Source organism: Bradyrhizobium sp. USDA 336 (genome assembly GCF_044908355.1).
Taxonomy (GTDB): domain Bacteria; phylum Pseudomonadota; class Alphaproteobacteria; order Rhizobiales; family Xanthobacteraceae; genus Bradyrhizobium; species Bradyrhizobium yuanmingense.
Genome location: NZ_JBIYDC010000002.1, coordinates 6376266 through 6431713, shown reverse-complemented (window position 1 = coordinate 6431713; position 55448 = coordinate 6376266). Strand labels below are relative to the sequence as shown.

Here is a 55448-nt window from a genome sequence, read left to right as displayed (position 1 = left end):
TGTCCCAACGTCCGCCCGCGCCAGCATCGCTGCAGGAATTACGCAAGGAGATCGACGCGATCGATGAGAGCATGCATCGCCTCCTCATGCAGCGCGGCGAGATCATCGATCGCTTGATCCAGGTGAAGCAGACCCAGGAGGTCGGCTCGGCGTTCCGGCCCGCGCGCGAAGCTTCGATGATGCGCGAGATCGTGCAGCGTCATCGCGGCATCCTGCCGCTCGACACGGTCGAGAGCATCTGGCGCGTCATCATCTCGACGTTCACCTATGTGCAGGCGCCGTTCTCGGTGCATGCCGACGTCTCGGTGAGCGAACCGGCAATGCGGGATTCCGCGCGCTTCCACTTCGGCTTCACGGTGCCTTATGTCGCGCATTTCAGCGCACAGGCCGCGGTCGAGGCGGTGGCAAAATCCAAGGGCGACCTGGCGCTGGTCTCGGCGACCTCGAGCCGCACGCCATGGTGGCTGGAGCTGGAAGCCGACGGCGCACCGAAGATCATCGCACGGATGCCCTTCATCGAGCGCGCCGACCATCCGGCCGCCTTGCCGGTGTTCGCGATCTCGCGCGTCGCCGACAGCGCCCTGGTGACGGAGGTCGAGACTTTCAGCGTGAGCGTCTCGGGATGGAACGCCGAGGTCGCCCGCGCGCTGTCGCCGCTCGCCGAGATCGTGGCGGTGCCCGACACCGCCTTCGACGGCGCGGCGCTCTTGGTCTCGGTCACCGGCGCGACCAGCATCGACAAGGTCAGGGCTGCCCTGATCGAGGCGGGGGCCTCGGTGCGCTCTGTGGCCCTCGTCGGCAGCCACGCAACGCGCTATACGGTGCCCCCGACCGGGCCGAAATCGTAAAATCGCGAGCAGCCCAGCCTATCCGGAGTCCAAGATGTCCCGCCCCGTGCCGAATCCCGGCATTCTCGATATTGCGCCCTACACGCCCGGCAAGAGCCCGGTGCCGGAGCCGGGCCGCAAGGTGTTCAAGCTCTCGGCCAACGAGACGCCGTTCGGCCCCTCGCCCAAGGCGATCGAGGCCTTCAAGCGCGTGGCTGATCATCTGGAAGACTATCCGGAAGGCACCTCGCGCGTGCTGCGCGAGGCGATCGGCCGCTCGTTCGGGCTCGATCCCAACCGCATCATCTGCGGCGCCGGCTCGGACGAGATCCTCAACCTGCTCGCGCACACCTATCTCAGCCAGGGCGACGAGGCGATCTCGACCACGCACGGCTTCCTGGTCTACCCGATCGCGACCATGGCGGTCGGCGCCAGGAACGTCATCGCGCAGGAGACCAACCTGACCGCCGACGTCGACGCCATCCTGAAGGCCGTGACGCCGAAGACGAAGCTGGTCTGGCTCGCCAACCCCAACAACCCGACCGGCACCTATCTGCCGTTCGATGAGGTCAAGCGGCTGCGCGCCGGCCTGCCCTCGCAGGTGCTGTTGGTGCTGGACGCCGCCTATTGCGACTATGTCTCGCGCAACGACTATGAGATGGGGATCGAGCTCGTCGCCACCACCGAGAACACGGTGGTGACGCACACCTTCTCCAAGATCCACGGCCTTGCCGCGCTGCGCATCGGCTGGATGTTCGGGCCCGAGCACGTCATCGACGCGGTCAATCGCATCCGCGGTCCCTTCAACGTGTCGACGCCGGCGATGTATGCCGCGGTCGCCGCGATCGAGGATACCGCGCATCAGGCGATGTCGAAGCAGTTCACCGAGACCTGGCGCAACTGGCTCACCGAGGAGATCGGCAAGCTCGGGCTGAAGGTGTCGCCGAGCGTCGCCAATTTCGTGCTGATCCATTTCCCGACCGACAAGGGCAGGACCGCCGATGACGCCGACGCCTTCCTGACCAAGCGGGGGCTCGTGCTGCGCGGCTTGAAGAATTACGGCCTGCCGCATGCGCTGCGCATGACCATCGGCACCGAGGAGGCCAACCGCCTCGTGGTCGAGGGCTTGCGCGACTTCATGGCGGGCAAATGAGCGCGCAGGCGCACTTCCAGCGCGTCGCGCTGATCGGCTTCGGCCTGATCGGCGGCTCGATCGCCCGCGCTGCGAAGCTCCAGGGGCTTGCCGGTGAAATCGTCACCACTGCGCGCTCGGAGAAGACGCGTGCCCGCGTTGCCGAGCTCGGGATCGTCGACCAGGTCGTGGCGACTAATGCCGAAGCGGTGAAGGACGCCGATCTCGTCATCCTCTGCATTCCCGTCGGCGCCTGCGGACCCGTGGCGCAGGAGATCGCGCCGCATCTCAAGCCGGGTGCGATCGTCTCCGACGTCGGCTCGGTCAAGGGCGCGGTGGTCAGGGACATGGCGCCGCATCTGCCGAGCGGCATTCATTTCGTGCCGGCGCATCCGGTGGCGGGCACCGAGCATTCCGGCCCGGATTCCGGCTTTGCCGAGCTCTTCATCAACCGCTGGTGCATCCTGACCCCGCCTGATGGCACCGACGTAGCGGCCACCGATCACCTGCGCGCGTTCTGGGCGGCGATGGGCGCCAAGGTCGAGGTGATGACGCCGGATCATCACGACCTCGTGCTCGCCATCACCAGCCACCTGCCGCATCTGATCGCCTACACCATCGTCGGCACCGCCGACGAATTGGCGCAGGTGACGGAATCCGAGGTGATCAAATTCTCCGCCGGCGGTTTTCGCGATTTCACCCGCATCGCGGCCTCCGACCCGACGATGTGGCGCGACGTCTTTCTCGCCAACAAGGAGGCCGTGCTGGAGATGCTCGGCACCTTCACCGAGGATCTCGCAAAGCTCACCCGCGCGATCCGCCGCGGCGACGGGGAGGCGCTGTTCGACCACTTCACCCGCACCCGCGCCATCCGCCGTGGCATCGTCGAGATCGGCCAGGATTCCGCTGCGCCCGATTTCGGCCGGCCGCATGCGGCGCTGAAGAAGCCGTGAGCCTGTAGCCCGGACAATGCTGCGTAGCCCGGATGGAGCGCAAGCGTAATCCGGGACAGTGCCAGCTGTGATCAAGAACCCCGGATTGCGCTACGCTCCATCCGGGCTACGGGAGCCAACTAGTATAGCGGCGGGATCTGGCCGACCTTGACCGGGCCGAGCAGCACGGCACCGTCGACGAATTTCAGCGGGAAGCTCCGCGCTTTCTTGCCTTCCAGCGTGCTCTCGGTACCGATCGAATTGATGCCGGCGGCAACGCCCGCATTGGCGTTCTGCTTGATGACCTTGCCGAGGCCCGGCACGGCGCGGTCTAGCGCGCCGAACAGATTGTTGAGGTCCTGCGACTTCACGCCGGGCGCGAGGCGATCGAGCGTTGCCTGCGGCACGCCCTCCTCCAGCATCTTCTCGATGCCGAGCGCCGGGATCACGCGCTCGAGGCCGGTCACCGTCATCTGCAACTCGCCGTCGAGCCGGCCGTTGGGCGACAGGCCGAGCGTGCCGGCCGCGACCGCGATCATCTCGCCCTGCTGAATGCGCGACTGCACGATCTCGATGTGACCGCCGGCGGCCTGGATCTCGCGGAAGCGCTGCGGCCACGGTTTGGGCGTGAGGTCGGAAAGGCCGGTGATCTTGGCGCGGGTGTCCGCCTCGAACGGCTCGGCAAGCAGCGGATGCACGCCCTGAATGCTGCCCTGCGCGACATGCAGCACGGTCTCGATCACGGGACGATCCGGCGATGATCCGTCGGCAAGGCGCCCGTGCAGTTCGATCTGCTTGGCACGCGCCAGCGGCACCTGCACGCTGCCGTCGAGACGGTTGAGGGTGGGATCGTCGAACACGATGGAAGCGCGGTCCGGCACAGCCGGCAGACCCGCCACACTGGCGCGGCCCTTGCTCCAATTCACGGAGAAGGTGTTTTGCGTAATTCCGTCGATCAGCGTGGCGGGCGCTGCGAATTCGGCGATGATGCGCTTGGGGTCGTAGACTTGGGCCACGACCAGGATGTTGTCGAGCTTGGCCGTGAACGGCGTCTTGCTCGCGTTCTGCGAGACCAAGGCGACGCTGGCGCCGGAGCACTGGACCTCGAAGCGGAACGGGAAGCCGGCGATCGAGCGCTTGGCACAATCATAGATGCGGCCGGCCTTGGCCTCCTGCGCCCGCCAGGCGTCGGCGACGATTTCGGCCTGCCAAGCCGCATAGAACCAGAAGCAGGTCCAGCCGACGGCGAGGACCAGGACGAGAACGGGGGCGATGAAAAGGCCCCAGCGGGAGCGGCGGCCAGTGGCAACGGTCATATTGGACATGCGGCGACCCTTTGACGCCAGATTCAGGCAAATGTAAGCGGGGCGGGCCTGCGACGAAAGGCGCAGAAATCGCTTCGCTTGGGCGCAGGGTTCTGGTAGCCGTCCCCGAAATGTCCGAAATCACCCTCCCCTCCGTCACCACAGCCAAGGACGACCTCTGGGTGTTCGGCTACGGCTCGCTGATGTGGCGGCCGGGCTTCGATTTCGAGGAGCGCGTCCCGGCGCGGCTGGTCGGCGAGCATCGCGCGCTCTGCGTCTATTCCTTCGTGCATCGCGGCACGCCGGAGAAGCCGGGCCTGGTGCTCGGACTCGACCGCGGCGGCGCCTGCCGCGGCATCGCCTTCCGCGTCGCCGAGAAGAACCGTGCCGAAGTGGTCGCATATTTGCGCGCACGCGAGCAGGTCACCTCGGTCTATCGCGAGGTGATGCGCTCGGTGTGGCTGGAGAACGACGCGCGCCAGCGCGTCGCCGCGCTCGCCTACGTCGTCGACCGCGGCCATGTGCAATATGCCGGCCGCCTCTCGCTTGCCGAACAGCACCGCCACGTGGTGCAGGGCCACGGCCAGTCCGGCGCCAACCGCGACTACGTCACCGCGACGGTGAAGGCGATCGAGGCCGAAGGCTTTCGCGACAGGCAGCTGCATCAGCTTGCCTTGATGCTGCATGGTGATGCGCATTCGCTGCACGCGGCGGATCGGGACGAAGATCGCGAAAGCCGCTAACCCGTCGGCGCGTAGCTCGGCGCCGAGCCGATCAATTGCTCCTGCTCTTTTCGCCCCGCTTCGACGAGGCGGGCGGTCGCGTCCTCGATCGCCGTTTGCACGCGCGCGAGAAATTCGTCCTTCGGTAGTCCCGGTGGCAGCGGTTCGAGAAACTCCACCACCAGCGTGCCCGGATAGCGCATGAAGGTGCGGCGCGGCCAGAACAGGCCGGAATTGAGCGCCACCGGCAGGCACAGCACGCCGCAGGAGGAATAGATCTGCGCGAAGCCGGTCTTGTAGTCGGGCGGCGCGCCTGGCGCGCGGCGCGTGCCTTCCGGAAAGATCACGAGCTGCTTTCCACTGCGCACCGCCTCGCGCGCGCGCCGCGTCATGTCGAGCAGCGCCTTCACGCCGGCATTGCGGTCGATCGCGATCATCCCGGTCTTGACCAGGAACTGGCCGAACACCGGGATCTGCATGAGCTGGCGCTTGAGGATGAAGATTGGCCGGTTGAAGAAGCCCGGCAGCACGAAGGTCTCCCAGAACGACTGATGCTTGGCCACGATCAGCAGCGGTCCTGTCGGGATCTTCTCCACCCCGCGGAATTCCACCTTGATGTTGCAGACCACGCGCATCAGGACCAGCGTGGCCTTGGCCCACCATTGCGCCACCGTCAGCATGGCGCGCGGCGGCAATGCAAAGGTCGGCAGCGCAACGATCGCCAGACAGACCAGCACGGCGTAGAACAGCACGTTGAACACGAGCGATCGCAGGAAAATCAGGAACATCGATGGTCCGATCAATTGGCCTGCGCGGTGGCGGGCCGCTTCGGTTGCTGACCTGCAGGCTGCTCCGACATCTCGGGCCAAAGGTCAATCCCGAAATCCTCCAGTCGCACCCTGAGCTCGGCCGCAACGTACTTGACGTATTCGGACAGGAGCAGCCGCAGCGTCGAGCCCGAGATCCACCACGGCTCCTCGCGCCATTTTTCGCCGACCACCGCGAACGGGATCAGCGTCGTCCGCGGCATCGCATGCGAGAATTCCACCAGCGCGCGCGGCATGTGATAGTTCGAGGTGACCACGATCAGAGACGTAAATCGGCGTCCCTCGGCCCAGCGCCGCGCCTCCGCTGCGTTGCCGCGGGTCGTGAGCGCGGTGCGGTCGAGGTCGACGCAGCAGGTCATGAAGGACTGATTCTCCGGCAAGGTGCGGGAGATGTCGTTCGCCGTCGAGGTCGGATGCACGCCGGAAATCAGGAGCCGCCTGCCGTAGCCGGCAGCCAGCAGCTCCATCGCGTCCGATACCCGCGAGGAGCCGCCGGTCAGCACCACGATGCCGTCCGCCTTGCGATCGGGTACCTTCTCAGCCCCGCGCAATTGCGCCAGGAACGCAATGAAGCCCGCTGCCGCGCCGACGAAGGCGAGCGCGATCGTCGACACGATTGCCGCGCGCAGCCAGCCGCGCGGCAGTTTCGGCGATCGATCGTCGGTCGGCGAGCTCATGCGATGTCGGTGATCCCTTACCTGAGCGATTTTAGGATGTTTTGAGGCGAAGTGGAGTCCGGTTTCTCAACCCTAGTCGACGTCGTTCAGCGTCGCGAACAGCGTTTGGCGCGAGGCGACTGCGGTAATGGCGCCGATCAGGACGGCCTGAACCGCGAGCACGATGTAGCCGGAGGGGCGCAGCGAGAAGGTGCCGAGCAGCGCGGCGAACTGGTCGCCGACGGGGGTGCCGGAAAACCAGCCTGCGATGGACTCGGAGAAGCCGAACATCAGCATGGCGGCGCCGCCGCCGATCACGCCGCCCTCCAGGCCCAGCCTGAGGAAATGACGCAGGAAGTGATTGGCGATGTAGCGGTCGCCGGCGCCGACGAAATGCAGGACTTCGACGATCGGACGGTTCGCCGCCATTGCGCCGCGCGTCGCGAACGACACCGAGATGATGGTTGCGACGATGACGAGCGCGAGGATGCCGAGGCCGGCCAGCACGGTGGCGTTCGTCATCAGGCGCATGCGCTCGATCCAGGCGCGGTGATCGTCGACGCTGGCGCTAGGGGCGACCTGCGCCACGCGCGCGCGCAAGGCGCCGAGATCGAGCGGCGTGCCCGGCTGCACGCGCGCGATGATCATGCGCGGCACCGGCAGATCGTCCATCGACAGGCCGGTGCCGAGCCAGGGCTCGAGCAGCTTGCCGCTCTCGTCCCTGGTGAACGGCTTGACCTCGACGATGCCGGCTTGCGTGCGCATCGCTTCCGCCACGGCTGCGGTGTCGCGCTCGAGATCGCGGCCGGCCTGCGGGCGAACCTGGATGGTGATTTCGCTCGCGACGTCCGACTGCCATTCGGCCGCGGAGGCACTCACCAGCAGCACCGTGCCCGTGGCCATCGAGGCGAGGAAGGTCATGATGGCGACCACCGCAAGGAGCGCTCTGCCGTGGATCGAGGCGCGCGGCACGATCGGCGACATGTTGCGCGCCTTGGCCGGAAGCTGCGGACGCTCCTGCCCGAGGTCGACCAGCACGCCGCGCTCGTCCAGCCTACTCATAGACGTGCAGCCGTCCCTGGTGCAGCACCAGCCGCCGTGCTTCGTACTGGTCCATCAGCCCGATGTCGTGGGTGGCGATGATGACGGCGGTGCCTGATTTGTTGAGCTCGATGAAGAGTCGCAGCAGGCGGCGGCCGAGCGTCGGATCGACGCTGCCGGTCGGCTCGTCCGCGAGCAGCAGCTGCGGCCGCGAGATCACGGCGCGCGCGATCGCGGCACGCTGCTTCTCGCCGCCCGACAGAATCGGCGGCAGCGCGTCCATGCGATCGCCGAGGCCGACCCAGCGCAGCAGGTCGATCACCTCCTTGCGGTAGCTCGATTCGCTGCGGCCCATAACGCGGAACGGCAGCGCGACGTTCTCATAGGTCGTCATGTGATCGAGCAGGCGGAAATCCTGGAGCACGATGCCGATGCGCTTGCGCAGGTCTGCTATCTCGTCCTTGCCGAGTTGCGAGATGTCGTGGCCGAACAGGTTAACGAGGCCCCGCGTCGGTCGATGCGACAGGAACAACAGGCGCAGCAGGGACGTCTTGCCGGCACCTGACGGCCCGGTGAGAAACTGGAAGGAATGCGCGGGAATCTGGAAGGTGAGGTCGCGCAAAATCTCCGGCCCCAGACCGTAACGCAATCCGACATTTTCGAACCGAACCAAGCTCAGCTCCGTTCGAGAGGGGGCGCGGGCCGCATTGCGGCGCTCCGCCATACGCGATCAACGGGTTTTGCCGCCGTTATGGTTTCCGGTTCGTTAACGGTCGCCCAGTAGCATAAGGGGCGCCCGGTCTCCGCGACCGTGGCATCGTCAAGACCCGTCCAAGACCTCCGTTCAAGACCTTCGTTCATGCATCAAGGCTCGTCCATGCATATCGTCTGCCCCCATTGTATGACATCCTACGCCATCAAGCTCGCGAGCCTTGGGGCGAACGGGCGGGCGGTCCGCTGCTCCCGCTGCAAGGAGACCTGGATCGCCCACGCCGAGGATGCCATCGAGGAGGCGTCCGTTCCGGCCATGGCCGCGGCCAGCCGAGCCGACGACCAGTCCGACCTCGCCGAGCAATGGAACTCCTATGCCAAGGACGACGGCGCCACTGATGCGCCCGTCGTCGATAGCCCATCGATCGCCAGCGACTGGCCGGACGAGCAGGCCCGCGAGACCGAGGACGAATGGTCGGCAGCGGCCCGGCAGGCCGAAGAGGAGGCCGTCGGCGCGCAGCACCAGTCCTGGTTCCGCAGCCTATTCCCTCGCCGCGGCGCGCGGGTGAGCCGCCCGGTCGCCACCACAGCTCCGCGCAAACCCTATCTTGGCCTGCCCACCGCCTGCGCCGCGATGGGCGCGCTGGTGCTGGCACTGGTGCTCTGGCGCGGCGACGTGGTGCGGCTGCTGCCGCAGACGGCAGCGTTCTACAAGATGGTCGGACTCGAGGTGAACTTGCGGGGTCTCGCCTTCAAGGACGTCAAGCTCTCCAGCGAGACTGTGGACGGTAAGCAGGTGTTGGTGATCGAGGGTGTGATCGTCGGCGAGGGTAAGAAGCCGCTCGACATTCCGCGACTGCGTTTTGCCGTGCGCGACGCCCAGGGCGCGGAGATCTATGCCTGGAATGCGGTGCTGGAGCAGACCGTGCTGCGGCCCGGTGAGCGCGCCTTCTTCCGCTCGCGCCTGGCCTCGCCGCCGCCGGAGGGCCGCAACATCGACGTTCGTTTCTTCAACCGGCGCGACATTGCCGGCGGCAGCATATAATCGCCCCCCAGGGGAGGTTGATACCAAGGTTCGTCTCATGCCGAAGATCTTGATCGCCGACGACGAGGATTCGATGCGCACGCTGGTGGCGCGCGCCATCGCCATGGACGGCCACGAGACCGTCACCGCCCAGGACGGTGCCGAGGCGCTGGAGATCCTGACCCGCGAGGATGGCGCCTTCGATCTGTTGCTCACCGACATCCAGATGCCGGTGATGGACGGCATCGCCCTGGCGCTCTCCGCCGCGCGCGATTTCCCCGACCTGACGATCTTGCTGATGACCGGCTTTGCCGACCAGCGCGAGCGCGCCTCGAACCTGAACGCGCTGGTGCATGACGTCGTGACCAAGCCGTTCTCGGTCGCGGATATCCGCACGGCGGTCGCCGATGCGCTGGCGGCGAAGAAGACCTAGCGTCGGCGACTGCCCCACATTCCGCTGTCATGCCCCGGTTTGATCGGGGCATCCAGGACGCCGCGGCTTCTCGATTGAATCACAACTGGCTCGGAGTACTGGATCGTCCGGCCAAGCCGGGCGATGACACCGAGTGTGCCGCTAAAACTCCTTCAGCAGCCGCTCGAGATAATCGAGCTCGATCTGCGGCCGCGAAGGATCGCCGAGACGGCGGCGGAGCTCTTCGAGAATGCGGCGGACACGCTGCGTGTCGATCTCGCCGGGGATCTTGACCGTATAATCGTCGCCATATTCGCGCCCATGAAGCGGACGGCCGAGCGGATCGGTCTGGTTGCCGCCGCTCTGCTGCCGGCCAGCACGCTGGCCGGGGCCGTCGCCCTGGCCGTCGCCATCGCCCTGCTGCATCGCCTCGGCCATCTTCTGCGCACCCTTGCGCATGGCGTCGAGTGCCTTGCCCTGCGAGTCCACGGCGCCGTCGGCATTGCCCTCGCCGAGCTTTGATCCGGCATCGCCCATGGCACCGTCGGCTGCGTCCAGACTGCCGTCATCGCCCTGGTCGCCGTCCTGATCGCCGTTCTGGCCGGGCTGGCCCTGCTCGCCTTGCTGACCCTTCTGGCCCTTCTGTGCCTGCTGACCCTTCTGCCCCTTCTGGGTGAGGCCGCGCTTGGCAAGCTCGTCCTGCAGCTTCTTCAGGCGGTCGCGCAATCCCTGCTGATCCTGCTGCAGCTCCGACATGGACTGATCGCCCTGCTGCTGCTTGCCGCGCGAGCGATCGCGCCGGGAATCCTGGCCCTGCTTGAACGTCTTGTCGCGCAATTGCTGCTGCTTGCGGATCATGTCGCCGAGCTCATTGAGCGCCTGCTCCATGTCGCTCTCGCCGGACTGCCCCGGCTGCGCCATCTGCAGGCCTTCCAGCATCTGCTGGAGCTGGTCGAGCAACTGCTTGGCCGCATCCTTGTCGCCGGAGCGCGACAGGCGCTCCATCCGGTCGATCATGTTCTGCAGATCCTGCTGACGCAGGACCTTGGTGTTCGGATCGAGCGGCCGCGCCAGCTGCTGCGGGTCATTGTTGTTGCGGAACTGCTCGGCGAGCTGGCGCATGAAATCGTTCAGCGCCTGACGCAGATCCTGCGTGAGCTTCTTGATCTCTTCGTCGCTCGCGCCGCGCTCCAGCGCCTGCTTCAGCGCCTCCTGGGCCGCACGCAACGCCTTCTCGACGTCGGAGATTTTGCCGTCCTCGATCGTCACCGCAAGCGCCCACAGGCTCGCCACGACCTCGCGCAAGGCATCGTCGGTACGCGCCGCTTCGAGCTGCCGGGCCACGCTGTGCAGGCCGAGATATTGTCCCGGCTCCGGCGTGAACATCTCGGGCGCTATCATCAGCCCATCGAGCGCGGCATAGACGTCCGAATTCTTGTTGGCGTCGAGCGCGAGGATGCGGCGCTGCTCGATCAATGCACGGGCCAGCGGCTTGGTGAAGAGCCGCTCGGGCAGGCGCATGTTGAACGGCTCGCTTGCGGCCTCGTTGCCGGCCTCGTCCTTGGCCGTGAGTGTCAGCGTGACCTCGGCGCCAGCATAGGGATCCTCGCTGAGATCCTTCACGGATTGCCCGACGCCGTTGCGGGTGCGCGCATTCGGCAGCGCGAGCGGGAATTTCGGCGGCTGGAACAGCGGCCGCGGCGCCGTCCTGCTGTCGCCATCGCCGGCGGCGGCCTTCGGACCATCCTTGAGGCCATCCTTGGCACCATCTTTGGCGTCGGTTGGCCGCGGGGCGAATTTCGCCTCGGCGCCGGTGACGCCGTAATCGTCCTCGATCTTGTAGGAGAGCTGGAGCGCGCCGCGCGCCTGGCGCTCCGGATCCTTGGCGAGCGCGATCGTCGGCGGACGATCCGGCGTGGCGGCGAAGGCCCATTGTGGCTGGCCGGAAGGCGCCCGGACATGCGCGGTGCCGTCACCGGAAATCGCGAAATGCTTTTCGTTGGTCCCCTTGGGACTGGCTTCAGCCGGAGCGACCTCCTTGAGGCCGCCGGAGACGGCGACATCCAGGTTGCCGCCGGAGGAGCGCACGATAAGGGTCGAGCCTGCGGGAACGGCGAGCGGGCCGCTGGCGGGCAGCGCCGCCGCTTCCTTGTTGGCGGCCGACAGGATCACCGGCGGCCTGCCCGTGTAGAGCGGCGGCGTGACCCAAGCATCGACGCGAACATTGGCCGGCGCCAGCACCCCGTTCCAGTCGAAGGCGGCGCCAAGGCGCATCGCACGCTCGTCACCCGCGGCAAAGAAGGTCGCAACCAGCATCACCATCACGAGGGCACGCAGCGCCCAGGGGTCGTGAAGCGCGAGCCGGGGCTGCGGCACACCGGCGCGGATGCGCTTGATGGAGGCGAGCGTCCGCTCGCGCTGCGCCTGCCACAGCGCCTGCGCGACTGGGTCCTGTGAGGTCAGCGTGTCCGTGAGCGTGGTGGCCGGGCGGTGCCGGATGCCGGAGCCACGGTCGAGCCGGGCGAGCGCTTCCTCGCGGCTCGGCCAGCGGAAGCGAATCAGCGGGAACAGGGCGGCCGCCGCGATCACGGCGAAGAGGGCGAGGCCGACGGCCCTGGCCGTGAACGGCAGCGCCAGCCAAAGGCCAGCCCAGGACACCACCAGGAACAGGCCGACGACGGTCAGAAGGCGCGCCGCATTGGGCCAGGCACGCTCCCACGCGATGGCATAAGTCGCCCGATCAAGGGCCTGCGCCAGCTTCAGCCGCGACAGCGCATCGCCGTTGCGGATCGGGTCTGACGGCTCGGGGGTGATGCCGTTCAATCAACTCTCCAGGTTGCCCGGTAGAGCAGAGCCTATCACAACGGCAGCACTGAGGCATCCGTTCCCGTACGGGAGCGCCTCCTTTTCCCGCATAACACGAGGACGTGACTGGCCGGGTGCAACCCCGTAATTTCCGCGCGCCAATCTCGAGGGAAACGAAGGAAACGCCATGGACAAGAAGATGCACGACAAGGGCCTGGAAGTCCGCAAAGCGGTGCTGGGCGAGGCCTATGTCAACAACGCCCTGAAGAACGTCGACGATTTCAACCGCCCGTTCCAGGAGATGCTCAACGAATATTGCTGGGGCATGGTGTGGGGCCGCGAGGAGCTGCCGCGCAAGACCCGCAGCATGCTGAACATCGCCATGATCGCGATCCTCAACCGTCAGCACGAGTTTCGCGCGCATCTGAAGGGCGCGCTGACCAATGGCGTCACCCGCGAGGAGATCCGCGAGATCCTGATGCAGGTCGCGATCTATGGCGGCATGCCCGCCGCGGTCGACAGCTTCCGCATCGCGCGCGAGGTGTTCGCAGAGATCGACGGGAAGGCGTGAGGAGCGGCACCAATCTCCGCCGTCGTCCCGGGGCGCGCGAAGCGCGAGCCCGGGACCCATAGCCACAGGACGATGTGGTTATGGGAACTCTGAATTACCGTTCTGGCGCGAACCACTTCTCCCGGGGGTTATGGGTCCCGGGCTCGCGCTTCGCGATGCCCCGGGACGACGAGCGGAGAATGTGACTCCGCTCTCACGCACAACAAGAAACAAAGGAAACACCATGGACATCGGATTCATCGGGCTCGGAAACATGGGTTTCCCGATGGCGCGGCGGCTGATCGAGGCGGGGCACAGGCTCGTCGTATTCGACACGCGCAAGGAGGTCATCGACAAGCTGGTCGCGCGCGGTGCCACTGCCGCGTCGTCGCCGAAGGACGTCGCTGACCAGGTCGAGACCGTGATGGCGAGCCTGCCCTCGCTGCAAGCTTCGCTGGACGTTGCCACCGGCGCGAACGGCGTGATCGAGGGCAAGCGCGCCAAACGTTTCGTCGATCTCTCAACCGTCGGCTCGGCAATGGCCGCGAAAATTCACGGGCTGCTCGCTCAGCGCGGCATCGTGCAGATCGACTGTCCCGTCTCCGGCGGCGTCGGCGGCGCGGACAAGGGCACGCTTGCCGTGATGGTGTCAGGCCCGAAAGCCGAGTTCGAGCTGCTCAGGCCCGCGCTGGAGGTGATCGGAAAGGTGTTCTTCATCGGCGAGAAGCCCGGTGCGGCGCAGACCATGAAGCTCGCCAACAATTTCCTGTCGGCCACCGCGATCGTGGCGACGTCGGAAGCCGTGGTGATGGGCGTCAAGGCCGGGCTCGATCCCGCCGTGATGATCGACGTCATCAATGCCGGCTCCGGCATGAACACGGCGAGCCGCGACAAGTTTCCGCGCGCGGTGCTGCCGCGCACGTTCGATTTCGGCTTCGCCACGGGATTGATGGTGAAGGACGTCCGGCTGGCGCTTGAGGAGATGAAGCAGCTCGGCCTGTCGATGGAGGTCGCCGAGGCGGTCGGACGGTTGTGGGAAACGGTGATCAGCGCCGAAGGCGCCGAGTCCGATTTCACCGCGGCGATCAAGCCGATCGAGAGGAAAGCGGGCGTCGTGGTGGGGGGAGCGAAGGGCGGGGTGACGGGGAAGTAGCGCCAGCGCTCCGCTCGTCGTCCCGGGGCGCGCGAAGCGCGAGCCCGGGACCCATAACCACAGGACAACGTGTGGCGAAGACTCGGAGTTACTAGCTTGGCGTCACAATGACTGCCTGGGAGTATGGGTCCCCGCCTACGCGGGGACGACACCGCGGCTGTTGAGCCGATGTCGTCAACTCACAGCCACGGCGCCGGCGTGTCCATCGCAATGAGCTGCTCCACCTCCACGCGCGGGCGCACCACGGCGTACTGGTCGCCCTTCACCAGCACCTCGGGCACCAGCGGCCGGGTGTTGTAGGTGCCGGCCTGCACGGCGCCATAGGCACCGGCGGTCATGATGGCGAGGAGATCGCCGGGCGCGGGCGTCGGCAGCGTGCGGTCGAGGGCGAGATAATCGCCGGTCTCGCAGACCGGGCCAACGACATCGGCCTTGATGGTGGCGGCGCCCTTGGCCGGCTGCTTCACCGCCAGGATGTCGTGATGCGCCTCGTACAGCGTCGGGCGGATCAGGTCGTTCATGGCGGCATCGATGATGACGAAATTCTTGCCGTCGCCGTGCTTCACATAGATCACCTTAGCGACGAGAATGCCGGCATTGCCGACGATCATGCGGCCCGGCTCGAACATCAGCGTGCAGCCGAGATTGTGGCTGACGCGCCTGACCATGGCGGCATAGGCGGCGGGCGCAGGCGGCGCCTCGCGATCCATGTAATAGGGAATGCCGAGACCGCCGCCGAAATCGACGTGGCTGATGTCGTGGCCGTCCGCCCGAAGCGTCTGCACGAATTCGGAGAGGATGCGGAACGCGGTCTCCATGCCGGACAGGTCGGTGATCTGGCTGCCGATATGCACGTCGGTGCCGGTCACCTTGATCCCGGGCAGCTTCGCCGCGTGCGCATAGACCTCGCGGGCATGCACGATCGGGATGCCGAACTTGTTCTCGGACTTGCCGGTGGAGATCTTTGCGTGCGTGCCGGCATCGACGTCGGGATTGACGCGGAGCGAGATGCGCGCGGTCTTGCCCATCTCGGTCGCGAGGCGCGACAGCAATTCGAGTTCCGGCTCGGATTCGACGTTGAGGCAGAGGATGTCGGCGGCGAGCGCCGCGCGCAGCTCCGCTTCGGTCTTGCCGACACCGGAGAAGACGATCTTGCTGGCGGGAATGCCGGCGGCCAAGGCGCGCTTCAGCTCGCCGCCCGAAACCACGTCGGCACCGGCGCCGAGCTTGGCCAGCGTTCGCAGCACCGACTGGTTGGAGTTCGCCTTCATGGCGTAGCAGACCAGCACCTTCTCGCCGGCAAAGGCCTCGGTGAAGACGCGGTAGTGCCGCTCCAGCGTTGCGGTCGAATAGCAATAGAACGGTGTGCCGACGTTGGCGGCCAGCTCGGACAGGTTCACCGCCTCGGCGTGCAGCACGCCGTTGCGATAGTCGAAATGGTTCATGGCGCAGGCTCGGTTGTGCCGGCTTATTTCCTGCCGGGAGGTTCGTCCAGGAGCGGGTCGAGAATAAACGATTTCTTCCGGCCCTTGGCCGCTGCGGGCGCGGCATCCGCGCTGGCGGTGGGCTCGAACAGGCTCGGCGCCTTCTGGGCCGCGGTCTCGGGCTCGACGGGTGCAGCGCCGGTGGCTGCGGGCGCGTTGGAGGCGGTCGGCGGCAGATCCAGCGGGCCCTTGCGGCCGCAGCCTGCAAGCGCGAGCGCCGTCAGGCTCAAGACAATGATGGCCCACCCCGAGCCGGCCGGGCGAAACTTTGACGTCACGACGAAATCCCCACTACGCGCGGCGCACCATACAGAGATTGGCGCGTTCTGGCGAGAGCCGGATGACCATGAAACATAAGCGAAATTTTGCCCTCAGCCCAATTTTCGCTCTTTTTCCAGCCGCTTCGCCCAGGCCTTGGCCTGGGAGGTCACATTCTTCGGCGCGGTGCCGCCAAAGCTGGTGCGGCTCTTCACCGACGATTCGACCGAGAGCACGCCGAGCACGTCCTTGGTGATCTTGGGCTCGATCGCCTGCATTTCCGTCAGCGGCAGCTCGTGCAGCGCGACGCCCCCCTCGGCGGCCTTGGCGACGATGCGGCCCGTGACGTGGTGCGCCTCGCGGAACGGCATCTTCAGCGTCCGCACCAGCCAGTCGGCGAGGTCGGTCGCCGTGGCGTAACCCTCGCCCGCGGCCGCCTTCATCTTGGCTTCGTCCGGAACGAGATCACGGACCATGCCGGTCATGGCGCGGATTGCCAGCGACAGCGCGGCAAAACCCTCCATGGCGCCCTGCTTGTCCTCCTGCATGTCCTTTTGATAGGCGAGCGGCAGGCCCTTCATGACGATCAGGAGCCCGTTGAGCGCGCCGATGACGCGGCCGGTCTTGGCGCGCACCAGCTCGGCGGCATCCGGGTTGCGCTTCTGCGGCATGATCGAGGATCCCGTGGTGAACTTGTCGCTGAGCCGGATCATGCCGACCAGCGGCGAGGTCCAGATCACGATCTCCTCGGCAAAGCGCGACATGTGCACGGCGCAGATCGCGGCGGCCGACAGGGTCTCCAGCACGAAATCGCGGTCGGAGACGGCATCGAGCGAGTTCGCCATCGGGCGGTCGAACAGGAGCGCCTTCGCGGTGGCATGGCGGTCGATCGGGAACGAGGTGCCGGCGAGCGCAGCCGCGCCCAGCGGCGATTCGTTCAGCCGCTTGCGGGCGTCCTGGAAGCGGCCGCGGTCGCGCGCCGCCATCTCGACATAGGCCAGCAGGTGATGGCCGAACGTGACGGGCTGCGCCGTTTGCAGATGCGTGAAGCCGGGCATCACGGTTGCGGCGTGCTCCAGCGCGCGGTCCACCAGGGCCTGCTGGAACGCGGCGAGCGCGGCATCGGTCTCGTCGATGACGTCGCGGACGAATAGACGGAAGTCGGTGGCGACCTGGTCGTTGCGCGAACGCGCGGTGTGCAGCCTGCCGGCGGCCGGGCCGATCAGCTCCGACAGGCGGCTCTCGACATTCATATGGATGTCCTCGAGCGCGCGCTTGAATTCGAAGCCGCCCTTGCCGATCTCTGACAGGATTGTGTCTAGACCCTTGCCGATATTTTTCGCATCAGAAGCCGTGATGATGCCCTGATTGGCCAACATCGCGGCGTGGGCCTTGGACGCGGCAATGTCCTGGGCGAAGAGGTGACGATCGACGTCGATGGAGACGTTGATCTCTTCCATGATCTCGTCGGGGCGTTCCGAGAACCGGCCGCCCCACATCTTGTTGCTCATGATCCCCTGTGCTCACGCCTGATTTGCCGAACGTTTGCTGGCCGCGGCCAGCCGTATTAAGAGGCCCCTGATAGCCATATCTGCGACCGGATGACAAACGATATGCTCGAACCGAAGCCCTCCACGCGCCGCATCCCCCTCGTCATCGCCACCGTGGCGATTGGCGGGCTGGCCGGCTTCGCCGCGCTGTACGGGCTGGGCCTGAGCCGGGCGCCATCTGGCGATCCGACCTGCAAGGCGGCGGTCGCGACGGCGCAGAAAATTGCCCCGCTCGCCCATGGCGAGGTGGCGGCGCTGACCATGGCAAGCACCCCCTTGAGATTGCCCGACCTCGCTTTCGAGGATTCCGAGGGCAAGCCGAAGAAGCTGTCCGACTTCCGCGGCAAGACCCTGCTGGTGAACCTCTGGGCGACCTGGTGCGTGCCCTGTCGAAAGGAGATGCCGGCGCTGGACGAGCTCCAGGGCAAGCTGTCGGGCCCGAATTTCGAGGTGGTGGCGATCAACATCGACACCCGCGACCTGGAGAAGCCGAAAACCTTCCTGAAAGACGCCAACCTTGTCAGGCTCGGCTATTTCAGCGACCACAAAGCCAAGGTTTTTCAGGATCTTAAAGCCGTGGGACGGGCGCTGGGGATGCCCACCTCGGTGCTGGTGGACCCGCAAGGCTGCGAGATCGCGACGATCGCGGGGCCAGCGGAATGGGCGAGCGAGGACGCACTCAAGTTGATCCGGGCGGCAACAGGGAAGGCCGTCGCGTCGCTTTAGATAGTCATTTTACGCATGATCTGATCGGAAAACCGGTTCCCACTCTTCCGGATCATGCGCTAGGCCGTGACGTTGAGATTGCCGCCGACGCCAGGGCCGACATTGGCGAGCGAGGGCTGGCCGGCGCCGAGCAGCGTCAGGACGGTGGATTTCTCCATATCCGCGTTCTGCTTGGTCAGCGTCGCCGCAATATTCGACTGCAGCGCGCCTTGCTGTGCGGCCAGCATGGTGCTGACCATTGCCATCATGTCCATTACGCGAACCCTCGTACCGGCCGTAACCTAGGCGCGAGAGGTTAACGCGACATGAACTGTGATGGAGCAGTACGGGCAATCGTGTCCCGGACAAGGGGCGGCACGCAAGTGACGCACCGCAGAGCCGGGACCCAGCATTCAGCGCGCGGCTCCTGGGCCCCGGCTCTGCAGCGCTCCGCGCTGCGCCCGAGGCACGAGACCACCTTACCGCGTCGGCACCGGCTTGGCGCCGCGGTAATCGTAGAAGCCGCGCTGGGTCTTGCGGCCGAGCCAGCCGGCCTCGACGTATTTCACCAGCAGCGGGCACGGGCGGTACTTGGAGTCGGCCAGCCCCTCGTGCAGCACCTGCATGATGGAGAGGCAGGTGTCGAGACCGATGAAATCGGCGAGCTCGAGCGGACCCATGGGATGGTGGGCGCCCAGTTTCATCGCCGCGTCGATCGCCTCGACGTTGCCGACGCCTTCATACAGCGTGTAGATCGCCTCGTTGATCATCGGCAGTAGGATGCGGTTGACGATGAAGGCCGGGAAATCCTCGGAGACCGCGACTTGCTTGCCGAGCTTGCCGACGAATTCCTTGGCGGTCTCGAAGGTGGCGTCGTCGGTGGCGATGCCGCGGATCAGTTCGACCAGTTCCATCAACGGCACCGGATTCATGAAGTGAATGCCGATGAAGCGCTCCGGGCGGTCGGTGGCGGCGGCGAGGCGCGTGATCGAGATCGAGGACGTATCGGAGGCGACGATCGCCTCCGGCTTCAACACGGCGCAGAGCTCGTGGAAGATCTTGCGCTTGACCTCTTCCTTCTCGACCGCGGTCTCGATGACGAGGTCGCAATCGGCGAGATCGTCCAGCTTCTCGGCTAGCTTGATACGCGCAATCGCCTTGGCCCTGTCGTCCTCGGTGACGGCCTTCTTGGAGACCTGACGCGCCAGATTGCCGTTAATGGTGGCCATGCCCGACTTGAGGCGGTCGGCTGAAACGTCGTTGAGCACCACGTCGAAGCCAGCGAGCGCCGCGACATGCGCGATGCCATTGCCCATCTGACCCGCGCCGATCACGCCGACCTTCTTGATCACTGCCGCCATATTGTCATCCACCGGAACGGCGCGCGGGGGGCGCGCCCTGCCTTTTCCCCTCGAGCCGGGAGGTCCGATTTAATCAGAACCTTGGCTCGAAACCTAGATTGGATCGCCTCCAAGGCGCGCCCCACGCCAAAGAAAACGCCTCAGAAACGCAACACCGGCCGGAGTTTATACCTCCGGCCGGTGTTTTCGATGCCTTTTACTTGCCGAGCTTGCCGAGTTCGGCGGTCAGCTCAGGAACCGCCTGGTAGAGATCGGCGACCAGGCCGTAGTCGGCGACCTGGAAGATCGGCGCGTCCTCGTCCTTATTGATCGCGACGATCACCTTGGAGTCCTTCATGCCGGCCAGATGCTGGATCGCGCCGGAAATGCCGACCGCGACATAGAGCTCGGGCGCCACGACCTTGCCGGTCTGGCCGACCTGCCAGTCGTTCGGCGCATAGCCAGCATCGACCGCGGCGCGCGAGGCACCGACACCGGCCCCAAGCTTGTCCGCGAGCGGCTCGATGTACTTGGCGAAGTTCTCGCGGCTCTGCATGGCGCGGCCACCGGAGACGATGATCTTGGCCGAGGTCAGCTCGGGGCGATCGCTCTTGGCGACTTCCTCGCCGACGAAAGTCGACAGGCCCGGATCGGCCGCCGCCGCCACGGTCTCGACCGGGGCGCTGCCGCCCTCGCCTGCTGCGGCGAAGGTGGAGGTGCGGACCGTGATGACCTTCTTGGCGTCCTTCGACTTCACCGTCTGGATGGCGTTGCCGGCGTAGATCGGGCGCTCATAGGTATCGGGCGCGACCACCTTGGTGATCTCCGAGACCTGCATGACGTCGAGCAGAGCGGCGATGCGGGGCATCACGTTCTTGAAGCGCGAGGTCGCCGGCGCGACGATGGCGTCATAGCCGGACGCCAGCGACACCACCAGCGCAGCCAGCGGCTCGGCGAGATCGTGCGCGTAGAGGTCGCCATCGGCGAGCAGCACCTTCTTCACGCCAGCGAGCTTGGCGGCGGCATCCGCCGCGGCCTTGGCGTTCTGGCCGGCAACCAGCACTTCGACATCCGCGCCGAGCGCGGCTGCCGCGGTCAGGGCCTTGTTGGTGGCGTCCTTGAGCGAGGCATTGTCGTGTTCGGCAATCAGAAGCGTCGTCATCAGAGCACCCCGGCTTCGTTCTTGAGTTTGGACACCAGCTCGGCGACGTCCTTGACCTTGACGCCGGCCTTGCGGCCCGCGGGCTCAGCCGTCTTTAGAACCTCGAGGCGCGCGGCGATGTCGACGCCGGTATCGGCGACGGTCTTCTCCGCGATCGGCTTCTTCTTCGCCTTCATGATGTTGGGCAGCGAGGCGTAGCGCGGCTCGTTGAGGCGGAGATCGGTGGTGACGATCGCCGGCCCCTTCAGCTTCACGGTCTGCAGGCCGCCATCGACTTCGCGGGTGACCTTGAAGTCCGAGCCTTCGACCTCGAGCTTGGAGGCAAAGGTTGCCTGCGACCAGCCGAGCAGCGCGGCCAGCATCTGGCCGGTCTGGTTGGAGTCGTCGTCGATCGCCTGCTTGCCGAGAATGATCAGGCCGGGCTGCTCTTCTTCCGCAACCTTCTTCAGGATCTTGGCGACAGCCAGCGGCTCGACCGTGCCCTCCGCCTTGACCAGGATGCCGCGATCGGCGCCCATGGCAAGACCGGTACGGATCGTCTCGGACGCCTGCGCAGGTCCAATCGAGACCACCACGACCTCGGTGGCCTTGCCGGCTTCCTTCAGGCGCAGCGCTTCCTCGACAGCGATTTCGTCGAAGGGGTTCATGGACATCTTGACGTTGGCGAGTTCAACGCCCGATCCATCGCCCTTGACGCGGACCTTGACGTTGTAATCGACCACCCGCTTTACCGGCACTAAGACCTTCATCGATCCTCTTTCACTCAATTTGGGAGGGGGGTTATCAACTGGCGCGGAACCTAAAGGCCTGATCTGCCCCGGTCAACGCGCGAACGGGTCTAATTTTGGCCCTCTGAAATGCGGGAGCGCGATGGGTCAGCGGTTCTGGCCGGGAACCCAGAGCACGTCGCCCGCGACATTGCCGTTCACGACCCGGCTGGCCACGAAGAGAAAGTCGGACAGGCGATTCATATATTGGATGCCAGCCGCGCTGACCGGCTCGCCTGGCTGGGCCGCCAGTTCCACGATCACGCGTTCCGCCCTGCGGCATATCGTGCGCGCCACATGCAGATGGGCCGCGGCTGGCGTGCCGCCGGGAAGCACGAAGGAGGTCAGCGGCGCGAGCTTGTCGTTGAGCATGTCGATGTCGCGCTCGAGCCGTTCGACCTGGCTCGCCACCACCCGCAGCCGCTCGGCCTTGCCTTCCCGCTCCGGCACCGCGAGATCGGCACCAAGATCGAACAGATCGTTCTGGATGCGGCCGAGCATCGCGTCGAGCTCGTGCATCTCGGCGGTGTAGAGCCTGACCACGCCGATCGCCGCGTTGGTCTCGTCGACGGTGCCATAGGCCTCGATGCGCAGATCGTATTTCGGACGTCGCTCTCCGGTTCCGAGCGCCGTCGTGCCATCGTCACCGGTCTTCGTGTAGATGCGGTTCAGCACCACCATGATCAGCGTCCCATCGCCCAGACCGCGAGCATCGCGATGATGATCGCCACGAACTGAAGCAGCACGCGCCAGCGCATCAGCTTCTGCGAGGTGTTGGGCGAGCCGCCGCGCATCATGTTGATGAGCCCGAGCAGCAGCACCAGCGCCACGGCGCCGGCTGCGGCCGGCAGGATGAAAGTACTCAGGAGAGATGCCATTTGAAGGTAGATAACACCGTGTGTGCCGGTCCGCCATCTCCCCAGCTCGTCATTCCAGGGCGATGCGGCGGGACCGAGCGCAGCGAGGCCCGGCACATCGGGCTCGGAATCCATCGGGCCACTTGCGCCGCGGCTAGATGGATTCCGGGCTCGCGCTTGGCGCGCCCCCGGAATGACGGCGGGGCGCTTCGCGAACTGGCTTTTGGGCCAAGAATATCAGATGGTAGCGCGATGATTTTTCGATTTGCGCCCATTGCTTGTTCTCCTGGCCTCTCCCTACGTGCAGAGGGAGAGGGCAGCGGCGTAGGTGCCAAGTGAAAGCCATCCGCTACATCTACTGCGTCGCTGAGGACGCGTTCTACACGTTCCTCGCCGATGACGGCTGGGCGATCGCAAGCCACATCGCGCTGTCGACGCTGATGGCGCTGTTCCCATTCCTGATCGTGCTGACCGCGCTCGCCGGCTTCTTCGGCTCCAAGGAACTCGCCGACCAGGCGGCCAGCCTGATGCTCCAGGTCTGGCCCAAGCAAGTCGCCGATTCGATCTCGGGCGAGGTGCATGACGTGCTGACCACCACCCGTACCGGGCTTCTGACCATCGGCGCGGCGCTGTCGGTCTATTTCGCCTCGAACGGCGTCGAGGCGCTCAGGGTCGCGCTCAACCGCGCCTATGCGGTGGTGGAGATGCGAAGCTGGTACTGGCTCCGGCTGGAATCAATCGCCTATACGATCATTGCGGCCTTCACGGCGCTCGCCATGGCGTTCCTGATCGTGCTCGGCCCGCTCATCATCGAGGCCGCGCGGCGCCACATTCCCCTGTTCGTCGAATCGAACGAGAGCATCCTCACCTGGGTGCGCTACGGCATCTCCATCGGCGCGCTGGTGATCGCACTGCTCATCCTGCACGCCTGGCTGCCGGCGGGACGGCGCAGCTTCCTGCAGATACTGCCCGGCATCGTCTTCACCATCGTGGCGTCACTGATCTCCAGCATCGTGTTCGGCCAATACCTGGCCCGCTTTGCCAACAACTACGTGACCATGTATGCGGGGCTCGCCTCGGTGATCATCGCGCTGGTGTTTCTGTACTTCATCGCCGCGATCTTCGTTTACGGCGGCGAGCTGAACGCCGCGATCATCAAGTCGAGGCTTCCTCACGGCGTGTCGCTTCAAGCAGCGCAGTCGCTAAAGCCCTCGGAGACACAGGCTTAACCAGGAAGGCGTCGGCCCCGGCTTCGCGCGAGGCGGCCTCGTCCTCGCCGCGGCCGGACACGCCGATGATCGGGATCCGAGCCAGCGGCGTTGGCAGCATGCGAATCCGCCTGATGGCCTCGATGCCGTCAATGCCCGGCAGCACCATGTCCATCAGCACCGCGTCGAATGCGCCCTGCTCCAGCCGGTTCACGGCGTCCTCGCCGCGCCCGATGAATTCGGCATGATGGCCGAGCTCGGTCAGGATGGTGTTGAGCACGACGCGGCCGAACGGGTTGTCCTCGACACTGAGCACGCGGAGCGCAGCCACCGCCTCGGGCTCGCTGCCGTCCTTCGCCTTGCGGACCTTGCCCGGTCCCGCCGCGTCCAGCGACACCGTCAATGTGAAGGTGGCGCCGCCACCGCGGCGCGGAGCGACGGTGATATCGCCGCCCATCGCCCGCGCCAATTGCTTGACCGAGGAGAGCCCCAAGCCGGCGCCGCCGAAGCGTGCGGCAATGGTGACATTGGCCTGGGTGAACGGGCGGAACAGCCGCTTGATCTCGGCCATGGTCAGGCCGATGCCGCTGTCGGACACGGCGAAAGCGACGCCGACCCTGCCCTTTGCTTTACCTTTGGCCGGACGGCACGGCTCGACGGCGAGGGCCACACCGCCCTGGTCGGTGAATTTCACGGCGTTGTCGATCAGGTTCTCGAGCGCGGCGCGCAGGCGGACGGAATCACCGACCACGAGCCCTGGGATCTTGTCGGCGATCTCGACCTTGGCCTGGAGACCTTTGGCCGCGGCACGGCCGGCCAGGGAATCGCCGGCGGTACGGGCGAGCGCCTTGAGATCGAACAGGTCCTGCCGCGGCGTGCTGCCGCCCTTTCCCGTTCTGGCAGCATCCACGAACAGCGTGGCGAGGCTCGCCAGATGCTCGGCGCCGGCCTTGATAGTGTCGGCCCAGCGCCGCTCCCGCTCGCCGAGATCGGAGGTCGCGAGCAGGTCGCTGATCGCGAGAATGCCGGTCAGGGGGGTGCGGACCTCATGGGCAAACGCGGCCAGCGCCGCCTGGACGACATCAGGCGCAACCGCCTTGGTGCTGCGCTTGCGCAGCTGGCCGGCCGCCCTGGGCCGCTTCCGAAGCGGCCGCCGCCTGGACGTCCGGGTGGTGCGCACTGGACGCGTCTTCGCCGCCATGAATCCCCTTCGAAGTACCCTCTTCGAACCCCGCGCTGGCCAAGCATGGCACGGAGGAACGCCCGGAGTCACGGCGACGTTTCGCTAACCCCCAGAGAAACTTAACCTAATCCCACCAGCCCGCGGATCGCGGCAGGCGTGAGGCCGGCCGCGCGCAATTCGCGCAGACCGGTCGAGCGGCCCGATTTCGACAGCTTCCGACCCGCCTCATCGCGAATCAACCGGTGATGGCGATAGGCCGGCTCGGGCAGGCCGAGCAGGACCTGGAGCAGGCGGTGCACCGCGGTGGCGTGAAACAGGTCCTGCCCCCGCACGATCTCGCTGGCGCCCTGGAGCGCGTCGTCGACGACCACCGAGAGATGGTAGCTGGTCGGCGTTTCCTTGCGGGCCAGGATGACATCGCCCCAGGCCTCCGGTCGCGTCGGGACGACGCCGCGTTCGCCATCCGGCCCCTCGCCGAGCTCGTTCCAGCTCAGGCCGGCGACGCGGCGGCAGGCGGCCGCCATGTCGAGCCGCAGCGCATAGGGCACGCCCGAGGCGATCAGCTGCGCGCGCTTGTCAGCCGAAAGTGATTTGGCCTCGCCCGGATAAAGCGGCGCGCCGTCGGGATCGCGCGGCCACGGGCCAGCGGCCTCGCGCGCCGCCACCAGCCTTGCGATCTCGGCGCGGCTTTCGAAGGCGGGATAGACAAGACCGAGCACAGAGAGCTTTTCCAGCGCAGCGCGATAATCGGCGAGATGTTCGGATTGACGCCGAACCGGCGTCTCCCAGGCAATCCCGAGCCAGGCGAGATCCTCGTAGATCGCCGTCTCGAACTCCGGCCGGCACCGCGTCGCGTCGATGTCCTCGATTCGCAGCAGCAATCGGCCGCCGGTCTCCCGCGCGCGATCGAAGTTGAGCAGCGCGGAATAGGCGTGGCCGAGATGCAGGAAGCCGTTCGGGCTCGGGGCGAATCGGAAAACGGGTGGTGCCATCACATGAATCTCGTCATGGCCGGGCTTGTCCCGGCCATCCACGTTCTTCGGTACCACAGACCGATGGTGTCAACGTCACGAACAAACACCACGACCACCGCTCATGCTACACAGTGCCTCGCGGTGAGAAAGACGTGGATGGCCGGGACAAGCCCGGCCATGACGCTGGAGAGAACCCGCCCGCCATGACCATCCACCTCGAAACCCAGTCCGATCTCGAAGAGGCCGTCCACGCGCTGATCAAGCGCGATCCGCGGCTCAAGCCCGTGCTCGAGATCGCGGGCATGCCGGCGTTGCGGCGGCGCGAGCCCGGGTTTACGGGGCTCGCGCACATCGTTTGCGGACAGCAGCTCTCCACCGCGAGCGCCGCGGCGATCTGGGGACGGCTGTCGGCCGCATTCGATCCGCTCGACCATGACGCCGTGCGCCGCGCCCGCGCCGACCGGCTGGGGCGGCTCGGCCTCTCCGCCGCCAAGATCAAGACGCTCAAGCATCTCGCCCGCGAGATCGCCGCGCAGCGGCTGAATCTCGACGTGCTCGCCGAGGAGGATGCCGACGCCGCGCATCACACCCTGATCGCGCTGCCCGGCATCGGCCCCTGGACGGCCGACCTCTACCTGTTGTTCTGCCTCGGCCACGGCGATGCCTGGCCGGCCGGCGACCTCGCCGTGCAGGAAGGCATCCGTATCGGCCTCGGCCTCAAGGCGCGGCCGACGGAGAAGCAGATGGCGCCGATCGCCGAGCCCTGGCGTCCGCTGCGCGGTGCGGCGGCGCATCTGTGGTGGAGCTATTACCGCGCGGTGAAGAAGCGCGAGGGCGTGCTCGCGGGAGCGGGCTAACCCCGTAGCCGCGCGCGGTCGGTCCGGGCGCATTCGGCGACGAATTCGATCACGGCGCGCACCGCCGGCAGCTCGACGAGGTCGGGGTGGGCCAACAGCCAGAGATCCGCCACGCTGGCGAGCTTCTGCGGAGCGACGCGCACGAGATCGGAGTAGGCTTCGGCGACGAAGCACGACAGCGCGGAGATTCCGATGCCGGCGCGGACCGCCGCCAGCATGTCCCCCTGGGACGAGCAGCGCATCGCCACCCTTGCCTGCCGCGTGACGACGTCGCTCCAGCGCGCAAGCTGCGCATTGGACGTCTGGTCGGCGAAGCCGATGACGCTGTGCTCCTTCCAATCGCCGCGCCGTTCCGGCAAGGACCGCCCGGCGGCATAATCGCGCGAGGCATAGAAGCCGGTGCCGAGACGGCCGATCTTGCGGCCGACCAGGTTCTCCTCCCCGGTATCGAAGGGCCGCAGCACCACGTCCGCCTCACGCCGGCGCACGCTCGCCGGAAAGGGATGGGTGATGATCTCGAGCTGGATATGATCGTGCGCGCGCAGGAAGGCTGGCAAGCGCGGCATCAGCCAGTGCGAGGCCAGCGTCGCGCCGATCGACAGCTTGACGATGCCGCGCGCCTTGTGTCCACCCGCCGCCACTGCGGTCTCGGCCCGCAGCGCTGCGGCCGCCATGGCCTCGGCGTGCTCGCGCAAGGTCCGTCCATCCGCGGTCAGCGCCAGGCCGTCGGCGGCGCGCGCCACCAATCTGGTGCCGAGCTGGGCTTCCAGCGCCGCGATCTTGCGGCTGACAGTGGGATGGCTGGTGTGCAGGCGGCGGGCGGCGGCGGTGAAGCTGCCGGTATCGGCGACCGCGACGAAGGTCTTGCAAAGGTCCCAATCCATCGGCAGCCCTGTTCATACCTGAATGATCGTCCGTTCATTATTGAACGGCCGGGCCGCGTCGTCCAACCTTATAATGGGATCAAATCCGCGGCCCGGGCGGCCCATCCGCCCGCGCGACAATCAATACGGAAACGCCTCGTCATCCGCCCGTGGGCGGGGCTGCGTTTCGGGAGGACATGATGGCACTACCCAATCTCTTGAAGGATTCGCTCGAGCTGCCCGTGGTCGGCTCGCCGCTGTTCATCGTCTCCGGCCCGGAACTGGTGATCGCTCAGTGCAAGGCGGGCGTCGTCGGCTCCTTTCCCGCGCTCAATGCCCGCCCGGTCGAGAAGCTCGGCGAATGGCTGAGCCGGATCGAGGACGAGCTCGGCGAGTACAAATCGCGCAATCCCGGCAAGAAGGTCGCGCCCTACGCCGTCAACCAGATCTGCCATGCCTCGAACGACCGGCTGATGAAGGACATGGAGACCTGCGTCAAGCACAAGGCGCCGATCATCATCACCTCGCTGCGGCCGCCGGCGGAGATCGTCGAGGCCGCGCATTCCTATGGCGGGCTGGTGTTCCACGACGTCATCAACGTCAAGCACGCGCGCAAGGCCGCCGAGCAGGGCGTCGACGGCCTGATCCTGGTCTGCGCCGGTGCGGGCGGGCACGCCGGCACGCTGTCGCCCTTTGCGCTGGTGCGCGAGGTCAAGCAATGGTTTGACGGCGCCGTCCTGCTGTCGGGCGCGATCAGCGACGGCTATGGCATCGCTTCGGCGCTGACGCTGGGCGCCGACCTCGCCTATATGGGCACGCGCTTCATCGCGACGCAGGAAGCCAACGCCGATGAGGCCTATAAATCTGCGCTGACGCAGCACGCCGCGCACGACATCGTCTACACCAACCTGTTCACCGGCGTGCACGGGAATTACCTGGGGCCGTCGATCGCTGCCGCCGGCCTCGATCCGGACAACCTCCCCGCCGCCGACAAATCGAAGATGAATTTCGGCTCCGGCGGCAACATGAAGTCCAAGGCGTGGCGCGACATCTGGGGATCGGGCCAGGGCATCGGCCAGATTACTGATGCCCCGCCCGTTGCGGAGCTCGTCGACCGCATGAAGCGTGAATTCGATCAGGCGAGGCAGGATTTCCTAATGCGCGTCTGCGCCTGACGTCTCCAACTGACAAGACAAACGGGAGGATATCATGAAGCTGGCAGCCGCACTGATCGGTCTGTCCCTGCTGGCACTCGCCACGGACAGCGCTCACGCCGAAGGCACGGAGATACGGATCGGACAGACCCTGCCCTATAGCGGCCCGGCCTCCGGCTTCGGTGCGATCGGCCGGACGCAGGAGGCGTTCTTCGAGAAGATCAATGCCGAAGGCGGCATCAACGGCCGCAAGGTCAAGTTCATCACGCTGGACGATGCCTACTCGCCGCCGAAGACGGTTGAGCAGACCCGCAAGCTGGTGGAGCAGGACGAAGTGCTGATGCTGTTCGGCTCGCTCGGCACCGCCACCAATAGCGCCGTGCATCGCTACCTCAACGGCAAGAAGGTGCCGCAGCTGTTCGTGCTTTCCGGCGCGACCAAATGGGCCGATCCGCAGAAATATCCATGGACCATGCCCGGCATGGCCGCCTATGAATCCGAAGGCGTGGTCTATGCCAAGCACGTGCTGCGCACCAAGCCGGGCGCCAAGATCGCCATCCTGTCCCAGAACGACGATTTCGGCCGCGACTATGTCGCCGGCTTCAAGCGCGCGCTCGGGGACAAGGCCGCCGGCATGATCGTTGCGGAGGCGACCTACGAGACCAGCGCGCCGACGATCAGCTCGCAGCTCTCGACCCTGAAGGCATCTGGCGCCGACGTGCTGTTCGGCGTCGTGCTCGGCAAGTTCACCTCGCAGATGATCAAGGGCGTCGCCGAGCTCGGCTGGAAGCCCGAGCTGTTCTTCGTGCCGACCTCGGCCTCGTCGATCTCGTTCCTGGAGCCTGCCGGGCTCGAGAACGCCGTCGGCCTGATCTCGTCGAGCAACCAGAAGGACACGATGGACCCGCAATGGGCCAGCGATCCCGGCGTGAAGGAGTATTTCGCCTTCATGAAGCAGTACATGCCGAATGCGGACCTCTCCAACTCCAACTATGCGGCCGGCTACCATTACGCGACGCTGCTGATGACGGTGCTGAAGGCATGCAAGGACGATTTCAGCCGCGACAACATCATGCGCCAGTCCGCCTCGCTGAAAGAGGTGAAGCTGCCGCTGCTGCTGCCCGGCATATCCGTCAGCACCGCAGCCGACGACTATCTGCCGTTCCAGCAGCTGCAGCTGCGGCGCTTCAACGGCAAGAGCTGGGTCGGCTTCGGCGACGTGCTGGACGATCGCTGACTCCAACGGAATGGGAATGACCATGATCATCAGCGGCGAACGCCGGATCGGCCATGACGAGATCCAGGCGCGCATCAGGCGCGCGGCGAGCGGGCTGCGCGCCCTCGGCCTTGCCGAAGGCGCACCGGTCGCCATGATGCTGCGCAACGACTTCGCCTTGTTCGAGGTGGTCGCGGCCTCGGCCGCACTGGGCAGCCCCGTGGTGCCGATCAACTGGCACCTGAAGGCCGAGGAGGTCCGCTACATCCTGACCGACAGCGGCGCGAAGATCCTGATCTGCCACGCCGACCTGCTGCCGCAAATCCGCGGCGGCACTCCGGAGGATGTCCGCCTGCTCGTGGTCGCGACGCCGCCCGAGCTGGCGGCGACCTTCGCCATTCCCCAGGAGCTGACCGAGATCCCGGCTGGCCTCACCGACTGGGACCGCTGGCGCGACGGCCACACCGAAATGCAGGAGCCGCCGCGCCGGGCCGCGGCGATGATCTACACCTCTGGCACGACAGGCATGCCGAAGGGCGTGCGGCGTATGCCGATGCAGCCGGAACAGGCCGCCGCCTCCGAGCGGGTCGGCGCGATCGCCTACGGCATCAAACCGCGCGAGGACCAGGTCGTGCTGATCAACGGTCCCATGTACCACTCGGCGCCGCATTCCTACGGCATGATGGCGTTCCGCAACGGCTGCACCATCGTGCTTCAGCCGCGCTTCGACGCCGAGGAGCTGCTGGCGCTGATCGAGCGCCACCGTGTGACGCATATCCACATGGTGCCGACTATGTTCGTCCGTCTGCTGCGCCTGCCCGAAGCGGTCAGGCAGCGTTACGACCTGTCGTCGCTGCGCTTCGTCGTGCACGGCGCGGCGCCCTGCCCGCCCGAGGTGAAGCGGGCCATGATCGAGTGGTGGGGACCGGTCATCAACGAATATTTCGGCTCGACCGAGACCGGCATCCCGGTCTGGCACTCGGCCGAAGAGGCGCTGAAGAAGCCCGGCACTGTCGGCCGCGCCCATCGAAGGCGGCATCGTCAAGATCTTTCGCGACGACGGCAGCCTCTGCGATGCTGGTGAGGTCGGCGAGATCTACATGCGCCAGACCGCGGTGCCCGATTTCGACTATCACGGCAAGGCGCAGGCGCGCGCCGAGGCCGGGCGCGACGGTCTCGTCAGCGTCGGCGACGTCGGCTATCTCGATGAGGACGGCTATCTGTTCCTGTGCGACCGCAAGCGCGACATGGTGATCTCGGGCGGCGTCAACATCTATCCCGCCGAGATCGAGAACGTGTTGATCGCGATGCCCGGCGTGCGCGATTGCGCCGTGTTCGGCATCCCGGACGCGGAATATGGCGAGCGGCTGTGCGCCTGCATCGAGCCCGACAGGGCCGAGCAACTCTCGGCCGCCGCGGTGCAGGCTTATCTGCGCGAGCGTCTGGCCAACTTCAAGGTGCCGAAGGAGGTCAAGTTCCTGGATGCGCTGCCCCGCGAGGCAACCGGAAAGATCTTCAAGCGCAAGCTGCGCGATCCCTATTGGGCAGACCGGAGGCCGGGCGGCACTTAAGCCGTTCTCCGGCGTCCGCGCGCGTGGAATTCCGGGCCATATTCCGTCCGGGCAGGGCCGCATGCCGGCCTCGCTCGGGTCCGCGGCTTTTGGCGGGCGGCGAAACCGTATAGCGTTCGATCTCTGAGGAAACGCCGCGAAGACGGCCATGAGGTCGCGCATGCTGGACCGGACGCAGGATATTTCCATTGCCGCACAGGCCTGGCTCGACGACTTCGAGCGCACCTTAAGCAGACCTGATCCCGCGACGCTGGGCCCGCTCTTCGTCGCCGACGGCTTCTGGCGCGACGTGCTGGCGGTGAGCTGGAACCTGCAGACAATCGCCGGGCGCGAGACGATTGCGCAAGCGCTGGCCGCGCTGGCGCCCAAGGCAACGCCGACCAATTTCAAGATCGCACCGAACCGGGCGCCGCCGCGCTGGGTGACGCGGGCCGGCACCAACAACATCGAAGCGATCTTCAATTTTGAGACCGCGCTCGGCCGCGGCAGCGGCATCGTCCGGCTCATTCCCGACGGCCCTGACGACAGCCTGAAAGCCTGGACGCTGCTCACCGCGCTCGACGAATTGAAAGGCTTCGAGGAACAGCTCGGCACTTCGCGGCCGCGCGGCCAGGCCTATTCGCGTGACTTCCGCGGGCCGAACTGGCTCGACCAGCGCAACGCCGCGCGCGCCTATGCCGAGCGCGACCCTGCCGTGCTGGTCGTCGGCGGCGGCCAGGCCGGGCTCGCCATTGCCGCGCGTCTGAAGCAGCTGAAGGTCGACACGCTGATCGTCGACCGCGAGGCGCGGATCGGCGACAATTGGCGCAAGCGCTATCACGCGCTGACCCTGCACAACCAGGTGCAGGTCAATCACCTGCCCTACATGCCGTTTCCGCCGAACTGGCCGACCTATATCCCCAAGGACAAGCTCGCCAACTGGTTCGAGGCTTACGTCGATGCGATGGAGCTGAACTTCTGGACCGGCACCGAGTTCGAGGGCGGTGCCTATGATGAGGCCAAGCGCCACTGGACGGTCACGCTGCGGCGCGCCGACGGCAGCAAGCGGACCATGCATCCGCGTCACGTGGTGATGGCGACCGGTGTCAGCGGCATCGCCAACATGCCTGACATTCCGACGCTCGACAATTTCAGAGGAACGGTGGTTCATTCCAGCCGATACGAGGATGGCGAGAACTGGACAGGCAAGCGCGCCATCGTCATCGGCACCGGCAACAGCGGTCACGACATCGCGCAGGACCTCCATTCCAGCGGGGCCGAGGTGACGCTGGTGCAACGTTCGCCGACGCTGGTCACCAATATCGAGCCGTCGGCGCAGCTGGCCTATGCAATCTACAACGAGGGCACGCTCGAGGACAACGATCTGATCGCGGCCTCGATGCCGACGCCTCTGGCGAAGAAGACGCATGTGATGCTGACCGAGCAGTCGAAGCAGCTCGACAAGGAGCTGCTCGACGGCCTCTCGCGCGTCGGCTTCAAGCTCGATTTCGGCGAGGCCGGCACCGGCTGGCAGTTCAAATACCTCACCCGTGGCGGCGGCTATTATTTCAACGTCGGCTGCTCCAACCTGATCGTCGAGGGCAAGATCAAGCTCAGGCAGATTTCCGACATCGAAAGCTTCAACGCCGAGGGCGCGCGGATGAAGGACGGCTCAATCATCGCCGCCGACCTGATCGTGCTCTCGACCGGCTACAAGCCGCAGGAGTATCTGGTGCGCAAGCTGTTCGGCGACGGCATCGCCGACCGCGTCGGCCCGATCTGGGGTTTTGGCGACGGCTTCGAGCTGCGCAACATGTATGCGCGCACCAAGCAGCCCGGCCTCTGGTTCATTGCGGGGAGCCTGGCGCAATGCCGGATCAACTCGAAATATCTGGCGCTGCAGATCAAGGCGATCGAGGAAGGGATTTTGGCACGAATATAGCTACAGCCGTCATTCCGGGGCGCGCGCGTCAGCGCGAACCCGGAATCCATGGAAACTCCGGAACCCGCGGCCCGATGGATTCCGGGCTCACGCTCCCCGTGCCCCGGAATGACAAGAGGAGAGATCAATGCCAGCCATTCTCGGCACCGGCGAGCACCGCTACCGCGTCGTCGACAACTTCGCGAGATTGCCGGACGCCTGGCAACTCACCGACGTCGCCTCGGTCGCGGTCGACAGCAAGGACCGCGTCTACGTCTTCAACCGCGGCGCCCACCCGATGGTGGTGCTGGACCGCGAGGGCAATTTCCTGCGCAGTTTTGGCGAGGGCCTATTCTCGCGCGCGCACGGCCTGCATATCGACGCCGACGACAATCTCTATTGCACCGACGACGGCGACCATACCGTGCGCAAATGCACCACCGACGGCAAGGTGCTGCTGACGATCGGCATTCCCGCAAAGCCGGCGCCGTTCATGAGCGGCGAGCCGTTCCACCGCTGCACCCATACCGCGCTGTCGCCGAAGGGCGAGATCTACGTCTCCGACGGCTATGGCAATGCGCGCGTGCACAAATTCACGCCCGACGGCAAGCTGATCAAGAGCTGGGGCGAGCCGGGCACCGATCCCGGCCAGTTCAATATCGTGCACAATATCGCCACCGATCCCGACGGCTGGGTCTATGTCGCCGATCGCGAGAACCACCGCGTCCAGGTGTTCGACGGCGAGGGCAAATACGAGACGCAGTGGAACAATCTGCACCGGCCGTGCGCGCTGTGCTGCTGCGGCGGGGCCAAGAGCCCGACCTTCGTCATCGGCGAGCTCGGCCCCGGCCTTGCCATCAACCGCAATGTGCCCAATCTCGGCCCGCGGCTGTCGATCGTCGATGCACAGGGCAAACGCATCGCACGGCTTGGCGGCGAGGAGGGCCCGGGCGTTGCCAGCGGCAAATTCCTCGCGCCGCATGGGCTCGCACTGGACTCGAGGGGTGACATCTATGTCGGCGAGGTCGGCGTCACCAATTGGACGACCAGCTTTCCGGACGAGGAGATGCCGGCCGCGGTGCGCGCGACGCGCTGCCTGCAGAAGCTGGAGCGGGTACGGGAGTAGCTGCCATGGCAACGGCAGCCCATGCTGGGGCGGTTCCGCGCGCCCCATGGATCGCGGCTTTTTGAGCACGTTTGCCACCCCGCCGCCGCATTGCTCGCGCTTGAATAAGTCGCTCAACGGGCTTCACAATCCCGTCACGCTGCATGTAGTATGTCACTACATGCTGCTTCGCAGCGTATATTGGAGGCCGGGAGCGTTACTTGAACGCACATGTCTCGCAAGGCAGTTGGCCGGTGTTGGTGCTGAATGCGGACTTCCGGCCGCTGAGTTACTACCCACTGTCGTTGTGGTCGTGGCAAGACGCGATCAAGGCGGTGTTCCTCGACCGCGTCAACATCGTCGCACATTACGATCAGGCGGTTCGAAGTCCCACGCTGGAAATGCAGCTGCCCAGCGTCGTTTCACTCAAATCCTTCGTCAAGCCGACCACCCACCCAGCATTCACCCGCTTCAACGTCTTCCTGCGCGATCGTTTCGCCTGCCAATATTGCGGCTCGCCCGAAGACCTCACCTTCGATCACATCATCCCGCGCAGCAAAGGCGGCCAGACCACCTGGGAGAACGTGGTCGCGGCGTGCTCGCCGTGTAATTTGCGGAAGGGCAACCTCACCCCGGCGCAGTCCAAAATGTTTCCGCGCCAGACGGCGTTCGCACCGACCGTGCACCAACTCCACCGCAACGGCCGGCTGTTTCCGCCGAACTATCTGCACGACAGCTGGCTGGACTATCTGTACTGGGATACGGAGCTGGATCCGTAGGGGCGAACCAGCGCGCTCTGCTACCCCCGCTGCAACGCCAGCGTCACGCCGCCGAGCGTGAGCGCCATCGCCGTCCATTCGCGATAGCCGAGCGGCTCGCCGAGAATGATCGCCGCGGAGACGACGCCGATCACGGGCACGATCAGCATGCCGGTCGAAGCCGTGGTCGGCGGCAGACGGCGCAGCGTCTCGAACCAGGTGACGTAGCAGAGGCCCATCGGCACCAGCGTCATGTAGACGAAGCAGCCGAGCCCCAGCGGAGTGATGGCGGTGACGTCGGGGCGCTCGAACAGCACGCCGAGGACCAGCATCGTGGCGCAGCCGAGCCCGACCTGCCAGGCGACGACGACCAGCGGCGGCATCGGAAGCGGCTTGCGGTTCAGCACGTTACCGAGCGCGAACAGGATGGCGCAGAGCAGTGCGAGCGCAATGCCGACCAGCTTGTCGGTGCTGAACGCAAGACCGTTGCCGCTCAGGAGCAGCGTGACGCCGGCGATGCCGAGGACAAGCCCGAGAACATCCCGTCGCGCCGGCCGCGTGTGCAGCACCGGCCAGGCGAACAGCATCGCCCAGATCGGCATTGTGTAGGCGAGCAGCGCGCCCTCGCTCACGCTCACATATTTCATCGCGACCGTGCCGAGACCCATCCAGGCCAAGACGTTGGTGAAGGTCGCAAACAAGAGGCGCGGCACCGCCTCGCGCGGGACGGCGAAGGATTCCTTCCGGATCAGCACCAGGGTGCCGAGAATGAGCGAGGCCCAAACACCCGCAAGGCCGCGCGCGAACAAAGGCGGCCATTGCTGCAGCAGCAGCTTCATCAGCGGCCAGTTCAACGCCCAGCCGAACGCCGTTACGCACAGGCAGAGAGAGCCGATCGTCCTGTCGCGTCGCGCCGTGTCCATACCCAGCGCTTAGCAGGCCGGCGCCGGCCGCTCCACCTCGCCTGGTGCATGCGGGCCATCGCGGAGCACGGAACCCGAAGCTTCCACGACCGTTCAGACCGTGGGCCAGGCACGCTCGCCTGCGCACGTTCCGCCATACGCATGTTTCGGATGGCAATATACCAAATGAGGGAAGGCCATGCCCACAGCCGAGCACGATCACGTCTACAAGATCCTGGACCTCGTCGGATCATCCGAGACCTCGATCGAGGATGCGATCAAGAACGCTATCAGCCGCGCCTCCAAGACCGTTCGCGAAATAAGATGGTTCGAGGTCGTGCAAACGCGCGGCCATGTCGAGAACGGCGCCGTGCGTCATTTTCAGGTGACGCTGCGCGTCGGCTTCACGTTGGAAGGATGAGGCCCTGGAGCGTGGTTAACGTCCGCTGACGCGAATGAACCAAGATATCGACGGTTCCCCGGTCGAGTACGGACCCCGCACAATCATCGCGGATATTGCAACAGGCCGTTAAGGCGAAAGTGAGAGGTTTGCTCCGATTTGGAGCACGCCTGATGGTCACGAGCCGCGAACTCGGCAAGACGCGTCTTCCGCTCTGGGCGGCCGGATTCGTCGTGCTGATTTGCGTTGCCATCCTTGGCCTGAGCGCCTGGCGCGAATGGGAGGCGCGCAACGCCGATCTGAGGAACGCCGAGATCGACGTCGCCAACGTTGCTCATTCGCTGATTCAGCATGCGGACGACACGTTCGAGCTTGCCGATACGATACTTGTCGGGCTGGTCCACCGGCTCGAAATCGACGGGACGGGTGCGGACACGATTACGAAACTCCAGGCCTATCTGCCGACCCGCAAATCATCGGAGCGCATCCGCGGCATCTTCATCTATGATGCGACCGGCCGCTGGCTGGCCACGACGGAGCGGCTCGACTTCTCCAAGCTCAACAACAGCGACCGCGAATATTTCCAACGCCATCGCGATTCTCCGGAGAGGGGCACGCTGATCGGGCGGCCCGTCAAGAGCCGCTCCGGCGGCCAGTGGATCATCACGGCTTCCCGCCGGATCAACGATTCCGACGGCGGCTTCGCCGGCGTTGCCCTGCTCACGATCGACGTCAGCTATTTCGTCAAGTTCTACGAGCGGTTCGATATCGGACCGAACGGTTCGGCATCTCTGCTAAACGACAACGGCATCATGCTGGCGCGCAGCGGCGACGAGACCGGTGCCTTCGTCGGACGCGACCTGTCCGATGCGCCCTTGTTCAGGAGTTGGAAGAGCCGCCCCGCCGCGGCGGTCTATTATTTCAAATCGCCGCTCGATGGCGTGGAGCGGCTGAGCTATTACCAGCGCAGCAGCCGCTATCCGCTGATGGTGCTGGCGAGCAAGTCGCAGGATGACGTGCTCGCCCCCTGGCGGCGCGCGGCGGCAGCACGCATGAGCTTCGTCCTCGGACTCGTCCTCTTGATCGCGGTGATCGGCTACTATCTCGTCCGTCAGCTGATGCAGCGGCAGCGCACGGCACAGGCCCTGGTCGCCAAGGAAGCCAATTTCCGCCTGCTGGCCGAGCAATCCAGCGACATGGTGACCCGCATCGGGCTGGATAACCGGTTGCTCTACGTCTCTCCCTCCTGCGCGCGCATCACCGGCTGGTCGGCCGAAGAACTGATGGGCACCTCGGCCCTGGCCGGCATTCACGCCGACGACATGGAACGAGTTGAGCAGGCCATCGCCGCGCTGAAGAATGGCGAGGCGGAGGAAGCGCGGTTCGTCTATCGGCAGCGTCATCGCGACAAAGGCGAGATCTGGGCCGAGGCCGCGCTGCACGTGACCGTGGCGTCCGACAGCGGCGTGATCGACGGCGTCGTCGCGGTCGTGCGCGACATGACCGAGCAGAAGGATCTTCAGGACAGGCTCGCCTCGCTGGCAACCACTGACGGTCTCACCGGCCTCGCCAACCGTCGCGCCTTCGACGACCACCTTGCCGACGAATGGGCGCGGGCTCGGCGCGACGGAACTCAGCTCTCGCTACTACTGATCGATGTCGATCATTTCAAGAAATTCAACGACCTCTATGGGCATCTGGCGGGCGACGCCTGCCTGCGCGCGCTGGCCCGGATTTTATCCGCCCAGGCCAGGCGTCCGGCCGACCTCGCGGCGCGCTATGGCGGCGAGGAATTCGCCGTGCTGCTGCCGAACACCGGTCCTGAAGGCTGCGCCGAGGTCGGCGAAGCGATTCGCCAGGCGCTGCTCGATCTCGCCATGCTGCACGCGCAAAATCCGCCTTCGCGGCTGGTGACTGCGAGCATCGGCGGCGCCGCGGCTCTTCCGTCCCAGACCGCGATGGAGTCTAGCACGCTGGTTGCCGCCGCCGACCGGGCGCTCTACGTCGCCAAGGAGAGCGGCCGAGACCGGCTGGTGATGTCGGGCCAGGTGATAGCATGGCCCGCGAAAAGCGCGTGAGCTGATCGGCCGTCTACGGATTCATAGCACTACGCCAGATGGCACGCCACGAAATGGCCGCCCGCGCCCTCCTTCAGCGGCGGCGCGCTTTCCGCGCAGCGTGGCTGGGCGATCGGGCAGCGGGTGTGGAAGTGACAGCCGGAGGGCGGCTTCATCGGGCTCGGCACGTCGCCCTTGAGGCGGATGCGCTCGCGCTTGAGTTTTGGATCTGGCACCGGCACCGCCGACAGCAGCGCCCTGGTGTAGGGATGCTGCGGGTTGCGGTAGAGGTCGCTGGCTTTCGCGAGCTCGACGATGCGGCCGAGATACATCACCGCGACGCGGTCGGAGATGTGCTCGACCACCGAGAGGTCGTGCGCGACGAACAGATAGGTCAGGTTCAGCTCGGCCTGAAGGTCCTCCAGCAGGTTGATGACCTGGGCCTGGATCGACACGTCGAGCGCGGAGACCGGCTCGTCGCAGACGATCAGCTTCGGCTCGACCGCGAGCGCGCGCGCGATCACGATGCGCTGGCGCTGGCCGCCGGAGAATTCATGCGGATAGCGTCGCATGTGCTCGGCCTTGAGCCCGACCTTGACCAGAAGCCCCGCAACGCGCTCCTCGCGCTCTTTCGAGGAGGAGGCGAGATTGTGGATGGTAAAGGCTTCGCCGAGAATGGCCCCGACCGTCATGCGCGGATTGAGCGAGGCGAACGGATCCTGGAACACCAGCTGCATGTTCCGCCGCATCGCGCGCAGATCGTTGCCGCCGAGCTTGCGCACGTCCTGGCCGTCGAAGGTGACCTCGCCGTCAGTCGGCTCGATCAGGCGCAGCACGCAGCGCCCGGTCGTCGACTTGCCGCAACCGGATTCGCCGACCAGGCCGAGCGTCTCGCCGCGGTTGACCGAGAACGACACGCCGTCGACCGCGTAGACCGTGCCGACCTGGCGCGACAAGAGGCCGCCGAGCACCGGGAAATGTTTCTTCAAGCCGCTGACGCGGAGCAAGGGCTCGCTCATGACGCGGCTCCCACGCTGGTATCTCCGAGATGACAGGCCATGCGGTGACCGGGCGCGATCTCGCGCAGCAGCGGCTCCTTCTCGGTGCAGACATTCATGGCGAACTTGCAGCGCGGCGCGAAGCGGCAGCCGACCGGCGGGTTGATCAGGATCGGCACAGAGCCGCCGATCGCCTCGAGCCGCGTCTTGTGCTCGCTGTCGAGATCGATGCGCGGGATCGAGCGGATCAGGCCTTGCGTATAGGGATGACGGGGATCGCCGAAGAGATCGTCGACGGGCGCCTCCTCCACCACCTTGCCGGCATACATCACGACGACGCGCTGCGCTGTCTCGGCGACGACGCCCATGGCATGGGTGATCAGCATCACCGCCATGCCGAAGCGGTCCTTCATGTCCTGCAATAGGTCGAGGATCTGCGCCTGGATGGTGACGTCGAGCGCGGTGGTGGGCTCGTCGGCGATGATCAGCTTCGGCTTGCAGGCGAGCGCCATCGCGATCATCACGCGCTGGCGCATGCCGCCGGAAAACTGATGCGGATAATTGTGCACGCGGCCTTCGGCGTTCGGGATCTGCACCAGTTTCAGCATCTCGATGGTGCGCTCGAGCGCCTGCTTCCTGGTCACCGCTTCGTGCCGCCGCAGGCTCTCTGCGATCTGCTCGCCGATGGTGAGCACCGGATTGAGCGAGGTCATCGGCTCCTGGAAGATGAAGCCGATCTCCTTCGCCCTGATCTCGTCGAGCTGGTTGCTGGTCAGCGGCACCAGATCGCGCCCCTCGAAGATGATCTGGCCCGCCGCGATCCGGCCCGGCGGCATCGCGATCAGCTTCAGGATCGACATCGCGGTCACGGTCTTGCCGCAGCCGGATTCGCCGACGACGCAGAGCGTCTCGCCCTTGTTGATGGAGATGTCGACACCGTCGACGGCCTGGAGGATGCCGTCGTCCGTGGAGAAGTGGGTTTTCAGGCCCTTGATCTCGAGCAGCGGCGCCATCAGATCACCCGTCGCGCATCGAGCGCGTCGCGCAGACCGTCGCCGATGAAGTTGATGGCCACCACCGCAACGAAGATCGCGCCGCCCGGAAACAACGCCCAGTGCGGGCCGATGTCGAGAAAATCCTTGGCGTCAAACAGCAGCCGGCCCCAGGTCGGGGTATCCGGCGGGAAGCCGAGGCCGAGGAAGGACAGCGTCGATTCCGCGATGATCGCGGCGGCGACGTCGATGGTGCCGGCGATGATCACCGGGCCGACCGCATTGGGCAGGATGTGCCGCACCACCTGCCGCACCGGACTGGCACCGAGCGCACGGGCGGCTTCGACGAACTCCTTTTCGCGGAGCGACAAGAACTGGGCACGCACCAGCCGCGCCACCGGCATCCAGCGCAGACCTCCGATCACGAGCACGATCAAGATGAAGATGCCGCCTTCGGGCCCGAACACCTGCTTCAGCCCGTCGCGGAACAGATAGATCAGCAGCAGCAGCAGCGGCAGCTGCGGCAGTGACAGGAACAGGTCGGTGAGCCACATCAATCCGTGTCCGAGCGCGCCGCGCGACATACCGGCGAGCGCGCCGATCACTGTGCCGATGATGACAGCGACCAGCATCGCGGCGAGCCCGACCGCGAGCGAGATGCGGCCGCCATAGATCATGCGCGCCAGAATGTCCTGGCCGAGATCGTCGGTGCCGAAGGGATGGGCGAGCGACGGACCCTGCAGGCCCGCGACGATGTCGATCTCGTTGATCTTCACACGCCACACGAACGGCCCAAGCACGACGGCGAGCACCAGGATGAGGAGCAGGACAGCGCTGACCACCGCGAGCCGGTGGCGGCTGTAACGCCGCCATGCTTCGCGCCAGGGCGAATAGGCGCGCCGCTCAGCGGAGGGAGATGCGAGGGTCAAGCCAGCCATAAAGCACGTCCGCGATGAGATTGAACAGCACCACGAGGCACGCGAAGACGAAGGTGACGGCCATCACCACCGGCGTGTCGTTGGAAAGGATGGAGGAGATCAGCAGCGAGCCGATGCCGGGAATGCGGAAGATCTGCTCGGTGACGATGGCGCCGCCGAACACCGCGGGCATCTGCAACGCGATCAGCGTGACCACGGGGATCATGGCGTTGCGCATCACGTGCTTGATGATCACCGTGGTCTGGCCGAGGCCCTTGGCCCGCGCCGTGGTGACGTAATCGAGCCGGATGACGTCGAGCATCGCCGAGCGCACGAAGCGCGTCATCGATGCCGCCTGGAACAGGCCGAGCACCGCCACCGGCATGATCGCCTGACGGATCATCTCCAGCACCCAGCGGATGCCGGTGGCCTTGATGTCGGTGGTGTAGACGAAAGGCAGCCAGTCCAGCGTGACCGAGAAGATCAGAATGAACAGGATGCCGGTGAAGAAGGTCGGCAGCGAGAAGCCGACGAAGGCGAGCGTATTCGCGATCTGGTCGAACAGCGAATACGGCCTGGTCGCGGCATAGACGCCGACCGGGATCGCGATCAGCAGCGCCAGGATCTGCGCCGAGCCGATCACGTAGAGCGTGGCGGGCAGGCGCTGGAGGATCAGCGTGTCGACGTTCATCCGGCTGACGAAGGAGAAGCCCCAGTCGCCGTGCAGCATGGCGTTGAGCCAGTGCAGGTAGCGGAGGTAGATCGGATCGTCGAGACCGAACTTGGCCCGGAGTGCCGCCTGAACTTCGGGCGGCACGTTCGGATTGGTGGCCAGTTCGGAGAACGGATCGCCGGGCGCGAGTGCAAGCACGACGAACAGCACCAGCGAAATCGCCAGCAGGCTCGGAACGGCAATCAGGAGGCGACGCAGGACATACTGACTCATAGGGAAGAATCCCGTCTAGCCTGCGCTCATGCCTCCCGGTACCAGTCCTGGAGGTTATCGGTCCGATTGGCCCAGCCCGAGAGCGCCGGCCGCAACGTGTTGGAGCAGGCATCCACCAGCAGGCGATGCATCACCGGAATGAACACGGTGTCCTGCCACAACAGGTCGTTGCACTTGATGTAGAGCGCGGCGCGCTTGACTGGATCGGTCTCGGTCTCAGCCGCAGCAATGGCGTCATCATACTCCTTGTTGACGTAGCGCGGGAAGTTCTGCCCCTGCCATTTGTTCTCCTTGGTGGCCACATTGGCGGAGATGTAGCGCCGCATGTGCAGGGCCGGATCGGGCTGCGTCATCGGGATCTGGAACTCCTCGATGTCGGCATAGAACTTCGGATAGGTGTCCGGGTTGGCGACGTCAGACGAGAAGAAGACCGAGGCGACGACCGATTTCAGCTCCACGTCGATGCCGGCCTTCTGGCAGGCCTGCTTGACGATGGCCTGGGTCTTCTGGCGCGGACCGTTGGTCGAGGTCTGATACAGAAGCTTGAATTTCTTGCCGTCCTTCTCGCGGATGCCGTCGGCGCCGACCTTCCAGCCGGCGTCATCGAGCATCTTCGACGCCTTCTCGATGTTGAACTCCCACGAGGTGTTCTTGGAGACGAACTTCTCGGGGCCGTTGAGGTAGTTGGCCGTGGTGCGGCCGGCCCGACCATAGATCGCCTTCTTGACGGAGTCGCGGTCGACGAGTAGGGCGAGCGCCTTGCGCACGTTCGGATCGGAGAAGATCGGGTGCTTGGTCTTCATCGAGGAGCGTTCGCCGTCGATCTCGACATTCGGATCGGTGAAATTGATCGCGATGAACTCGATGTCGCCGCCGGTGGCATAGACGGTCTTGCCCTTGCCGCCCTTCTCCAGACGCAGCAGCACGTCGTCTTCGACCTGCATGTTCCAGGCGAAATCGAATTCGCCGGTCTGGATCACCGCGCGCGCCGCCGAGACGGCATCGCCGCCGCCCTTCATCTCGATCGTGTCGAAATGCGGACGGTTGGGCATGTGATAGTCTGGATTGAGCTCGCCGCGGACCACATCGCCCGGCTTGAACTCGACGAACTTGTAGGGACCGGTGCCCACCGGGGCCAGATTGTTCGGCGCCTCGCGGGACTTCGAGCCTTTGTAGTCGGCAAACAGATGCTTGGGGAGAACGCATCCATAAGCGCCGACGAACGCGTTGGCCCAGAACGGCGTCGGGGTCTTGAACAGGATGCGAATCGAAAGATCGCTGACCTTCTCGACCGTGATTTCACCATAGGTGCTGATGCTGACGGCAGCCGTGGCGGGATCGCTGGCGTACTGCCAGGTGAACACGAAGTCGTCGGCAGTCAGCGGCTTGCCATCGTGCCATTTGACTCCCGGCTTGATTTTCCAGACCACTGATTTGGCATCGGCCGCGAGACCGCCGTTTGCAAGCGAAGGAATCTCTGCAGCGAGGATGGGGTTGAGATTGCCGTCGGCGTCCCAGCTGGCGAGCGGTTCGTAGAAAAGCCGCGATCCGTCCTGGTCCTTGGTGCCGGTGGCGAAATGCGGATTGAGAAGCGTCGGCCCCTGCCACCACAGCACCTTGAGAGGGCCGCCGCCCCCGCGCTTGGTCGGCTTGTAGACCGCGGGGCTCTGCGCCATGGCAACGCCGCCGAGCGCGAGGAGCTGGTTGGCGAGGGGAGCGGTGAGACCGACCGCGGCGAGGCGCTTGACGAAGGCGCGGCGGTCCATCCGCCCGTCCTTCACCTGACCGATCATCGAACGCAGCTCTTTGTCCAGCATGGTTGTCCCCCGTCTGGTTCCGACATGGATGCAGGCGGCCGCTCGCGACCGCCGGTTTGGCTGGCGGTAGATGGCACACCGAATGGGGTGCACGTCAACTGGGACCGTGTGTATGCAAACGGTCTATTGGCTGTCCGTTGGGCAAAATTGCGCTCCGCAGCCCATCCGTTCGGCAATCCAGCATCAAAATCTGCTGGATTGCGCGCTGCACTGCGGAAAATTTGTTCGCTGGATCAGACGAAGTATCGAGGCGAATTCCTACGCCACGGACATGTCGAGCGGCGGCGCGACGTGATCCGGCAACGGACAGACGTAAGGAGTCCGGGCCGTCCGCTTCTGGAGATCCGCCTTGGCAACCTTGATCAGCTCCGGTTCCGTCAACGCCTTGATGCCGAGACCTGCCATCGCCTTGGCTGCTTGCACCATGGCCTTGTGCGCGTGCGGGCTCTTGCCCTGCGCCACCACCTGCCAAGTGTGGAAGGGCGTGCCGATTGCAACCGTCGGTGCATGCACCTGCACGGTCGGCACCACCCAGCTCACGTCGCCGACATCGGTCGAGCCGACCAGCGGATTGCGCTTGGCATCGAGCGGCACCAGGAAGTCGGCCAGCGGCCGATCGGTCGGCTCCATGCCGATCGCGTAATAGACCGAGGCGATATCCTTATCGCTCAAGGTCGCACGGATCTGGCTGGCAAAGCTCTTGTCCGCATCGTCGAAATGCGGCGGTCCGAGCTCTTCCATGACCTGATGCAGCGCCTGCTCCAGCGGCGTGTTCGGCAGGATGTTGGAGACCGCGGAGATGATCTTCATCTCGACCTTGGTCTCGGTCATCAACGCCGCGCCTTGCGCGATCTTGGACACACGCTCGACCAACTCGTTCATGCCGGGAAGATCGCGCGCGCGGATCGAATAGCGCACGCGGGCATGGGCTTGCACCACGTTCGGCGCGATGCCGCCGGTGTCGAGCAGGGCATAGTGCACGCGCGCGTCGCTCGGCATGTGCTCGCGCATGTAGTTCACGCCGACATTCATCAATTCCACCGCATCGAGCGCCGAACGGCCGAGATGCGGCGAGGCCGCCGCATGCGAAGTGCGGCCGGTGAAGATGAAATCCGCGCGCGTATTCGCAAGCGAGGGCGTCACCGCCACTTCCCAGAAGCTGTGCGGGTGCCAGGTGATGGCGATGTCGGCGTCCTCGAACGCGCCGGAGCGCACCATGAAGGCCTTGGCCGCGCCGCCTTCCTCCGCCGGACAGCCGTAATAGCGCACCCGGCCGGGCACCTTGCTCTCGGCCAGCCAGTCCTTCACCGCGGTCGCGGCGAGCAGCGCTGCGGAACCGAGCAGGTTGTGACCGCAGCCATGGCCATGGCCGCCGTTTTCGATCGGGCGATGCTCGGCGACACCCGCCTCCTGGCTGAGGCCCGGCAGCGCATCGTACTCGCCCATGAAGGCAATGACCGGACCGCCCTCGCCCCACTCGCCGATCAGCGCAGTCGGGATGCCGGCGACGCTCTCGGTGATGCGGAATCCCTGATGACGCAGCTCGGCGAGATGCTCGGCGGCGGACCGCGCCTCGGTGTAGCAGACCTCAGGCATGCCCCAGACCCTGTCGCTGAGGTCGATGAAGCGTGCCTTGATCGTGTCGATGCCACGCCAAATGTCGCTGCGGTTGTCCATGCTTGTCGTCCGTGATCCCTTGGTCAAACGAGGCGGCAATGGTTAGCAGCTTCACTGCACGGCGCCTAGCACCGCGCCGGACAGCAGCCATGCGCCGGATCAGATGACGATGCGTTTCCAGGCCTTTCCAAGATTTCACGCGGCGTTCTCCCGAATAGTTGGGAACGAGGCTTTCAAGACGGCCTGCTCCGGCCTAAATTAGGCGTGCTTCGCGCGTTGTTCCGCCAGTCTTGCCGGAGCGATGCTCTCAGCCAGGAGAACTCCATGAGCACTGTGACCGAATGGAGAGTGCCGCCGGCGAACCAGCCGCGGGCGAGCGACTATGGTTTCGATCTCGACCGCGCACTCGGCTCCGTCGTCGGCCTGCACGCCATCATCCCTCCGGACGCCTTCAGCGCCGAGACACTGGGCACCGAACGCGCCGGCAACGGCGTCGTGATCGATGACGGCCTGGTGCTCACGATAGGTTATCTCATCACCGAGGCAGAGTCGGTCTGGCTGCACCGCGCCGACGGACGCGTGGTGGAGGGCCATGCGCTCGGCTTCGATTCCGAGACCGGGTTCGGGCTGGTGCAAGCGCTCGGCCAGCTCGACATTGCGCCGCTGCCGCTCGGCTCGTCGGCGGCGACACGGATCGGCGACCGCGTCGTGGTCGGCGGCGCCGGCGGACGCACACGCTCGGTCGCGAGCCAGGTCGTGGCCAAGCAGGAATTCGCCGGTTACTGGGAATATCTGCTGGACGAGGCCATCTTCACCGCTCCCGCACATCCGAACTGGGGCGGTACGGCGCTGCTCAACGAACGCGGCGAGCTGATCGGCATCGGCTCGCTCCAGCTCGATCGCGAACGTGACGGCGAGGCCGAGCACGTCAACATGATCGTGCCGATCGACCTCCTGAAGCCGGTCCTGGAGGACTTGCGCAAGTTCGGCCGTGTCAACAAGCCGGCACGACCCTGGCTCGGACTCTACTCGACCGAGATCGACAACCGCGTGGTGGTGATCGGGATCTCCGCCAATGGCCCGGCCGCCCGCGCCGAGCTCAAGACCGGCGACGTCATTCTCGCCGTGAACGGTGACAGGGTGACGAGCCAGACCGCCTTCTACAAGAAAATGTGGGCGCTCGGCGCCGCCGGCGTCGACGTGCCGCTCACCGTTCATCATGAAGGCGTCACCTTCGACGTCACCGTGACGTCGACCGATCGCTTCAAGCTCCTGAAGGCGCCGAAGCTGCACTGAGCGGGAGTCGCCAAGACCCCTCAAGCGCAACACCAAGCTCCGGATATTCCGCCGGAGGCTGCGGCGAATAATCGCTTGCAATTTTGGGGTGTCTCATTGCAAGCTACAACTTGGTGATTTTTACTCTCATTTTTTGTTCAAGGTAATTGCCATGCCCCGCGTGCCTCCGAGGACGCTCGCTGCCGTTTTGACGCTAGCGGGAATTGTTGCGCTGGTGATGTGCATGCTTGGTACGGCGTTCGAGTGGCCCTTCCTCACGGGCGCTCCAGCGAATCAAAAGGCGCCGAATAATGTCGCCGATGCCGGTTGCGGAGATGGATTGAAGGCCGCTCTCGACCCTGGCTCTATTGCGAACGCAAAATCCGCCGCTGACGACGCGAATGGGAAATTCCGTATTGTAGACGTCTTGCCCCGTACCATCAGGCTCGGTGGTCGCCTTTGTGTCGTCGTTGCCGGCGTCGCGTCCGAGGCTGGCGAAAAGAAGCTGAAGAAGGATGTCGAAGACAACGAGACGAAAGTAAAGGACCTACAAACACAACTTGACACCCCCCTCGATGCCAAGACGAAGACCGAAACCGAGAAGAAGCTCGATGTCGCCAACGTCGCCCTGTCTGTTGCCAAAGCCGCTCAGAACCAGCCACCTCCTGTCGTCGATGTGACGCTGTTTCTGAACGGACGCCGCACGCCGATGTCGCTCAAGGTGCCGGCTATACCTGCACCGCAAACACTCGTTTTCGAGTTCGGGCAGACCCCTGATGCAGCGTCGGACGACGCCAAATTCTGGCGCGGCTTGCTGGCGAACAAGACTAATTCGGGTTCGATGCCGCTCAAGATCGGAGTATCGAGATCGCAAAGCAGCACGCCAGAGGCGGAAGCCAGATCCTCGATCGAACTCCGGGTGTATTGGCCGTACATTGTTGGTCTGGGCGCGCTATCAATGGCCTTGCTGTTGACCGGTTTCGCCATCTTTGCAGCCAAGTCGAGCGTCCTGCGCGATCACTCGCTTACAAATATCGATTTGGCGGAGCAAAATGCCAGGACCGCACGCGATGCGGCCGCCGCGGACCCCACGAACGCTGATCTGCAGAAAGCCAAGACGAAAGCTGAAGACGAGCTAAAGGAATGCATGGCCAGTCCAACGAGGGACGACCCCGCAGGCACGTTCAGCCTCGGCCGCACTCAGATGGCGTTGTGGCTGTGGCTCTCGACTGCGGGCTTCATCTTCCTCTGGCTCACGCTGGGAATCTACCGGAACGTCATCACCGAAGCAATTCTCGTGCTTCTCGGCATCAACAGCGTGACTGGCATCGCTGCCGTCATCCTGGATAGGGACGACCTCAAGAATCCGATAAGGGTGAAATCGAAAAGATTCTGGAGCGACCTGCTATCGGATGAAGACGGACCCAAATTGCACAGGATTCAGATGATTGGCTGGACCGCTATCCTCGCCGTGATCTTTATCTGGAACGTCGTCGCCAACTTCATCTTCGTGGAATTCGATACGAATCTGCTGCTCCTGATGGGCATTGTCAATTCGACATACCTGGGATTTAAGACGCAGGAGAAGGCCGCGAAGAAATAGCGCACCGCGCTGCGGTCGCCGCGGCGCAAGCCGTGGAGAGGCTATAATGAGCGAGGCCGTGATCGACGACGTCGTGGCCGTGCTGCCACCTCTGCTCAACGCGCTGGAAGCACTCGGTTTCTTCCATCGGCATCTGCATCCGCCGGCCTTTGCCTCGGTGATGGATGCGATCGGCACGCCGGACGAGGCGCTGCAGACGGCGCACGCAGCAATCGGGGAGTGGCCGGAGCAGTTCGCCGGGCTGCGCGAGCGGCTCGATCGCGCCTGCGGCGAGACGCTCGCTGCCTTTGCCGGCATTCGTGAGGTCGAGCGTGGCCATGGCGATCTCGTCGCGGTGTTCCGCGCCCTGCGCCATGTCCCGCGCGCGCAAGAGGCGCTCTATCCGCTGGCAGCGCAATTTCCGCCGGTGAGCGGCTTCTTCCTCAACGCCGCCAATCGCGACAATGCGGATTTGTTGTCGCGGCTCCAAGCCAGCGCGAGCGAAGATACCGGCATCTTCCACGACCACAACGAGCCCGGCAGCCGCGGCGGCTTCTCGGTCTACGTCCCCGAATATTACGCGCCCGAGCGTGCCATGCCGCTGGTGATGGCGCTGCATGGCGGCAGCGGCAACGGACGCGGCTTTCTGTGGAGCTGGCTCCGCGACGCCCGCACTCTTGGGGCGATCCTGGTGGCGCCGACCGCGACCGGCCCGACCTGGGCGCTGATGGGCGACGACACCGACACACCGAACCTCATGCGCATCATCGATACTGTGCGCGGCCGCTGGCGGATCGACCCCGCGCGCATGCTGCTGACAGGCATGAGCGACGGCGGCACCTTCTGCTACGTCACCGGCCTCGACGGCGCCTCGCCCTTCACGCATCTCGCCCCTGTTGCAGCGACCTTCCATCCGCTGATGGCGGAAATGGCCGACGCGATGCGCCTGCAAGGCCTGCCTATCTTCATCACTCACGGCAAGCTCGACTGGATGTTTCCGGTGCAGACCGCGCGGCAGACGCAGGCGGCGCTGTCCGCCGCCGGTGCCCAAGTCACCTATCGCGAGATCGACGACCTCAGCCACACCTATCCGCGCGAGATCAATGCGGAGCTGATGGAGTGGCTGAATGGAAAATGAACAACCTCTCCTTGAATGCGCCGCATGGTCGCGGAACCATCACTCCGGGCCAACGTTATCGCCCGTCACCGGAGGTTCGCCATGCAGACTTTTTTCGGAATGATCCTGGGCGCGTTGCTGCTTGCGGGCGGCGTCTACGTCTATGATTCCATGCAGACGTCGTCAGTCGCCAAAGGCGAGGTCGCGACCACCAACCGCACCATCGTGAACTGGGACGTCGCCAAGGCCGATTGGGATGCGCTGCGCGATCGCGCGCACAAGGACTGGGTCCGGATCTCGTCGAAGTAATTTCGTCCGATCGACATGAACGAGGCGCCGTCGCAGATCCGCGACGGCGCCTTTGTATTGCGTCCTGAAATATCGCCGGCTCAGTTCATCTTGGCCTTGCGGGCGTCGGCGATGACCTGCTCGAACTCGGTCATGCTGAGCGCGCCGGGCACGCGATACTTGCCGACGATGAAGGACGGGGTGCCCTGGAAGCCGAAAGCTTCAGCCTGCTCGTTGTTGCGCTTGAGGATGGCGTCGATGTCCTTGGCGTGGCCGGTGAGATCGCGCTTCAAGCGGTCCATGTCGACCCCGGCAGCCGCGAGCAGCTCGTTGATGCGCGGCTCGGTCAGGCGCGAGCTGACGCCGATCAGGGCGTCATGGGCCTGGTGATACTTGCCCTGGAACTTGGCCGCCAGCGCGCTCCGCGCCGCGGTGACCGAAACCGGCCCGAGGATCGGCCAGTCCTTCATGACCAGCCGCACCTTGCCGTCATCCTGGACCACCTGGCGCAGCTCGGGCTCGAGCTTGCGGCAATAGGGACAATTGTAATCGGACCATTCGACGATGGTGACGTTGCCGTCGGGATTGCCTGCGACGGGCGTGTCGGGATCGCGCAGCACCTTGGCTTCGGTCAGCACCTCGTCATTGCCGGTGGCGGCGCGCGCCGAGGTGATGCCACCCGCCGCAAGCGCGCCCGCTGCGATCAGCGTCAAGGCTGCGCGCCGGCTCGGCGCATTATTCCCAAATCCAGTCATGTCTCGTCCCGTTCCGGTCCCATCTTGCGGATATACGCCCGCGCACCGGCCATTGTTACGAGTCATATAGAATGCTGCGGGCGCGATTGCCACGCCAATCGCGCCCGGCTCAACTAAGCCGCCGGCAGCATCGCCATCAATGTCCCGGTCATCGTAGCGATCAGCGTGGTCTTGCCGTCATGCTCGGCGTAGGCCTTTGCCTCGCAGAAGGTCAGCGTGCGGCCGGGCTTGACCACTTCGGCCTTGAAGACGAAACGCTCGCCGCGGGCGGGCGCGAGCAGCGTGGTCTTGAATTCGACGGTGAGGATACCGGCCTCCGCCGGCATCAAGCTGAAGGCCGCAACGCCGCAGGCGTTGTCGAGCCCGGCCGTGATGATGCCGGCATGGATGAAACCGTTCTGCTGCGTGAAAGCCGGCGCATGCAGCATCGCCAGCTCGACCTCGCCCGGCGCGAGACGGACGATCACGATGCCGAGCGTGCGCATGGCCGGTTGGGCATCGAACATGGCGATGGCCGCCGCGCGATAGCCCGGGTTTTTCGGCTCGAAGACGGTCATGGCTACACCTCGGCTGGTTCGGCAAGATGCTTCATGGCAGCATTGCGAATGCAATCTGCGAACGGGGCGGACTTGCGGAGCTGACGATCCATGTGCACGCCGGTGATCTCGCACGTCGCGGCGAGCTCGCCGGTCTCGGCATTCGTCATGTCGTGCCGGAAGCGGATCGACTTGTCCCTGATCTCGAGCAGATGGCTGCGGATCTCGACGATGTCGCCGGCGAGCAGCTCGCGCTTGTAGGCGATGTTTTGCTGCACCGCGGCCATGCCGCGGCCGGAGGACCGCAAGTAACTCGGCGTCAGGCCGAGGCGAGCGAACAGATTCCAATTGGCCTCGTCGAACTTGCCGACATACCACATGATGTTCATGTGCCCGACATGGTCGCATTGCCACGGATAGACCGTGCCGCGATAGGTCGCCTCCTGCTCCATAGCATTTCCTCCGCGCTTTCATTCTTGGTCGTTGATACGGTAGCGTATCAAACCCGTTGCGCATTAACAATACGGCACCGTATCAAGATCGGGTGAGGCTTCCTCCATGAGCGACGGCAAGGGCGACGTCTGGGTCGAGGCTGGATTTGCCGAGCTCGCCCGCGCGGGGGTGGAGGGCGTGCGGGTCGAGGTGCTCGCCAAGAATCTCGGCGTCACCAAGGGCGGCTTCTACCGGCGCTTCGCCGACCGCGCCGCGCTGCTCGAGGCCATGCTCGAAGCCTGGCGCAAGGGCCGCATCGCCGCGATCGCGCAGCAGACAAGCCTCGACGGGCAAACGCCCCGCGAGCGGCTGAGGGCAGTGATCCAGCTCTATTCCGAGCGGCTCAATCCGGAAGGGATGGCGATCGAGCTCGCGATCCGGCAATGGGCCCGCTCGGATGAGAACGCCGCGGCCGCAGTGGCAAGTGTCGACGCGGCGCGGCTCAGGCACGTCGGCGACCTCTACCGGGCGACCGGCCTTGCGACCGAAGAGGCCGACGCGCAGGCCTTCCTGTTCTACTGCTTCATCTTCGGCCAGAGCCTGTTGTTCGTCGAGAGCGGTCCGCGCAAGCGGTCGCAGCTCGTGGCAAAATCCGCCGAGAAGTTGCTCGACTGAGCATGATCCGGACCCCAAGGGCCGCGTAAGCGCAAGGCGTGCAGCGGCTTTCCGAAAAGATCATGCGCGACACTTCAGGCGAATTGGCCGGAGCGTTGCTCCGGCCTTCGCAGCAATGCGAAGCTCAGGCGGCGCCCTTCAGCTTCTTGGTGCACTCGCTGTAATAGCCGCCGCCTTTCTGAATCCATTTCAAGCCGCCGTTGCCGTTGGTGGTCTTGTTGGCATTGTACTGGTCGACACAGGTGTGCAGACGCGCCTTGCCGGGCGTCTCCTTGGCATATTTCGGATCGACCGCGTTCGGGTAGACGGCAGGACCGGCCGGCAGGGCCGGCGCGGCGGCGGGTGCCTCTTCCTTCTTGGCCTGCTTCGGCTCCGCGGGAGCTGTGGGCGCAGCCGCTGTCGGCGCAGCGGCGGGCGTCGCATCGGCACCGCATTGGGCCTTGCGGAAGTCATTCCACTTCATGGTGCCGAGCGTACCGTCCTTCTTGGCGGCCTGGTACTTCGCGCCGCACTCCTGCGCGGTCAGTGCCTGTGCCGGCGCGCTCGTCAGCAATGCCGCGACACCGGACGCTGCGATCGCATACAACAAATTCGTCTGAATGGTCATCCCTGGATCTCCTGCTTGATCTTCCCCGACGGAAGTGAATTGAGGATTGCTATCCTAGCGTGCCGGCCGCTTGCGACAAGGATGCGATGAGTTGCGCCGGCAAAATATAGTGATCCTGCCGCTCAACTCATTCATGTCGCGTTCAGCAACGCGAGCCAACGCTCCAGCCCTTCGCAATTCTCGCAAGCAGAGTGCACCACATGACCTTCACGTCCCGCCTCGCCGCCGTTGCTCTCGCCTCCCTGCTCGTCACCGGCACCGCTTTCGCACAGACCGCCGCGCCGGCCGCCAAGACCGACACTGCCGCCACCGTCGACGACAAGAAGGCAACGAAGGAGCGATCGGCGGAATCGCTGGAATGCTCCAGGCAGGCGGACGCCAAGGGATTGAAGGGGAAGGAGCGCAAGAAATTCCGTCGCGAATGCAAAAAGGAGGCGAGGGCCGGCAGCGCAGTCGCCGCTCCAGCAGCTCCCGCCGCTCCAGCAGCTCCCGCCGCTCCCGCAGCTCCCGCCGCTCCCGCAGCCGACAAGAAATAAGCCCGTCACGATTCCGTCCGAGCCTCCGCGGAAGGCCTCGCGCATTGCGGCATGACGAGCCTGCAATTGTGCGCCTCGCGCTGATTTGCGATAAGGTGGCGTGAAGCACATCACCGCCTCCCTGTCGTTCGAATGGCCGAGCCGTGCCACGATCCTGAGCACGGTGGAGACGCTCGTCATCGGCACCGCCGGCGGCCTTGTGTTTCTGCTCGCCGGCCTTCCCGGCGGGCTGATCTCCGGCTCGATGATCGCGGTCGGGATCGCCGCGATCGCCGGCCGTCAGCTGACCTTGCCGCCGATTTTGACCCAGACCGTGCTGGTGCTGCTCGGCATCTCGCTGGGCTCGGTCGTCTCGCGCCATTTGCTTCAGCAGGTCAGCGCCTACCCCGTCACCATCGGCCTGCTTGCGCTCGCCACGTTCTGCTCCACGTTCGGGTCGAGCTATTACCTCCAGCGCATGCATGGCTGGGACCGCACCTCCGCCTTCCTGGCCGGCAGTCCCGGCGCGCTGTCGCAGATCACGATCCTGGCGGTCGAGCGCGGCGCCGACCTGCCGGGCATTGCGGTGGTGCAGACTATGCGCGTCATGATCCTGACCGCCGCGCTGCCGATGGTGCTGGCGATTGCAGGCGTCACGCCCTCGGCTGCACAGTCGCTGACAACGACCATCGCCTCGCCGCTCGACCTGCTCGAGCTGGCCGCCGCGTCGCTGGCCGCGGCGCTCGTGCTGCGGCTGATCAGGTTTCCCGCGAGCTGGATGTTCGGCGCGATGATCGCCTCCAGCGTGCTGCATGGTGCCGGATGGGTCGAGGGCGGCCTGCCGGACTGGGTGCGTGGCGTTGCGCTGATCGGGATCGGCGCACTGATCGGCAGCCGTTTCGCCCGGATGCGAATCAAGACGCTCGCCGGCCACCTCAGCGCTGCGCTGGGCTCGTTTGCCGTGGCCATCGCCGTCTCCGCCATCTTCGTCGGCATCGTGGCGCTGACCACCCCGGTGAAATTCTCCGACGTCGTCGTCGCCTTCGCGCCGGGCGCGATGGACGCGATGCTGGCGCTGGCTTTGACGCTGCACATCGACCCGATCTTCGTCGGCGCGCACCACCTGTCGCGTTTCGTCTTCGTGACGATCGCTACTCCGGGCATCGTGCACCTGTTCGGGCGCACGCAGGACGACGTGGATGATTGAGCTTTAGCGCTTCGCCGTCCGCACGAATCCCCACGCGGCGATCGCGGCCATCACGAGCGAGATCAGCACGTTGTAGCCGGCGAGCGAGAGGCCGAGGAAGCGCCATTGCACCTCGTCGCAGCGCACCACCTTCACGGTGTCGAGCTTCGACAAGAGATCGGCGGCGCTGCCGAGGTTGACGACCGGACCGGAGCAATCGGTCGGCCCCTTCCAGAACCCCCATTCAACCCCGGAATGGTAGGCGCCGAGGCCGGCATTGGCGAGCGTCGCCAGGGTGAGGATCGCCAGCCCCGCCAGCAGCAGCGGCCGCGGCGCGCCGCTTCGCGCCGCCAGCGCCGTCAGCACACCGAGAGGTATCGCAAGGTAATAGGCGTAGCGCTGCTCCAGGCACAATGGGCAGGGCAGGATCTCCAGGACGAGCTGGAAGAACCAGGCGCCCGCAATCGTGGCTGCGCCGATCAGCGTGACCAAGGCCGCGGCGGTCAGCGCGGGGCTCGTGGCGCCCGGCTTGAACGCAGGTATGGCGGCACTCTGGGTGGTCACGGCAGCCTCTTTCGCATCTCTCGCGCTCCCAAGCCTCTAGCCCCAGCCCATGCGGCTGTCGAGAACGGCCGGGATCACTTTGGCGCGGGTTGACCCCGTCCCGTCCATGGCTATAGTCCGCCGGCTTCGCGACGCCGCATATGGGGCCGACCGAGGGCCCCTGTGGCGGAACTGGTAGACGCGCTCGACTCAAAATCGAGTTCCGCAAGGAGTGCTGGTTCGATTCCGGCCAGGGGCACCACGCTTCGCCCTTTGGGCTTCG

General features: G+C 65.5%; 55 protein-coding genes, 1 tRNA gene and 1 pseudogene (1 of these 57 only partly in view). 27 read left to right on the top strand and 30 right to left on the bottom strand.

Going from position 1 to position 55448, the window contains the following annotated elements:
• The 3 genes in view from ABIA45_RS31155 to ABIA45_RS31145 are tightly spaced (at most 34 nt apart) and all read left to right on the top strand, a layout consistent with a single transcriptional unit that may run on beyond the window.
• A protein-coding gene (locus tag ABIA45_RS31155) for a chorismate mutase (RefSeq protein ID WP_404654705.1) crosses the window boundary here: on the top strand, nucleotides 1-848 show its 3' portion. The gene continues 1 nt to the left of window position 1, outside the view; only the last 848 of its 849 coding nucleotides appear in the window; its start codon straddles the left edge of the window (only 2 of its three bases are visible, at nucleotides 1-2); its stop codon occupies nucleotides 846-848.
• Nucleotides 849-882: 34 nt separating this feature from the next.
• Nucleotides 883-1980 carry a histidinol-phosphate transaminase gene (gene hisC, locus ABIA45_RS31150; RefSeq protein ID WP_404654704.1) on the top strand — a complete coding sequence of 366 codons (1098 nt, stop codon included), beginning with the start codon at nucleotides 883-885 and terminating at the stop codon, nucleotides 1978-1980.
• Nucleotides 1977-2912, top strand: coding sequence for a prephenate/arogenate dehydrogenase family protein (locus ABIA45_RS31145; protein WP_404654703.1), 936 nt, complete (start codon nucleotides 1977-1979; stop codon nucleotides 2910-2912). Before hisC ends, ABIA45_RS31145 begins: the two co-directional genes overlap by 4 nt.
• A gap of 119 nt (nucleotides 2913-3031) precedes the next feature.
• On the opposite strand, the gene ABIA45_RS31140 is transcribed toward ABIA45_RS31145, so the two are convergent.
• Nucleotides 3032-4216, bottom strand: a complete 1185-nt coding sequence (locus ABIA45_RS31140; protein ID WP_404654702.1) for a DUF2125 domain-containing protein — start codon at nucleotides 4214-4216, stop codon at nucleotides 3032-3034.
• A 110-nt stretch (nucleotides 4217-4326) separates the two neighbouring features.
• Between ABIA45_RS31140 and ABIA45_RS31135 the strand changes: the two genes are divergently transcribed.
• Nucleotides 4327-4938, top strand: a complete 612-nt coding sequence (locus ABIA45_RS31135) for a gamma-glutamylcyclotransferase (protein ID WP_404654701.1) — start codon at nucleotides 4327-4329, stop codon at nucleotides 4936-4938.
• Here the strand turns inward: ABIA45_RS31135 and ABIA45_RS31130 are convergent.
• The 4 genes from ABIA45_RS31130 to ftsE form a co-directional block, all read right to left on the bottom strand.
• Entirely contained in the window at nucleotides 4935-5705 is a 771-nt protein-coding gene (locus ABIA45_RS31130) for a 1-acyl-sn-glycerol-3-phosphate acyltransferase (RefSeq protein WP_271546100.1), read from the bottom strand. The two genes, ABIA45_RS31135 and ABIA45_RS31130, sit on opposite strands and share 4 nt — an antisense overlap.
• 11 nt (nucleotides 5706-5716) lie before the next feature.
• On the bottom strand, nucleotides 5717-6421 hold the full coding sequence (locus ABIA45_RS31125) for a YdcF family protein (RefSeq protein ID WP_035996919.1): 705 nt from the start codon (nucleotides 6419-6421) through the stop codon (nucleotides 5717-5719).
• 72 nt (nucleotides 6422-6493) lie between these two features.
• Nucleotides 6494-7462, bottom strand: a complete 969-nt coding sequence (locus ABIA45_RS31120) for an ABC transporter permease (protein WP_128265888.1) — start codon at nucleotides 7460-7462, stop codon at nucleotides 6494-6496.
• Nucleotides 7455-8114 (bottom strand): cell division ATP-binding protein FtsE, encoded by a 660-nt coding sequence (gene ftsE / locus ABIA45_RS31115; protein ID WP_057028593.1) that lies wholly within the window; start codon nucleotides 8112-8114, stop codon nucleotides 7455-7457. The genes ABIA45_RS31120 and ftsE overlap by 8 nt, the downstream gene beginning before the upstream one ends.
• A gap of 204 nt (nucleotides 8115-8318) precedes the next feature.
• Between ftsE and ABIA45_RS31110 the strand changes: the two genes are divergently transcribed.
• Nucleotides 8319-9197, top strand: a complete 879-nt coding sequence (locus ABIA45_RS31110) for an MJ0042-type zinc finger domain-containing protein (RefSeq protein WP_198399964.1) — start codon at nucleotides 8319-8321, stop codon at nucleotides 9195-9197.
• A 37-nt stretch (nucleotides 9198-9234) separates the two neighbouring features.
• On the top strand, nucleotides 9235-9609 hold the full coding sequence (locus ABIA45_RS31105) for a response regulator (RefSeq protein WP_018316255.1): 375 nt from the start codon (nucleotides 9235-9237) through the stop codon (nucleotides 9607-9609).
• Between the two features lie 141 nt (nucleotides 9610-9750).
• Here ABIA45_RS31105 and ABIA45_RS31100 read toward each other — a convergent pair whose 3' ends face one another.
• A complete protein-coding gene (locus ABIA45_RS31100) occupies nucleotides 9751-12411 on the bottom strand; it encodes a TIGR02302 family protein (protein ID WP_404654700.1) in 2661 nt (886 codons plus the stop codon).
• Nucleotides 12412-12580: 169 nt separating this feature from the next.
• Between ABIA45_RS31100 and ABIA45_RS31095 the strand changes: the two genes are divergently transcribed.
• Together ABIA45_RS31095 and ABIA45_RS31090 are read left to right on the top strand one after the other, a co-directional pair.
• On the top strand, nucleotides 12581-12964 hold the full coding sequence (locus ABIA45_RS31095; RefSeq protein WP_157286827.1) for a carboxymuconolactone decarboxylase family protein: 384 nt from the start codon (nucleotides 12581-12583) through the stop codon (nucleotides 12962-12964).
• A 223-nt stretch (nucleotides 12965-13187) separates the two neighbouring features.
• Nucleotides 13188-14096: an NAD(P)-dependent oxidoreductase gene (locus ABIA45_RS31090; protein WP_404654699.1), complete on the top strand. Its 909-nt coding sequence runs from the start codon at nucleotides 13188-13190 to the stop codon at nucleotides 14094-14096.
• A gap of 179 nt (nucleotides 14097-14275) precedes the next feature.
• On the opposite strand, the gene lysA is transcribed toward ABIA45_RS31090, so the two are convergent.
• From lysA to argH, 3 genes are all read right to left on the bottom strand, one after another.
• A complete protein-coding gene (lysA, locus tag ABIA45_RS31085) occupies nucleotides 14276-15541 on the bottom strand; it encodes a diaminopimelate decarboxylase (RefSeq protein ID WP_271546112.1) in 1266 nt (421 codons plus the stop codon).
• Nucleotides 15542-15564: 23 nt separating this feature from the next.
• Nucleotides 15565-15858 (bottom strand): lipoprotein, encoded by a 294-nt coding sequence (locus ABIA45_RS31080; RefSeq protein WP_036040362.1) that lies wholly within the window; start codon nucleotides 15856-15858, stop codon nucleotides 15565-15567.
• Nucleotides 15859-15951: 93 nt separating this feature from the next.
• Nucleotides 15952-17349, bottom strand: a complete 1398-nt coding sequence (gene argH / locus ABIA45_RS31075; protein WP_157286824.1) for an argininosuccinate lyase — start codon at nucleotides 17347-17349, stop codon at nucleotides 15952-15954.
• A 102-nt stretch (nucleotides 17350-17451) separates the two neighbouring features.
• Between argH and ABIA45_RS31070 the strand changes: the two genes are divergently transcribed.
• Nucleotides 17452-18114 (top strand): thiol:disulfide interchange protein TlpA, encoded by a 663-nt coding sequence (locus ABIA45_RS31070; protein WP_271546117.1) that lies wholly within the window; start codon nucleotides 17452-17454, stop codon nucleotides 18112-18114.
• A gap of 59 nt (nucleotides 18115-18173) precedes the next feature.
• On the opposite strand, the gene ABIA45_RS31065 is transcribed toward ABIA45_RS31070, so the two are convergent.
• The 6 genes from ABIA45_RS31065 to ABIA45_RS31040 all read right to left on the bottom strand — a co-directional run bounded on the left by ABIA45_RS31065 (nucleotide 18174) and on the right by ABIA45_RS31040 (nucleotide 22240).
• Entirely contained in the window at nucleotides 18174-18368 is a 195-nt protein-coding gene (locus ABIA45_RS31065) for a hypothetical protein (protein WP_008543352.1), read from the bottom strand.
• A gap of 204 nt (nucleotides 18369-18572) precedes the next feature.
• Entirely contained in the window at nucleotides 18573-19454 is an 882-nt protein-coding gene (locus ABIA45_RS31060) for a 3-hydroxybutyryl-CoA dehydrogenase (RefSeq protein ID WP_036020751.1), read from the bottom strand.
• Between the two features lie 196 nt (nucleotides 19455-19650).
• Nucleotides 19651-20595, bottom strand: coding sequence for an electron transfer flavoprotein subunit alpha/FixB family protein (locus ABIA45_RS31055; RefSeq protein ID WP_036020748.1), 945 nt, complete (start codon nucleotides 20593-20595; stop codon nucleotides 19651-19653).
• Nucleotides 20595-21344 carry an electron transfer flavoprotein subunit beta/FixA family protein gene (locus ABIA45_RS31050; protein ID WP_271546125.1) on the bottom strand — a complete coding sequence of 250 codons (750 nt, stop codon included), beginning with the start codon at nucleotides 21342-21344 and terminating at the stop codon, nucleotides 20595-20597. The genes ABIA45_RS31055 and ABIA45_RS31050 overlap by 1 nt, the downstream gene beginning before the upstream one ends.
• 126 nt (nucleotides 21345-21470) lie before the next feature.
• On the bottom strand, nucleotides 21471-22043 hold the full coding sequence (locus ABIA45_RS31045; protein WP_404654698.1) for a cob(I)yrinic acid a,c-diamide adenosyltransferase: 573 nt from the start codon (nucleotides 22041-22043) through the stop codon (nucleotides 21471-21473).
• A gap of 2 nt (nucleotides 22044-22045) precedes the next feature.
• On the bottom strand, nucleotides 22046-22240 hold the full coding sequence (locus tag ABIA45_RS31040; protein ID WP_028178512.1) for a twin transmembrane helix small protein: 195 nt from the start codon (nucleotides 22238-22240) through the stop codon (nucleotides 22046-22048).
• Nucleotides 22241-22554: 314 nt separating this feature from the next.
• Here ABIA45_RS31040 and ABIA45_RS31035 point away from each other — a divergent pair, with 314 nt between their 5' ends.
• Nucleotides 22555-23448, top strand: coding sequence for a YihY/virulence factor BrkB family protein (locus ABIA45_RS31035; protein ID WP_271546128.1), 894 nt, complete (start codon nucleotides 22555-22557; stop codon nucleotides 23446-23448).
• Here the strand turns inward: ABIA45_RS31035 and ABIA45_RS31030 are convergent.
• Both ABIA45_RS31030 and gluQRS read right to left on the bottom strand, forming a co-directional pair.
• Nucleotides 23375-24628, bottom strand: a complete 1254-nt coding sequence (locus tag ABIA45_RS31030; protein ID WP_404654697.1) for an ATP-binding protein — start codon at nucleotides 24626-24628, stop codon at nucleotides 23375-23377. The genes ABIA45_RS31035 and ABIA45_RS31030 overlap by 74 nt on opposite strands.
• A gap of 101 nt (nucleotides 24629-24729) precedes the next feature.
• Nucleotides 24730-25602, bottom strand: a complete 873-nt coding sequence (gene gluQRS, locus ABIA45_RS31025; RefSeq protein ID WP_404545517.1) for a tRNA glutamyl-Q(34) synthetase GluQRS — start codon at nucleotides 25600-25602, stop codon at nucleotides 24730-24732.
• Between the two features lie 185 nt (nucleotides 25603-25787).
• Between gluQRS and ABIA45_RS31020 the strand changes: the two genes are divergently transcribed.
• Nucleotides 25788-26441 (top strand): DNA-3-methyladenine glycosylase, encoded by a 654-nt coding sequence (locus tag ABIA45_RS31020; RefSeq protein WP_157286851.1) that lies wholly within the window; start codon nucleotides 25788-25790, stop codon nucleotides 26439-26441.
• On the opposite strand, the gene ABIA45_RS31015 is transcribed toward ABIA45_RS31020, so the two are convergent.
• Complete coding sequence (locus tag ABIA45_RS31015) at nucleotides 26438-27325, bottom strand: LysR family transcriptional regulator (protein WP_035996816.1); 888 nt, start codon at nucleotides 27323-27325, stop codon at nucleotides 26438-26440. The two genes, ABIA45_RS31020 and ABIA45_RS31015, sit on opposite strands and share 4 nt — an antisense overlap.
• A gap of 179 nt (nucleotides 27326-27504) precedes the next feature.
• Between ABIA45_RS31015 and ABIA45_RS31010 the strand changes: the two genes are divergently transcribed.
• The 6 genes and pseudogenes from ABIA45_RS31010 (at nucleotide 27505) to ABIA45_RS30985 (ending at nucleotide 35029) form a co-directional block, all read left to right on the top strand.
• Nucleotides 27505-28479, top strand: a complete 975-nt coding sequence (locus tag ABIA45_RS31010) for an NAD(P)H-dependent flavin oxidoreductase (protein WP_404655778.1) — start codon at nucleotides 27505-27507, stop codon at nucleotides 28477-28479.
• 34 nt (nucleotides 28480-28513) lie between these two features.
• Complete coding sequence (locus ABIA45_RS31005; protein WP_157286816.1) at nucleotides 28514-29695, top strand: ABC transporter substrate-binding protein; 1182 nt, start codon at nucleotides 28514-28516, stop codon at nucleotides 29693-29695.
• A 22-nt stretch (nucleotides 29696-29717) separates the two neighbouring features.
• Nucleotides 29718-31245: pseudogene (locus ABIA45_RS31000) on the top strand (acyl-CoA synthetase).
• A 160-nt stretch (nucleotides 31246-31405) separates the two neighbouring features.
• The gene (locus tag ABIA45_RS30995; protein WP_404654696.1) at nucleotides 31406-33166 is read left to right on the top strand and encodes an NAD(P)/FAD-dependent oxidoreductase; all 1761 of its coding nucleotides are present in this window, start codon (nucleotides 31406-31408) and stop codon (nucleotides 33164-33166) included.
• A gap of 127 nt (nucleotides 33167-33293) precedes the next feature.
• Complete coding sequence (locus ABIA45_RS30990; RefSeq protein ID WP_404654695.1) at nucleotides 33294-34271, top strand: peptidyl-alpha-hydroxyglycine alpha-amidating lyase family protein; 978 nt, start codon at nucleotides 33294-33296, stop codon at nucleotides 34269-34271.
• Between the two features lie 200 nt (nucleotides 34272-34471).
• Complete coding sequence (locus ABIA45_RS30985; RefSeq protein ID WP_057028390.1) at nucleotides 34472-35029, top strand: HNH endonuclease; 558 nt, start codon at nucleotides 34472-34474, stop codon at nucleotides 35027-35029.
• 20 nt (nucleotides 35030-35049) lie between these two features.
• Here ABIA45_RS30985 and ABIA45_RS30980 read toward each other — a convergent pair whose 3' ends face one another.
• On the bottom strand, nucleotides 35050-35931 hold the full coding sequence (locus ABIA45_RS30980; RefSeq protein ID WP_404545511.1) for a DMT family transporter: 882 nt from the start codon (nucleotides 35929-35931) through the stop codon (nucleotides 35050-35052).
• A gap of 178 nt (nucleotides 35932-36109) precedes the next feature.
• Between ABIA45_RS30980 and ABIA45_RS30975 the strand changes: the two genes are divergently transcribed.
• Nucleotides 36110-36331 carry a dodecin gene (locus tag ABIA45_RS30975; protein WP_036020706.1) on the top strand — a complete coding sequence of 74 codons (222 nt, stop codon included), beginning with the start codon at nucleotides 36110-36112 and terminating at the stop codon, nucleotides 36329-36331.
• A 152-nt stretch (nucleotides 36332-36483) separates the two neighbouring features.
• The gene (locus ABIA45_RS30970) at nucleotides 36484-38388 is read left to right on the top strand and encodes a diguanylate cyclase domain-containing protein (RefSeq protein ID WP_404545509.1); all 1905 of its coding nucleotides are present in this window, start codon (nucleotides 36484-36486) and stop codon (nucleotides 38386-38388) included.
• Nucleotides 38389-38417: 29 nt separating this feature from the next.
• Here the strand turns inward: ABIA45_RS30970 and ABIA45_RS30965 are convergent, their stop codons facing one another.
• From ABIA45_RS30965 to ABIA45_RS30940, 6 genes are all read right to left on the bottom strand, one after another.
• Nucleotides 38418-39386, bottom strand: a complete 969-nt coding sequence (locus ABIA45_RS30965; RefSeq protein ID WP_035996776.1) for an ABC transporter ATP-binding protein — start codon at nucleotides 39384-39386, stop codon at nucleotides 38418-38420.
• On the bottom strand, nucleotides 39383-40378 hold the full coding sequence (locus ABIA45_RS30960; RefSeq protein WP_036040321.1) for an ABC transporter ATP-binding protein: 996 nt from the start codon (nucleotides 40376-40378) through the stop codon (nucleotides 39383-39385). The genes ABIA45_RS30965 and ABIA45_RS30960 overlap by 4 nt, the downstream gene beginning before the upstream one ends.
• On the bottom strand, nucleotides 40378-41295 hold the full coding sequence (locus ABIA45_RS30955) for an ABC transporter permease (protein WP_035996800.1): 918 nt from the start codon (nucleotides 41293-41295) through the stop codon (nucleotides 40378-40380). The genes ABIA45_RS30960 and ABIA45_RS30955 overlap by 1 nt, the downstream gene beginning before the upstream one ends.
• Entirely contained in the window at nucleotides 41261-42220 is a 960-nt protein-coding gene (locus tag ABIA45_RS30950) for an ABC transporter permease (protein WP_025033623.1), read from the bottom strand. The genes ABIA45_RS30955 and ABIA45_RS30950 overlap by 35 nt, the downstream gene beginning before the upstream one ends.
• A 26-nt stretch (nucleotides 42221-42246) precedes the next feature.
• Nucleotides 42247-44037, bottom strand: coding sequence for a peptide ABC transporter substrate-binding protein (locus ABIA45_RS30945; protein ID WP_271546149.1), 1791 nt, complete (start codon nucleotides 44035-44037; stop codon nucleotides 42247-42249).
• A gap of 258 nt (nucleotides 44038-44295) precedes the next feature.
• Complete coding sequence (locus ABIA45_RS30940; protein WP_271546150.1) at nucleotides 44296-45714, bottom strand: M20 family metallopeptidase; 1419 nt, start codon at nucleotides 45712-45714, stop codon at nucleotides 44296-44298.
• Nucleotides 45715-45978: 264 nt separating this feature from the next.
• Between ABIA45_RS30940 and ABIA45_RS30935 the strand changes: the two genes are divergently transcribed.
• The 4 genes from ABIA45_RS30935 (at nucleotide 45979) to ABIA45_RS30920 (ending at nucleotide 49937) form a co-directional block, all read left to right on the top strand.
• Nucleotides 45979-46950 (top strand): S1C family serine protease, encoded by a 972-nt coding sequence (locus ABIA45_RS30935; protein WP_157286809.1) that lies wholly within the window; start codon nucleotides 45979-45981, stop codon nucleotides 46948-46950.
• A 151-nt stretch (nucleotides 46951-47101) separates the two neighbouring features.
• Complete coding sequence (locus ABIA45_RS30930; protein ID WP_271546152.1) at nucleotides 47102-48532, top strand: hypothetical protein; 1431 nt, start codon at nucleotides 47102-47104, stop codon at nucleotides 48530-48532.
• A 46-nt stretch (nucleotides 48533-48578) separates the two neighbouring features.
• Nucleotides 48579-49649 (top strand): phospholipase, encoded by a 1071-nt coding sequence (locus ABIA45_RS30925; protein WP_404654694.1) that lies wholly within the window; start codon nucleotides 48579-48581, stop codon nucleotides 49647-49649.
• An 81-nt stretch (nucleotides 49650-49730) separates the two neighbouring features.
• Nucleotides 49731-49937 carry a hypothetical protein gene (locus tag ABIA45_RS30920; RefSeq protein ID WP_128265907.1) on the top strand — a complete coding sequence of 69 codons (207 nt, stop codon included), beginning with the start codon at nucleotides 49731-49733 and terminating at the stop codon, nucleotides 49935-49937.
• Between the two features lie 80 nt (nucleotides 49938-50017).
• Here ABIA45_RS30920 and ABIA45_RS30915 read toward each other — a convergent pair whose 3' ends face one another.
• The 3 genes from ABIA45_RS30915 to ABIA45_RS30905 all read right to left on the bottom strand — a co-directional run bounded on the left by ABIA45_RS30915 (nucleotide 50018) and on the right by ABIA45_RS30905 (nucleotide 51659).
• On the bottom strand, nucleotides 50018-50671 hold the full coding sequence (locus tag ABIA45_RS30915; RefSeq protein WP_404654693.1) for a DsbA family protein: 654 nt from the start codon (nucleotides 50669-50671) through the stop codon (nucleotides 50018-50020).
• A gap of 113 nt (nucleotides 50672-50784) precedes the next feature.
• On the bottom strand, nucleotides 50785-51228 hold the full coding sequence (locus ABIA45_RS30910; RefSeq protein WP_404654692.1) for a PaaI family thioesterase: 444 nt from the start codon (nucleotides 51226-51228) through the stop codon (nucleotides 50785-50787).
• Nucleotides 51229-51230: 2 nt separating this feature from the next.
• Entirely contained in the window at nucleotides 51231-51659 is a 429-nt protein-coding gene (locus ABIA45_RS30905; protein ID WP_157286804.1) for a thioesterase family protein, read from the bottom strand.
• Nucleotides 51660-51765: 106 nt separating this feature from the next.
• On the opposite strand from ABIA45_RS30905, the gene ABIA45_RS30900 reads away from it, so the two are divergent.
• Nucleotides 51766-52314, top strand: coding sequence for a TetR/AcrR family transcriptional regulator (locus ABIA45_RS30900; protein WP_157286803.1), 549 nt, complete (start codon nucleotides 51766-51768; stop codon nucleotides 52312-52314).
• Nucleotides 52315-52438: 124 nt separating this feature from the next.
• Here the strand turns inward: ABIA45_RS30900 and ABIA45_RS30895 are convergent, their stop codons facing one another.
• The gene (locus ABIA45_RS30895) at nucleotides 52439-52921 is read right to left on the bottom strand and encodes a hypothetical protein (protein WP_275501263.1); all 483 of its coding nucleotides are present in this window, start codon (nucleotides 52919-52921) and stop codon (nucleotides 52439-52441) included.
• 200 nt (nucleotides 52922-53121) lie between these two features.
• Between ABIA45_RS30895 and ABIA45_RS30890 the strand changes: the two genes are divergently transcribed.
• Both ABIA45_RS30890 and ABIA45_RS30885 read left to right on the top strand, forming a co-directional pair.
• Nucleotides 53122-53457, top strand: a complete 336-nt coding sequence (locus ABIA45_RS30890) for a PsiF family protein (RefSeq protein WP_404654691.1) — start codon at nucleotides 53122-53124, stop codon at nucleotides 53455-53457.
• Between the two features lie 100 nt (nucleotides 53458-53557).
• Complete coding sequence (locus ABIA45_RS30885; protein ID WP_404654690.1) at nucleotides 53558-54643, top strand: AbrB family transcriptional regulator; 1086 nt, start codon at nucleotides 53558-53560, stop codon at nucleotides 54641-54643.
• A gap of 3 nt (nucleotides 54644-54646) precedes the next feature.
• Here ABIA45_RS30885 and ABIA45_RS30880 read toward each other — a convergent pair whose 3' ends face one another.
• Nucleotides 54647-55186, bottom strand: coding sequence for a disulfide bond formation protein B (locus tag ABIA45_RS30880; RefSeq protein ID WP_109142230.1), 540 nt, complete (start codon nucleotides 55184-55186; stop codon nucleotides 54647-54649).
• 156 nt (nucleotides 55187-55342) lie between these two features.
• Here ABIA45_RS30880 and ABIA45_RS30875 point away from each other — a divergent pair.
• Nucleotides 55343-55427: transfer RNA gene (locus ABIA45_RS30875), tRNA-Leu, on the top strand.
• The last annotated feature ends 21 nt before the right edge of the window (nucleotides 55428-55448 follow it).

Coding starts and splice junctions, on each gene's coding strand:
- ABIA45_RS30900 (WP_157286803.1), top strand. CDS start 51,766: ATGAGCGACGGCAAGGGCGACGTCTGGGTCGAGGCTGGATTTGCCGAG.
- ABIA45_RS30905 (WP_157286804.1), bottom strand. CDS start 51,659: ATGGAGCAGGAGGCGACCTATCGCGGCACGGTCTATCCGTGGCAATGC.
- ABIA45_RS30995 (WP_404654696.1), top strand. CDS start 31,406: ATGCTGGACCGGACGCAGGATATTTCCATTGCCGCACAGGCCTGGCTC.
- ABIA45_RS31135 (WP_404654701.1), top strand. CDS start 4,327: ATGTCCGAAATCACCCTCCCCTCCGTCACCACAGCCAAGGACGACCTC.
- gluQRS (WP_404545517.1), bottom strand. CDS start 25,602: ATGGCACCACCCGTTTTCCGATTCGCCCCGAGCCCGAACGGCTTCCTG.
- ABIA45_RS31070 (WP_271546117.1), top strand. CDS start 17,452: ATGCTCGAACCGAAGCCCTCCACGCGCCGCATCCCCCTCGTCATCGCC.
- lysA (WP_271546112.1), bottom strand. CDS start 15,541: ATGAACCATTTCGACTATCGCAACGGCGTGCTGCACGCCGAGGCGGTG.
- ABIA45_RS31140 (WP_404654702.1), bottom strand. CDS start 4,216: ATGTCCAATATGACCGTTGCCACTGGCCGCCGCTCCCGCTGGGGCCTT.
- ABIA45_RS31145 (WP_404654703.1), top strand. CDS start 1,977: ATGAGCGCGCAGGCGCACTTCCAGCGCGTCGCGCTGATCGGCTTCGGC.
- ABIA45_RS31005 (WP_157286816.1), top strand. CDS start 28,514: ATGAAGCTGGCAGCCGCACTGATCGGTCTGTCCCTGCTGGCACTCGCC.
- ABIA45_RS31040 (WP_028178512.1), bottom strand. CDS start 22,240: ATGGCATCTCTCCTGAGTACTTTCATCCTGCCGGCCGCAGCCGGCGCC.
- ABIA45_RS30915 (WP_404654693.1), bottom strand. CDS start 50,671: ATGACTGGATTTGGGAATAATGCGCCGAGCCGGCGCGCAGCCTTGACG.
- ABIA45_RS30960 (WP_036040321.1), bottom strand. CDS start 40,378: ATGGCGCCGCTGCTCGAGATCAAGGGCCTGAAAACCCACTTCTCCACG.
- ABIA45_RS30955 (WP_035996800.1), bottom strand. CDS start 41,295: ATGGCTGGCTTGACCCTCGCATCTCCCTCCGCTGAGCGGCGCGCCTAT.
- argH (WP_157286824.1), bottom strand. CDS start 17,349: ATGAGCAACAAGATGTGGGGCGGCCGGTTCTCGGAACGCCCCGACGAG.
- ABIA45_RS31050 (WP_271546125.1), bottom strand. CDS start 21,344: ATGAAGGTCTTAGTGCCGGTAAAGCGGGTGGTCGATTACAACGTCAAG.
- ABIA45_RS31120 (WP_128265888.1), bottom strand. CDS start 7,462: ATGAGTAGGCTGGACGAGCGCGGCGTGCTGGTCGACCTCGGGCAGGAG.
- ABIA45_RS31015 (WP_035996816.1), bottom strand. CDS start 27,325: ATGGATTGGGACCTTTGCAAGACCTTCGTCGCGGTCGCCGATACCGGC.
- ABIA45_RS30930 (WP_271546152.1), top strand. CDS start 47,102: ATGCCCCGCGTGCCTCCGAGGACGCTCGCTGCCGTTTTGACGCTAGCG.
- ABIA45_RS30950 (WP_025033623.1), bottom strand. CDS start 42,220: ATGAGTCAGTATGTCCTGCGTCGCCTCCTGATTGCCGTTCCGAGCCTG.
- ABIA45_RS30935 (WP_157286809.1), top strand. CDS start 45,979: ATGAGCACTGTGACCGAATGGAGAGTGCCGCCGGCGAACCAGCCGCGG.
- ABIA45_RS30975 (WP_036020706.1), top strand. CDS start 36,110: ATGCCCACAGCCGAGCACGATCACGTCTACAAGATCCTGGACCTCGTC.
- ABIA45_RS31020 (WP_157286851.1), top strand. CDS start 25,788: ATGACCATCCACCTCGAAACCCAGTCCGATCTCGAAGAGGCCGTCCAC.
- ABIA45_RS31130 (WP_271546100.1), bottom strand. CDS start 5,705: ATGTTCCTGATTTTCCTGCGATCGCTCGTGTTCAACGTGCTGTTCTAC.
- ABIA45_RS30940 (WP_271546150.1), bottom strand. CDS start 45,714: ATGGACAACCGCAGCGACATTTGGCGTGGCATCGACACGATCAAGGCA.
- ABIA45_RS31065 (WP_008543352.1), bottom strand. CDS start 18,368: ATGGACATGATGGCAATGGTCAGCACCATGCTGGCCGCACAGCAAGGC.
- ABIA45_RS31045 (WP_404654698.1), bottom strand. CDS start 22,043: ATGGTGGTGCTGAACCGCATCTACACGAAGACCGGTGACGATGGCACG.
- ABIA45_RS31055 (WP_036020748.1), bottom strand. CDS start 20,595: ATGACGACGCTTCTGATTGCCGAACACGACAATGCCTCGCTCAAGGAC.
- ABIA45_RS30970 (WP_404545509.1), top strand. CDS start 36,484: ATGGTCACGAGCCGCGAACTCGGCAAGACGCGTCTTCCGCTCTGGGCG.
- ABIA45_RS30925 (WP_404654694.1), top strand. CDS start 48,579: ATGAGCGAGGCCGTGATCGACGACGTCGTGGCCGTGCTGCCACCTCTG.
- ABIA45_RS31110 (WP_198399964.1), top strand. CDS start 8,319: ATGCATATCGTCTGCCCCCATTGTATGACATCCTACGCCATCAAGCTC.
- ABIA45_RS31010 (WP_404655778.1), top strand. CDS start 27,505: ATGGCACTACCCAATCTCTTGAAGGATTCGCTCGAGCTGCCCGTGGTC.
- ABIA45_RS31060 (WP_036020751.1), bottom strand. CDS start 19,454: ATGGCGGCAGTGATCAAGAAGGTCGGCGTGATCGGCGCGGGTCAGATG.
- hisC (WP_404654704.1), top strand. CDS start 883: ATGTCCCGCCCCGTGCCGAATCCCGGCATTCTCGATATTGCGCCCTAC.
- ABIA45_RS30920 (WP_128265907.1), top strand. CDS start 49,731: ATGCAGACTTTTTTCGGAATGATCCTGGGCGCGTTGCTGCTTGCGGGC.
- ABIA45_RS30890 (WP_404654691.1), top strand. CDS start 53,122: ATGACCTTCACGTCCCGCCTCGCCGCCGTTGCTCTCGCCTCCCTGCTC.
- ABIA45_RS31125 (WP_035996919.1), bottom strand. CDS start 6,421: ATGAGCTCGCCGACCGACGATCGATCGCCGAAACTGCCGCGCGGCTGG.
- ABIA45_RS30990 (WP_404654695.1), top strand. CDS start 33,294: ATGCCAGCCATTCTCGGCACCGGCGAGCACCGCTACCGCGTCGTCGAC.
- ABIA45_RS31105 (WP_018316255.1), top strand. CDS start 9,235: ATGCCGAAGATCTTGATCGCCGACGACGAGGATTCGATGCGCACGCTG.
- ABIA45_RS30965 (WP_035996776.1), bottom strand. CDS start 39,386: ATGAGCGAGCCCTTGCTCCGCGTCAGCGGCTTGAAGAAACATTTCCCG.
- ABIA45_RS30945 (WP_271546149.1), bottom strand. CDS start 44,037: ATGCTGGACAAAGAGCTGCGTTCGATGATCGGTCAGGTGAAGGACGGG.
- ABIA45_RS30980 (WP_404545511.1), bottom strand. CDS start 35,931: ATGGACACGGCGCGACGCGACAGGACGATCGGCTCTCTCTGCCTGTGC.
- ABIA45_RS31095 (WP_157286827.1), top strand. CDS start 12,581: ATGGACAAGAAGATGCACGACAAGGGCCTGGAAGTCCGCAAAGCGGTG.
- ABIA45_RS31030 (WP_404654697.1), bottom strand. CDS start 24,628: ATGGCGGCGAAGACGCGTCCAGTGCGCACCACCCGGACGTCCAGGCGG.
- ABIA45_RS30895 (WP_275501263.1), bottom strand. CDS start 52,921: ATGACCATTCAGACGAATTTGTTGTATGCGATCGCAGCGTCCGGTGTC.
- ABIA45_RS31090 (WP_404654699.1), top strand. CDS start 13,188: ATGGACATCGGATTCATCGGGCTCGGAAACATGGGTTTCCCGATGGCG.
- ABIA45_RS30910 (WP_404654692.1), bottom strand. CDS start 51,228: ATGACCGTCTTCGAGCCGAAAAACCCGGGCTATCGCGCGGCGGCCATC.